General features: G+C 26.6%; 52 protein-coding genes (2 of these 52 cut by a window edge). 6 read left to right on the top strand and 46 right to left on the bottom strand.

The features are described from left to right. The 4 genes from ABDZ71_RS12315 to ABDZ71_RS12330 form a co-directional block, all read right to left on the bottom strand. A protein-coding gene (locus ABDZ71_RS12315) for a PTS sugar transporter subunit IIA (protein ID WP_343761950.1) crosses the window boundary here: on the bottom strand, positions 1-92 show its 5' portion. Its footprint begins 211 nt before the window's first position; only the first 92 of its 303 coding nucleotides appear in the window; the start codon lies at positions 90-92; its stop codon lies beyond the left edge, outside the window. 24 nt (positions 93-116) lie between these two features. Beyond that, the gene (gene ypdE / locus ABDZ71_RS12320; RefSeq protein ID WP_343761951.1) at positions 117-1163 is read right to left on the bottom strand and encodes an aminopeptidase; all 1047 of its coding nucleotides are present in this window, start codon (positions 1161-1163) and stop codon (positions 117-119) included. An 18-nt stretch (positions 1164-1181) separates the two neighbouring features. Continuing rightward, a complete protein-coding gene (locus ABDZ71_RS12325; RefSeq protein WP_343761952.1) occupies positions 1182-3104 on the bottom strand; it encodes a BglG family transcription antiterminator in 1923 nt (640 codons plus the stop codon). A gap of 351 nt (positions 3105-3455) precedes the next feature. After that, the gene (locus ABDZ71_RS12330; RefSeq protein WP_343761953.1) at positions 3456-3980 is read right to left on the bottom strand and encodes an FmdE family protein; all 525 of its coding nucleotides are present in this window, start codon (positions 3978-3980) and stop codon (positions 3456-3458) included. Positions 3981-4606: 626 nt separating this feature from the next. On the opposite strand from ABDZ71_RS12330, the gene ABDZ71_RS12335 reads away from it, so the two are divergent. Continuing rightward, a complete protein-coding gene (locus ABDZ71_RS12335) occupies positions 4607-5476 on the top strand; it encodes an AraC family transcriptional regulator (RefSeq protein ID WP_343761954.1) in 870 nt (289 codons plus the stop codon). A 92-nt stretch (positions 5477-5568) separates the two neighbouring features. Here ABDZ71_RS12335 and ABDZ71_RS12340 read toward each other — a convergent pair whose 3' ends face one another. The 23 genes from ABDZ71_RS12340 to ABDZ71_RS12450 form a co-directional block, all read right to left on the bottom strand. Beyond that, positions 5569-6360 carry an alpha/beta hydrolase gene (locus ABDZ71_RS12340; RefSeq protein ID WP_343761955.1) on the bottom strand — a complete coding sequence of 264 codons (792 nt, stop codon included), beginning with the start codon at positions 6358-6360 and terminating at the stop codon, positions 5569-5571. A 229-nt stretch (positions 6361-6589) separates the two neighbouring features. Next, positions 6590-6778, bottom strand: a complete 189-nt coding sequence (locus ABDZ71_RS12345; protein ID WP_343761956.1) for a hypothetical protein — start codon at positions 6776-6778, stop codon at positions 6590-6592. 31 nt (positions 6779-6809) lie between these two features. Continuing rightward, the gene (locus ABDZ71_RS12350) at positions 6810-7301 is read right to left on the bottom strand and encodes a hypothetical protein (protein ID WP_343761957.1); all 492 of its coding nucleotides are present in this window, start codon (positions 7299-7301) and stop codon (positions 6810-6812) included. Between the two features lie 97 nt (positions 7302-7398). Further along, positions 7399-8112: an alpha/beta hydrolase gene (locus ABDZ71_RS12355; RefSeq protein ID WP_343761958.1), complete on the bottom strand. Its 714-nt coding sequence runs from the start codon at positions 8110-8112 to the stop codon at positions 7399-7401. A gap of 281 nt (positions 8113-8393) precedes the next feature. Next, positions 8394-8825, bottom strand: a complete 432-nt coding sequence (locus ABDZ71_RS12360) for a hypothetical protein (protein WP_343761959.1) — start codon at positions 8823-8825, stop codon at positions 8394-8396. A gap of 5 nt (positions 8826-8830) precedes the next feature. Next, positions 8831-10219 carry a rhodanese-like domain-containing protein gene (locus ABDZ71_RS12365; RefSeq protein WP_343761960.1) on the bottom strand — a complete coding sequence of 463 codons (1389 nt, stop codon included), beginning with the start codon at positions 10217-10219 and terminating at the stop codon, positions 8831-8833. A gap of 153 nt (positions 10220-10372) precedes the next feature. Further along, a complete protein-coding gene (locus ABDZ71_RS12370; protein WP_343761961.1) occupies positions 10373-11458 on the bottom strand; it encodes a HAMP domain-containing sensor histidine kinase in 1086 nt (361 codons plus the stop codon). Then, positions 11455-12141: a response regulator transcription factor gene (locus ABDZ71_RS12375; RefSeq protein ID WP_343761962.1), complete on the bottom strand. Its 687-nt coding sequence runs from the start codon at positions 12139-12141 to the stop codon at positions 11455-11457. The genes ABDZ71_RS12370 and ABDZ71_RS12375 overlap by 4 nt, the downstream gene beginning before the upstream one ends. Positions 12142-12157: 16 nt before the next feature. Then, a complete protein-coding gene (locus ABDZ71_RS12380; protein ID WP_343761963.1) occupies positions 12158-12718 on the bottom strand; it encodes a class I SAM-dependent methyltransferase in 561 nt (186 codons plus the stop codon). A 55-nt stretch (positions 12719-12773) separates the two neighbouring features. Next, positions 12774-13406 (bottom strand): TVP38/TMEM64 family protein, encoded by a 633-nt coding sequence (locus ABDZ71_RS12385; RefSeq protein WP_343761964.1) that lies wholly within the window; start codon positions 13404-13406, stop codon positions 12774-12776. A gap of 323 nt (positions 13407-13729) precedes the next feature. Continuing rightward, complete coding sequence (locus tag ABDZ71_RS12390; RefSeq protein ID WP_343761965.1) at positions 13730-14179, bottom strand: hypothetical protein; 450 nt, start codon at positions 14177-14179, stop codon at positions 13730-13732. Positions 14180-14189: 10 nt separating this feature from the next. Then, on the bottom strand, positions 14190-14735 hold the full coding sequence (locus ABDZ71_RS12395) for a LytTR family DNA-binding domain-containing protein (RefSeq protein ID WP_343761966.1): 546 nt from the start codon (positions 14733-14735) through the stop codon (positions 14190-14192). A 57-nt stretch (positions 14736-14792) separates the two neighbouring features. Beyond that, the gene (locus ABDZ71_RS12400) at positions 14793-15317 is read right to left on the bottom strand and encodes a hypothetical protein (RefSeq protein WP_343761967.1); all 525 of its coding nucleotides are present in this window, start codon (positions 15315-15317) and stop codon (positions 14793-14795) included. Between the two features lie 3 nt (positions 15318-15320). Next, positions 15321-16697, bottom strand: a complete 1377-nt coding sequence (locus tag ABDZ71_RS12405; RefSeq protein ID WP_343761968.1) for an NAD(P)H-dependent oxidoreductase — start codon at positions 16695-16697, stop codon at positions 15321-15323. Between the two features lie 480 nt (positions 16698-17177). Further along, positions 17178-18902, bottom strand: a complete 1725-nt coding sequence (locus tag ABDZ71_RS12410; protein ID WP_343761969.1) for a methyl-accepting chemotaxis protein — start codon at positions 18900-18902, stop codon at positions 17178-17180. A 517-nt stretch (positions 18903-19419) separates the two neighbouring features. After that, entirely contained in the window at positions 19420-20226 is an 807-nt protein-coding gene (locus tag ABDZ71_RS12415; protein ID WP_343761970.1) for a DUF169 domain-containing protein, read from the bottom strand. Positions 20227-20251: 25 nt separating this feature from the next. Then, entirely contained in the window at positions 20252-21862 is a 1611-nt protein-coding gene (locus tag ABDZ71_RS12420) for an ABC transporter substrate-binding protein (protein ID WP_343761971.1), read from the bottom strand. Between the two features lie 156 nt (positions 21863-22018). Next, the gene (locus tag ABDZ71_RS12425) at positions 22019-23029 is read right to left on the bottom strand and encodes an ABC transporter ATP-binding protein (protein WP_343761972.1); all 1011 of its coding nucleotides are present in this window, start codon (positions 23027-23029) and stop codon (positions 22019-22021) included. 1 nt (position 23030) lies between these two features. Then, a complete protein-coding gene (locus ABDZ71_RS12430) occupies positions 23031-24011 on the bottom strand; it encodes an ABC transporter ATP-binding protein (RefSeq protein ID WP_343761974.1) in 981 nt (326 codons plus the stop codon). Positions 24012-24258: 247 nt separating this feature from the next. Beyond that, positions 24259-25101: an ABC transporter permease gene (locus ABDZ71_RS12435; RefSeq protein WP_343761975.1), complete on the bottom strand. Its 843-nt coding sequence runs from the start codon at positions 25099-25101 to the stop codon at positions 24259-24261. A 13-nt stretch (positions 25102-25114) separates the two neighbouring features. Further along, positions 25115-26059, bottom strand: coding sequence for an ABC transporter permease (locus ABDZ71_RS12440; RefSeq protein ID WP_343761976.1), 945 nt, complete (start codon positions 26057-26059; stop codon positions 25115-25117). A 539-nt stretch (positions 26060-26598) separates the two neighbouring features. Beyond that, positions 26599-28062: a hypothetical protein gene (locus tag ABDZ71_RS12445; protein WP_343761977.1), complete on the bottom strand. Its 1464-nt coding sequence runs from the start codon at positions 28060-28062 to the stop codon at positions 26599-26601. Positions 28063-28229: 167 nt separating this feature from the next. Beyond that, positions 28230-28730: a nitroreductase family protein gene (locus ABDZ71_RS12450; RefSeq protein ID WP_343761978.1), complete on the bottom strand. Its 501-nt coding sequence runs from the start codon at positions 28728-28730 to the stop codon at positions 28230-28232. A 128-nt stretch (positions 28731-28858) separates the two neighbouring features. Between ABDZ71_RS12450 and ABDZ71_RS12455 the strand changes: the two genes are divergently transcribed. Then, on the top strand, positions 28859-29218 hold the full coding sequence (locus tag ABDZ71_RS12455) for a winged helix-turn-helix transcriptional regulator (RefSeq protein WP_343761979.1): 360 nt from the start codon (positions 28859-28861) through the stop codon (positions 29216-29218). Positions 29219-29295: 77 nt separating this feature from the next. On the opposite strand, the gene ABDZ71_RS12460 is transcribed toward ABDZ71_RS12455, so the two are convergent. The 8 genes from ABDZ71_RS12460 to ABDZ71_RS12495 form a co-directional block, all read right to left on the bottom strand. Further along, positions 29296-30477: a MalY/PatB family protein gene (locus ABDZ71_RS12460; RefSeq protein ID WP_343761980.1), complete on the bottom strand. Its 1182-nt coding sequence runs from the start codon at positions 30475-30477 to the stop codon at positions 29296-29298. Position 30478: 1 nt separating this feature from the next. Further along, entirely contained in the window at positions 30479-31564 is a 1086-nt protein-coding gene (locus ABDZ71_RS12465; protein WP_343761982.1) for a M24 family metallopeptidase, read from the bottom strand. Positions 31565-31613: 49 nt separating this feature from the next. After that, a complete protein-coding gene (locus ABDZ71_RS12470) occupies positions 31614-32924 on the bottom strand; it encodes a PTS sugar transporter subunit IIC (RefSeq protein WP_343761983.1) in 1311 nt (436 codons plus the stop codon). Positions 32925-33008: 84 nt separating this feature from the next. Beyond that, complete coding sequence (locus tag ABDZ71_RS12475; RefSeq protein WP_343761984.1) at positions 33009-33341, bottom strand: PTS sugar transporter subunit IIB; 333 nt, start codon at positions 33339-33341, stop codon at positions 33009-33011. Beyond that, positions 33341-33664 (bottom strand): PTS lactose/cellobiose transporter subunit IIA, encoded by a 324-nt coding sequence (locus ABDZ71_RS12480; RefSeq protein WP_343761985.1) that lies wholly within the window; start codon positions 33662-33664, stop codon positions 33341-33343. The genes ABDZ71_RS12475 and ABDZ71_RS12480 overlap by 1 nt, the downstream gene beginning before the upstream one ends. A gap of 49 nt (positions 33665-33713) precedes the next feature. Further along, entirely contained in the window at positions 33714-34754 is a 1041-nt protein-coding gene (gene ypdE / locus ABDZ71_RS12485; RefSeq protein WP_343761986.1) for an aminopeptidase, read from the bottom strand. A 16-nt stretch (positions 34755-34770) separates the two neighbouring features. Continuing rightward, complete coding sequence (locus tag ABDZ71_RS12490) at positions 34771-36636, bottom strand: BglG family transcription antiterminator (protein WP_343761987.1); 1866 nt, start codon at positions 36634-36636, stop codon at positions 34771-34773. A 553-nt stretch (positions 36637-37189) separates the two neighbouring features. Beyond that, positions 37190-39208: a methyl-accepting chemotaxis protein gene (locus ABDZ71_RS12495; RefSeq protein WP_343761988.1), complete on the bottom strand. Its 2019-nt coding sequence runs from the start codon at positions 39206-39208 to the stop codon at positions 37190-37192. A gap of 388 nt (positions 39209-39596) precedes the next feature. Between ABDZ71_RS12495 and ABDZ71_RS12500 the strand changes: the two genes are divergently transcribed. Beyond that, positions 39597-39827: a hypothetical protein gene (locus ABDZ71_RS12500; RefSeq protein ID WP_343761989.1), complete on the top strand. Its 231-nt coding sequence runs from the start codon at positions 39597-39599 to the stop codon at positions 39825-39827. 191 nt (positions 39828-40018) lie between these two features. Here ABDZ71_RS12500 and ABDZ71_RS12505 read toward each other — a convergent pair whose 3' ends face one another. Next, complete coding sequence (locus ABDZ71_RS12505; RefSeq protein WP_343761990.1) at positions 40019-40615, bottom strand: hypothetical protein; 597 nt, start codon at positions 40613-40615, stop codon at positions 40019-40021. 261 nt (positions 40616-40876) lie between these two features. Then, positions 40877-41683 carry a nitrilase-related carbon-nitrogen hydrolase gene (locus ABDZ71_RS12510; protein WP_343761992.1) on the bottom strand — a complete coding sequence of 269 codons (807 nt, stop codon included), beginning with the start codon at positions 41681-41683 and terminating at the stop codon, positions 40877-40879. Positions 41684-42000: 317 nt separating this feature from the next. Here ABDZ71_RS12510 and ABDZ71_RS12515 point away from each other — a divergent pair, with 317 nt between their 5' ends. Then, on the top strand, positions 42001-42588 hold the full coding sequence (locus ABDZ71_RS12515; protein WP_343761993.1) for a winged helix-turn-helix transcriptional regulator: 588 nt from the start codon (positions 42001-42003) through the stop codon (positions 42586-42588). A gap of 40 nt (positions 42589-42628) precedes the next feature. Here ABDZ71_RS12515 and ABDZ71_RS12520 read toward each other — a convergent pair whose 3' ends face one another. The 6 genes from ABDZ71_RS12520 to ABDZ71_RS12545 form a co-directional block, all read right to left on the bottom strand. After that, positions 42629-43399 carry a DUF4184 family protein gene (locus ABDZ71_RS12520; RefSeq protein WP_343761994.1) on the bottom strand — a complete coding sequence of 257 codons (771 nt, stop codon included), beginning with the start codon at positions 43397-43399 and terminating at the stop codon, positions 42629-42631. Between the two features lie 265 nt (positions 43400-43664). After that, positions 43665-45584 carry a heavy metal translocating P-type ATPase gene (locus ABDZ71_RS12525; protein ID WP_343761995.1) on the bottom strand — a complete coding sequence of 640 codons (1920 nt, stop codon included), beginning with the start codon at positions 45582-45584 and terminating at the stop codon, positions 43665-43667. Between the two features lie 275 nt (positions 45585-45859). Further along, positions 45860-46132: a metal-sensing transcriptional repressor gene (locus tag ABDZ71_RS12530; RefSeq protein ID WP_343761996.1), complete on the bottom strand. Its 273-nt coding sequence runs from the start codon at positions 46130-46132 to the stop codon at positions 45860-45862. 291 nt (positions 46133-46423) lie between these two features. Next, on the bottom strand, positions 46424-47782 hold the full coding sequence (locus ABDZ71_RS12535) for a peptide MFS transporter (protein ID WP_343761997.1): 1359 nt from the start codon (positions 47780-47782) through the stop codon (positions 46424-46426). Between the two features lie 525 nt (positions 47783-48307). Further along, positions 48308-49654 (bottom strand): peptide MFS transporter, encoded by a 1347-nt coding sequence (locus ABDZ71_RS12540; RefSeq protein ID WP_343761998.1) that lies wholly within the window; start codon positions 49652-49654, stop codon positions 48308-48310. Between the two features lie 537 nt (positions 49655-50191). Next, positions 50192-51532: a peptide MFS transporter gene (locus ABDZ71_RS12545; RefSeq protein WP_343761999.1), complete on the bottom strand. Its 1341-nt coding sequence runs from the start codon at positions 51530-51532 to the stop codon at positions 50192-50194. A gap of 605 nt (positions 51533-52137) precedes the next feature. On the opposite strand from ABDZ71_RS12545, the gene ABDZ71_RS12550 reads away from it, so the two are divergent. Together ABDZ71_RS12550 and pepI are read left to right on the top strand one after the other, a co-directional pair. Next, positions 52138-53226 carry a M24 family metallopeptidase gene (locus tag ABDZ71_RS12550; protein ID WP_343762000.1) on the top strand — a complete coding sequence of 363 codons (1089 nt, stop codon included), beginning with the start codon at positions 52138-52140 and terminating at the stop codon, positions 53224-53226. A gap of 71 nt (positions 53227-53297) precedes the next feature. Next, entirely contained in the window at positions 53298-54179 is an 882-nt protein-coding gene (gene pepI / locus ABDZ71_RS12555) for a proline iminopeptidase (protein WP_343762001.1), read from the top strand. Positions 54180-54355: 176 nt separating this feature from the next. Here the strand turns inward: pepI and ABDZ71_RS12560 are convergent, their stop codons facing one another. The 3 genes from ABDZ71_RS12560 to ABDZ71_RS12570 all read right to left on the bottom strand — a co-directional run. Further along, positions 54356-55609: a cation:proton antiporter gene (locus ABDZ71_RS12560; RefSeq protein WP_343762002.1), complete on the bottom strand. Its 1254-nt coding sequence runs from the start codon at positions 55607-55609 to the stop codon at positions 54356-54358. Positions 55610-55660: 51 nt separating this feature from the next. Continuing rightward, entirely contained in the window at positions 55661-56281 is a 621-nt protein-coding gene (locus tag ABDZ71_RS12565; RefSeq protein ID WP_343762003.1) for a TetR/AcrR family transcriptional regulator, read from the bottom strand. A 697-nt stretch (positions 56282-56978) separates the two neighbouring features. Continuing rightward, positions 56979-57671: the 3' portion of a hypothetical protein gene (locus ABDZ71_RS12570; protein WP_343762004.1), read on the bottom strand. Its footprint extends 231 nt past the window's final position; 693 of the gene's 924 nt are visible here — the last part of the coding sequence; the start codon falls outside the window, past its right edge — the gene reads right to left on this strand; its stop codon occupies positions 56979-56981.

Raw genomic sequence — 57671 nt, forward strand, 5'->3', positions numbered from 1 at the left:
TTCTTTACACATTTAAGAGCTTCAAAAGCTTTAGTTTTGCTTTCTCCAGCTATAGATATTAATTTAAATATTTGTAATTCTGATTCTTTCATGTGATTTCTTCCTTTCTTTTGTTGTTATTTATTTAAGTTTTTAATATTTTCTTTATCTAAATCTTTAATTATTTCTATTAATAAGTTTATTGTATTTTCTAAATCTTTCACGTTTAAAATAGAGTAGTTACAATGTCCATATCTAACGGGAATACAAATAGCAACTGTAGGTATACCTTCATTAGTTAAATGGACACTTCCTCCATCTGTTCCCCCTCTACTAAACATGTCATATTGAAAATCTATTTTTAATTCATTACATTTTTCTATTATAATGTCAGTCCACTTTCTTCTAGGAGTTAAGGTTCTATCAAAACTTATAATCATAGGCCCTTTTCCTATTTGCCTGTTATTAGAATAATTTCTAATTCTCTGATCTCTTGCACAAGCTACATCTATTACAAAACATATATCAGGATTAACTTTATAAGCAGCTGTTTTTCCTCCTCTAGTACCTATTTCCTCACAAGCAGTACCTACCCCGTAAACTGTATTTTTATGTTTTAAATCTTTCAATTTTTTCATTACTTCAGAGAGGATATAACATCCTAACCTGTCATCAAATGCCTTTCCTGCTACAATGTTTTCTAATTTATATTTCTTAAATTCGCTAGTATATGTTACCATATCTCCTGGTCTTATTCCTAAATTCCATACATCTTCCCTATTTTTAGCTCCAATATCTATATAAATATCTTTAGGTTCATTTGTATTTGAATCTATTTCTCCATTAATTATTCCTATAACCTTATCTCCTTCTTTAGTTGTTATTCTAACTTCTTGCAAGAAAAATCCTTTATCTCTAATTCTTCCTATCATAATTACATGTATAAATCCTAAATCATCAATATTTTTTACCATAAAACCTACTTCATCTGTATGGGCTGCTATCATAATCTTAGGCTTATCACATTCTCCTTTTTTCTTAAAAATTATACTTCCTAAATTATCATAGCTTATCTCATCTGAATATTCTTTCAATTCATCATAAAGAACTTCATTAACTTTGTTTTCTCTTGCAGATATGCCATCTGTATTACTAAGGCGTTCTAATAGTTTTAAATCAATCATTAAATTACCACTCCTAATCTATTTCAATATATTCTTTATTTCTATAATAAAATCTTCATAAGATTTAACTTTCACCATCTTGTTATTAAACTCTTTTTTTTCCATAGCATCTATAAGAAATTTACTAATCTTTTTATGAGTTGTTAATTGATGTTCCTTTAAGCATATTAAAAATATTACTCTTACTTTTTTTCCCTTGTACTCTATAGGCTCTTTTAGTATGGTAACCCCTATAGAATTTTTATTTCCACACATTTCTATAGGATGAGGTGCAGCTATCATGTTTTTATATATAGTTGAAAATAATTTTTCTCTTTCCATAACATACTTAGCATAATTTCCCTTTGCATAATTGGATATTTCAAATTCTTTTGCTCTTTTATATATAATATCTATATAACTATCACTTGCTTTGTTATCCATTACTTTAAAAAATTGCTTTTCAAATAACATTTCTATATCCTTATGATTTTTCTTATACCCATTATTTTTTAGATAAAATTCAGTTTCTAAAACATCTTTAATCTTCAGTAATTCTTTATCATCTATAAGCTCTTTTACATATATTATAGGTTTATTAAAATCTTCTTTATTAAGTTTAACTATTGATATTATTAAGTTTGGATTAAATTCATTAACTTCATCTATTTCAAAAAAAGAAAAAGTTTTAATGTTAGAACTATAAAATAAATTTTGCAATTTTAATTTTAATAAATAAGAACTTCCTCCACCAGATGAACATATAACAGCTATATTTTTTAAATTTGAAATCATAGTCATGATTCGTTTTTCTATATGAGCTGCAAAATGCATAGTTATATAAGCAATTTCATCTTTTGTTAAAGATAGATTGTACATATTTTGTATCATTTTAGAAAATTTTATTGCTATATCAAAAGTAGTTGAATACTTCATACTTATCTCATCTGCTATAGGATTTTTTAATTTTACATTTTGATATAACCTTTCAATTAAAGCTTGTATATGTGACCATAAAGACTTTACAAGCTCTTTATCCTTTGAAAAGACAGAATCATATTCTAAATCCAACTTATATAAAAATTCTTCTATATATTTTTTCAAATCTTCATTACATTCTGTGGTTTTATAAATTTTTGAGCATTTAGAATTAATCTTAATAGCTAAATTTAATACTTCACTTTCTGAAAATTCAATATCAAATTTTTCTTTTATAAAATTTAAGGTATTTCTTGAAATATTAATATAAGATTTTAATTTTTTACTATTAGTCCTCTTTACATCTTTAATATATTTTCCTTTTTTCATTCTATAGATAGATATTTTTATAGTAAATAATATGTATTTCAAATTCCTATTTTCTGTTATAACTTGATTATTCTTCATCTCTTTTATTATCTTATTTTCTATATCTAAATAATCTTCCTTACTCATAAAATCAAAATATTTTTTCCAAAAATCACTATAATTATCTATATATTCTCTTAAAATTGCTTCTCGTATTTTTTCTTCTTCTCCTTCAATTATTAATCCATAATAACGCTTTTTAATTAACCTTAGATTATAGCTATGAATCTTATTTTCAACTTCTTTTATTTCTTTTATTATAGTACTCCTACTTACACTTAATATATTTGAAAACTTACTAACTGTAACATACTCAACTGAAGTAAGCAGTATAAAAAGTATCTTTTTTACTCTTTGTTTTGGATCTTCATCTACTTTAAATTTATCTAATTTTTTTAGATATTCATTCATAAGTTTTTTATCTTTAATTTTAAGATAATATCCTTCTTTTCTTTTAAACTCCATAGAAAAACCATTGGTTTTACCACTATCTATTAAATTTTTCATATGCTTTCTAGTAGTTCTTGTAGTAACGCCTAACCTTTGGCTAAAAAAATCTAAGCTAATATAATTATTACTTTCTATTAATTTTTCTAAAATAATTTTTTCTCTCATAACAACAAACCCTTTTCTAAACGTTTACTAGCCCTTTTCTTAACTCAAATTTAATTTAATTATACATTCAGAATTTTCAAAATAAAAGTTTTTATTTTTCACAATTGAAATGAAATAAATATCACTTTCATAAAATATAGCGCCTAAAAAATGGGAGCTTTTACATTTTCCCTTTCTTAGACGCCTTTGCCTTCATAAAAAATTATATTTAAGTTTTTCAAATTGTAACATAACTGTCCGTTCATTGTCAAACAAAAATAAACTGTTATATTATTAAAATTAAGAGAACAAAATCACATTATTTTAATATTGTTTTTTGAAATCCTTTCCTTTAAATTTGTATCTTCTCTTTTACCATCCTCTTGAATACTCATCAAAGCAATCTAAACAAAGCTTTTTACCATTACTTAACCTAACCTTATGCTCTGGCACTGCTTCACCACAATTTTCACAAATAACTGTATTAAATAGTCTTGCATTTTTTGGAACATTAAATTTGGGTTTTTTTATACTAAACACATCCTCAGCTGGTGCATTCAATATATATTTTTTTCTATCCTCTCTACTCATTTCATACTTAAATTCTTTTAAAACTAATCTTATACTGTTGTTTTTTTCTCTATCAAAAAAAGTAAATGCCATTTTACCTGTACCCTTATATATAAGGTTTCCTTTACCTAATGTACAACCAGTAATTACCTGTACTGCATCAACTCCACAGGCATCATTTTCCGTTACACAAACTAATTCCTCATCCTTTGAAAAATTAAGCCCCATTTTTTCTATTGCAATTTCGCTTGCTCTAAAACCTATAGCAAGTCCTGGACATTCATGACCATGAAATTCAACACATTTCTTCCATAACTCTTTATTCATCTTTTATTCCTCCTATTTTAACCTAATAAATCCTAAATATAAAAATCAAAGCATTTTATATCCTTGTTAATTAACTTTATATAAATCCACTACACTTACTTTTTATTAATAAATTTATTAAAAGAATTTGTAATTTCTTTAATTATAAAATATACTAAAAAGTTCCCTTATTAAATCTAAGCATTTTCCATGCCAATAAGAATAGCTTGAATTTATATTGTTTTTTGTGAATTTGTATCATTATGATATTTTTTAGTATCATTTTTATACTTCAGTATCATTATGATATTTATAGATAATAATCTAATTTTAAAATCTTTTATTATTTATATATATTTTAAATTATATACCCTATAAAATTAATCTCTTTTATAATTAAAATATAGCTATGTTTTAATTATATTAAAATCTAACCACTTCAGAAAATTTATTATAATAAAAATAACTAAAATCATAAAAAATTTACCGTTTACAATAAAAAAAACTTATATTATAATGATTACATTTAAAGTATAACTAAAGCTTTATACTGCTTAAACTAATAAAAAAGTTAGTATATTTAATTACTTATATAACTTAAAGTTTGTATTTTAAAAATTTAAATAATTTTATATGAGGATATTATTATGAAAGATTTAAAAAGTTATTACAATAAAAAAATGCCAGACCCAAATTTAGGTGTGGACATATTTCTAGCAGAAAACTTTAAAAAGGGAGTAAAATTCAAATCCCATTGGCATGAAAATATGCAGCTATACTTTTTTACTAAAGGGAAAGCTATAGTTGAATGTAATAAAAAAAGTTACCCTGTTAAAGCTACCAGCCTTATAGTAGTTAATAGTAATGAGCTACATTCTCTTGAAAGCTTAAGTGATGATTTAAAGTTTTATACAATCCGTATAGACTCTTCATTTCTTTTTAGTAATCAAGTTGATTTATGCCAAACAAAATTTCTATCTCCACTTTCTCAAAATCAAATATGCTTTGAAAATTTGATTGAAAATAACAAGGATATATTAAACTGCATTACTACAATAATAGATGAATATTATTCTAAAAAAATAGGATATGAACTTGCTATAAAATCTTTCATTTATAGATTGATTGTCCTTCTTTTAAGAAACTACATAAAAAAATTTCTAACTAAAAAGGAACTTACTTCAAAAGTAAATAATCTAAAACGTTTTGACTTGATTTTTAAATATATAGATAACAACTACTCTAAAAAAATAACTACCAAGGATCTTTCAAATATTGCACATATAAGTACCTATCATTTTTGTAGAGTTTTTAAAGAAATGACTGGTAAAACAACTACAAATTATATTAATAAAGTAAGACTTGAAAAAGCCCTTTCCTATTTAAACAAAGGTAATCTTAATATAACTGAAATAGCATTAAACTGTGGTTTTGATAACATAAATTATTTTAGTCGTTTGTTTAAAAAATACTATAATGTTTCTCCATCAAAATTTAGACAAACTAAATTTAAGTAATTTACTTTAGATAACAAACCTATATAAATAATTGAACCTAAATTTTAAATTTAGGTTCTCTATTTTCAATCTAAGTTGGAATTCTTTAAATATTACCTTCCATAAAACTTTAAATACTTTTCAATATTTGATTTTATATATTCAGCGCTGTGATTTCCAGGGAATATATGATTCTCAGAACTTACACCTTTTTCTTTCAATATCTTATGCAAAATTAAAGAACCTTCATAAAATCTACCTTCATCTCTGTCTCCAGCATCAAGATATATATAAGTATCCGATAAAATATTATTATTTCTTGCAATATATATAGGATCATATTTTTCCCATAGATCCATATCTTTATAGTAAGCTTTGTCTTCATCTTCAAGTTTTAGTTCTAAAGCAGGCATATGCCCTCCTATTTTTGAAAACATATTTTCATATCTTAATCCATTATGAAGAGCTATATATCCACCAGCAGATACCCCTCCTATATATCTTCCTTTTCTATCTTTTATAGTATTAAATTTTTTATCAATTAAAGGTATTACTTCTTTTATAAAGTAATCTTCATACATTCCTAAATTTATGATTCTATTATTATCTTTAGACTGAGTTACCTCCTTGCAAACTAAAGATGAGTTAATACCTCTACTATTTTCAATTCTTGGACATACAATTATCATAGGCTTAATCTGTCCTTCTTTTATCATTTTATCTGCTTTGGTATTTATATCTATTTGAAACATTAAATTTTCATTTCCACTTCTTCCATGTAAAAAATATAATACAGGAAGACTAGTTAAATTATTATAGTCTCTAGGCAAATAGACTGTCATTTGCATTTCTTTGCTAAGTTTATTACTGTAAAAACTTATTTTCTCTACTTTTGATTTATTCATTTTATATCACCTCATAAGTATATATAGTACAGCATGCCTTACACTAACTTGAATTCATATATTTATAATATCATTGTTAATCATATTTATCATGAATAATATTGCTTTTTATTATCACTATTTTGCTATTAAATCAATTATTTAAAAAGCCGTTACCTAAAATTTTTCTAAGTAACAGCTTTTCACTCTTTTTTCTTATAAATATTCTTTTTTAAACTAAAGTTTAATTTTAGCATGTTTTACTGTCTTTATATATTCTTATAATATATGCTATCAAATCAACAATTGCAATTCCTGAAGATATAGCAACTGATTTAATTATAGTAATATTTAATCCTTTCACAAAATGTCCTATAATAGAAAAGGCTAAAACTACAAAAACAAATTTAAATAAAACTTCTTTTATAGAATTGCTCATAATAAATCCCCCTCATTAATATTTTTATAATTTATAAGACTATCTCTCTTTTGAACTTTCTAGGGGTTCTCCTTATACGTAGATATATAAAACTGATTGAAAATCCAGTAATAAAACCTCCAACAATTGCTATACCAATCCATTCAGTAATACCACTTAAAATACTATTATAAAAGAAACTTTTTAAATTACTAAAGTAAAATTCATCTTTATAGTTTGAACTATATATAAAATTCATGCTTGATTGGCCTATAAAAATAAGTTTAATAGCAATAAATACATAATATGAAATAACTGCACTACTCCATGTTAACACATTTGCCAAAGCAGCTTTAATTCTTGATTTAGAAACTTTTGCTTCATGTAAAACAATAGGTATAATTGGAATTAACCAAATTCCCCATGCTAGAATAAACCACATAGGAACTGAAGTTATCATTCCTTGAACAAACTCTTGATAATATTCGTCAAGAACTCCAAATGCTACTCCTATTATAGTATAAATAAGCCAACGTTTTTTCATAAAACCATGTCCTTTCTTCTAAGCATTACAAGATAATTTATGTTAACCTTAAATTTTCTCTTCTCTTTCTATGTAACAAATCATATTTAACTCTAATTTATTTAGAAGAATAAATACGCTCTTTAACCCATTTTGTAAAAAAGTCTAATTGTTCATTAGTATGAAAATAATGTTCTCCACCTTCTAAAACTTTCAAATCACAATTAAAATCCTTAGAAAATTTGGATATTATATCAAACTCACATAAAGTATCTTCTGATCCATAAAGAATTGAAGTATTGCTATCCCAAGAAGTTATAGGATGTCTTTTTACATAGCAATAATAGTCCCAGTAAAGTGTTTCTCCAAAAGGCGTTGGAATTTCTTTTTCATCTTTAAGTTTCTCCTCACTTACACTAAAGCTTGTCATCATATAATCTATTATGCGCTCCATATTTACAACTGGTGATAGAAAAATAGATTGATTAAGAGGTTTGTCCATATATGCAATTAAACTAAAATATGCCCCCATACTACAAGCAAACAAGCTTATGTTATTTGTTAAGTTCTCCCCATATTCCATTATAGTATTAAGATCTTTAACGCAATTTTGAACCTTACAAGGATAGTTTTCACTTTTACGATCTCCATGCTTTGGTAAATCAAAACTAAGAACTTGATATCCAAATTTTATTGCTTCTTTTGCAAATATCTCAATAGGTTTATCTTCTTTATTTGACATATTACCATGAACAGCTATAAAAAGCTTATCTGATTTTTCTCCCCATAAAACTACTGGTATATTTTTTATGTTTAAACTTTGTTTTTTCATATACTCTTCCTCCGTAAGATATCTTAATTTATAGTTTTTTAACTTTATTCACAATGAGATTATAACCTTAGTTTCATGATTTATCTAGCTCTTAAATAATTCTGTAATAAGTTGTCCTTGTTCCTCTTTACACCTTCTATGGTTAAATTTACATTGTATTCTTATATTATACTATTAGTATACCATATAAAAACCGCTACCTAGCCCCATACTAAGTAACGGTTTTTTAAATTAAATATTTTCAATGTTTCCTTATATATTTATCATAATTCCCCTAAATCTTATTTTACTAATCTACTTATTATTATAATGACAACTTGAATACCTAAAACAATTTCAAAGGCCATTATAAAATAAGGATAAGCTAACATATCTATAAAAACTGAGTTATTTATTACAAAGTAAACTAAAATTCCTGATATTAAACCTAAAGCTATTTGTATAATATGAAATTTATCTTTTCCCTTTTTAATAGCTAAGAACAATAAAAAAGCTAAAAGTATACATATAGCAACAGCTACAATGCTTTGAATTGTTAGATTACTTTGAGAATATATCCCTTGTTCATATTCATATCTTTTATAATAAACATGGTGCATTACACCAGCTTTTGTGTCTGTTAAGCTGTTTAATACAAAGGCAGAAGTTATTAGTAATATTTGTACTATTACTGCAAAAATATAAATTATTTTCTTTACTATTTTATTTTTCATAAGCTTTATTTTTTCTTAGGATCTCCAGTTTCTACAGGGTTTTTAGGATCATTACTCCAACCAATCCATCCATCACTATATAATGATGTATTTTCAAGTCCCATAACATTTGAATAAGTTAATACTTCTGCAGCACGCCAGCCACTTCCACACATAAATGCAAGGTGTTTATTTGTATCTATTCCTTGACTTTTCCATAAAGCTAATATTTCATCTTTATTTCTCATAGTTTTATCTATATTACGGTAATAATCTAAAGAATAAGAATCACCTTTTCCAGCATAACCATATACAGATCCAGGAATACGTCCTTTTTTCTTATGATAACTATATCCTGTGATTTTTCCTATATGTTCATCCCAAGTACGGTTATCTACAAGTGTGTATTCATTTGGTTTACTTAATCCTACTTTTGCTTCTTCTATAGTATCTATTAAATCTCCATTAACAGGTATTTTAGCGCCGAAATCTTTTACTTTAGTAGCTTTATGGCTTTCAGTTTCAGCTTTATATCCTGCTAATTTCCAAGCAGTTAAGCCACCATTTAGAACTCTTACATCTTCTACTCCCATATAACGAAGTATTACTGCTAATCTATAAGCTGCCATAGGTTCTTCACCAGTTACTATTACAGCATCATCCTTTGTAAATCCATAATCTTTAGCAAATTTAGTAAGTTTATCGTCACTTGCTAACATCCATTGTGGTGGATTTTTAGTTGGAGGTTCTATAATATCTGTATTTACATGGAAACTTGTTGGAACATGCCCCTTTGCATAAGATGTTTTTTCTTCTCCCCAACTTACTTCTACTATTTTAACTTTTTTGTCCTTTTTAAATGTTTCCGGTGTTTTACCATCTATAACATCTTTAACTACTTTAGCAGGTACTATCATTTGATAGTCATCATATTTTTTCATTGGAAGACTTTCATCTTTAGCCCACTCTTTCACATCGTATGTATATAGATTTTTAAATCCTTTATCACTTAAATATTTAGCTACTTCTTTAGAATCTTTTCCATTAGCATCATATAATACTATATTTTTATCTGAAGTAATCTTTTTAGTTTTAAGAGCTTCGTCTAAAGTTTTATCTTTGTTTTCAGCTTTTACTTTTAACCAATTAGCTGAGAAATCTACAGCACCTTCAATATGTCCGCCTCTTTTTACGCCGTCTAATTTCCATCCATTAAAAGCATCATTAATTCTTGTATCTACTATAACATAAGAGCTATCTTTCATTTTATCCTTAACTTTATCTGTAGAAATTGTTTGTATTGATACGTTTTCTTTTTCTGTCTTTTTAGCATCTTTTTTTGAGCAAGCAGAAAAAGTAAGTAATCCTGTTATTAAAACTACAGCTAAACAAATGGACTTTTTAGTTATCTTCATAAGTTTTTATCCCCCTATTAATATTATATAATATAAAATTTCGCATAAATTTCTTTTATATAATACCATATGACAAATTACTCAGGATGCTTTATACAAAAAAGCTATAGTTAAACATTTAACTATAACTTTTATTTATAACAAAAATATGTTTTATATACTATTTTTAGGTAATCTAATATTTATTGATATCACATCTTTATTGGATTTAGCCCAAATTTGTCCATTATGAAGATCTACTATCTTTTTACAAATTGCTAATCCAATACCTGAACCTTCAATATTATTTGATCTGGAAACATCCACTCTATAAAATTTTTCAAACATTTTGTTGAGTTTATTCTGTTCTAAATGCACTCCTTTATTAGATATAGAAATAAAAATATTATCATCTTTACCTTCTGCTTTAACAACTATATCTGATGGTTTTAAACTATATTTTTCTGCATTACTTAAAATATTATCAAAAACTCTTATCATTTTTTCAATATCGATTTTAACAGGAAGCTTTTCATCTGAAATATCAGTTACTACTCTTAACCCTTTGCTTTCAGCTATAGGGCTATATTCTCCTAACATTTGAATAAGTATATCTCCTAAATCCACCTTTTGAAAATCTAAGGATATATTACTGTTTGATAACTTTGTATAATCAAATAATTCATCAATTAATTTCTTTAATTTTATAGAAAGATTATAAGTTGAATTTAAATAGTCTTTTTTTTCTTCCTTATTATTAAATTTTTCTTTTATCAATATATCTAAATATCCTATAATTGAAGTTAGAGGTGTTCTTAAATCATGAGAAACATTAGTTATTAATTCAGTTTTAGTATCTTCTAGTTCTCTTTCACGATCAAACTTATCTTTTAATTCCTTAGACATAAAGTTGATAGATTTACAAAGTTCTGCAATTTCATCATTACCCTTAACTTTCAAAGTAGCTCCTAATTCTTCATTAGCAATTTTATTCACCTGTTTTGAAATATATTTTATATAATTAATCTTCTTCTTAACTAAGACTAAAAAAACAATAACAAATACTACTATTGAAGATGTAGGTAATATAAAATTAAACATGTTAATATAAAATGGATTTAAAAATTTCATTTTACTTATATAATTTACAATAACATATTGGGAAATAGCTGCCATAAGAATAAGGGAAGCAAAAAAACTTATAGCAACAGCTATTACAAGCTGAATACTTAATCTACTTGATATTATTTTCTTTCTCATATTTTATACCCTACTCCCCATACTGTTTTAATATATATAGGCTTTTTAGGATTTTCTTCTATCTTTTCTCTTATCTTTGTTATATGAACCATTATAGTATTATCTGATCTATAAAATTCTTCTTTCCAAACTCTTTCATATATCTTTTGTATACTAAAAACCATTCCCTTATTTCTTGCAAGAAGCTCTAATATATCAAATTCTTTAGGAGTTAATCTAACATCTTTATCTCCTACAGCTACTTCTCTAGTATCAGTATTTATACTTAAATTCCCTATTTCAATTATATTTTTAGATGCATTTTGTACAACAGAATATCTAGTATATCTTCTAAGTTGGGACTTAATCCTTGCAATAAGCTCCATTGCATTAAAAGGTTTTGTAATATAATCATCTGCTCCTGAAGTTAATCCTTGAATTTTATCTAAATCCTCTGATTTTGCGGACAAAAAAATTATAGGCATCATATTTGTTTCTCTAATTTTCATACATGTTTCTATTCCATCAATACCAGGCATCATAATATCCAATAATACAAGATCAATTTTCTTTTCAGAAATAATCTTTAACGCCTCTTCTCCATTTTCTGCTTTTAAAACCTTATACCCCTCATTTTCTAGATATATTCCTGTAACCTTTCTTATTTCCCTATCATCATCAACTATTAATATTTTAAAGCTCATAAACTGCTCCTTTCATCTACGAATTTTCACACTTGAAAACATACGCCGGTGGTACATTTAAAACTACTCTATTTAATTCTATTTTACTGAAATACTTTTCAATAAATTGCTTTTTAACTAGTGTATACTGAAATGTTATAAACTTGCCCTTCTTTTTTAATATGTTCCTTGTATTATTTAATATTCTAGTGGAAATATCCTTTGGTAAACTTGCAAAAGGTAACCCTGAAACTACATAGTCTACATTTTTAATATTATATTTTTCTAAATGTTTGTCTACATTTTCAGCAGAATCATTTATTATTACAATGTTACCATATATATTATATCTATTTTTTAGTTCTTCACAAAATTTTATATTGTATTCAATTAATACTAACAAAGTATCTTCTTTTTTTCTTTTAACTAACTTGTCTGTAAAAACACCTGTACCTGGACCATACTCAACTATACACTTTGCATTATCAAAATCTATATCATTAACCATCCTCTCTGCTAGTCTTTGTGAACTTGGTGCTACAGCACCTATAGTTTTTGGTGATTTAAAATACTCAATTAAAAACTTCACTATATTCATATTAAAATCTCCTTTTTATTAAGCTATAATTTTTATATTTATACATCTAGCTTATCTATACAACCTTTTGCTGTTTTTTCCATAAGTAAGAAGAATATATACCTATCATAATTATAGCTGCTCCAACCATTATAGTAGTATTAGTAGATGCTAAAGCGCTATTACCAAGAAAAACATATAACATCATCATTGGAATATTTGAAATTAATACAATTAAAATAAACCTTCCATAATTTAATCCTGTAGAGCTAGCTAAAAAACATATCACATCTGAAGGAGCTATTGGACATAAAACACCTAAAGTTAAAATTTTACTATTATTTTTTAATAAAGCTTCATATATTCTAGGATATTTAACTACAAAATAGTTTTGCATATCAGAAGTAACAAAAATTTTAGATACTATATAAACAATAGATTCGCTAAATAAGATAGAAAGAAGTGTAAGAATAACTCCATCTACAGGATTAAATATCATCCCTCCTAAAATCATAAATACAGAACTAGGAATTAGTGTAACTACTCTTATAGACGCTACTGCTAAAAATATTAATTTTTTATAATCACTACTCATAAAAAGAATCTCATTTAAATTATCTATATCTCCAGTTAGAATCTCAAATCTAAACAATATATATATTAATGTTATCCACACAAATATCACTAAAAACTTACTTATTTTTTTCATAATAAATTCCTCCTTAACTTAATCTACAATTATGATTTTACAGAGAAATTATTAAATACTTACACAGAAAAATATTAAGATTTCTTAATAAATCATAATACTTTTGTAAACATATAAGTAAGCCCAAAATTTTACACACTAATAATTTAAAATTTTGGTTACTAAAATCCAGTATATAAAAACCTAAAACCATTACTCCTACATATCCATACAAATATCCCTTGAAAAACTAAGGATAAACACCCACCAGCTTAGCTATAGCTGTTGTTTTTTCTAAAACAGATAATAAAAATTAGAGCCTTATTTAAAATAAAGCTCTAATTTTAATTATTATATTTATTTTTATCTTTTAAAATTTCATTCTTTTTAATAAGTAATTTTTTATTCATCATATAAGTATATGCATACAAATAATAAGTAAATCCAAGGCCTAATATTTCAGCTACTATAAATATTAAAAACACTCTCATTGAGAAAAAACGTGAATTTTTAAAAACTGAATCAAATATCGCTGGGCTAACTGATATTAATCCTATAGTAATAAATACTACAAAAAATATAAATTTCACATTTATTTTCTTTTTACTATATAAATACATAAACCAAGCTCTAGAAATAAATCCTATTAATACACCAATGGCTACGTCTCTTAGTAAAATCATCACATTTTGAAAACTTAAATAATCAACACAAACTTCTATAAAACCTATTATAAATCCAATAATTCCTGAAACAAATAATACAAAAAACAAATCTCTGCTATCTTTTTTCATAATACCACCTCTAAAACCCAAGAAAATTTTTAAATTCTTTAGCGTAACTTCTAGATACATAAATCTCTTCATCAGAGTCTTCCATTTTTAATAACAACTTTCCATTAAACCAAGGAATAATTTCTTTTGCTTTTACTATATTTACAATGAATCCTTTGCTCACTCTTATAAATCCCTTTTGTCTTAAATTTTCTTCTAACTCATACAATTTTTCTTTAATCTTATATTTTTTATCTTTTGTAAAACAAAACACATCATTCCCTATGCCTTCAAAATATAAAATATTATCATAAGTAATAACGGCATAATTATTATTATACCTACCCATAATAATGTTTTTTGAATAGTTTTCTGGTCTAACTAAATCATCTAAAAACTCCATTAAAATGTTTAATGTATCCATATCAAAATAAATTCCTATTTTCCCTTTTGGCATAGGATATTTTTTTTCAATAATACAAATATCTGAATCATTAGTTATTTTTATATTTCTATTTCTAATTATTTCTTCAATAGCTTTTCTTATGTTTTCCGAACAAATCAAAACAACTTTCATAAGCTTACCTCTACTATTTTTAATTATATATACATATTACCTAAAAATACAGTATTTTTATATCTCTGGCATAAACCTTGGTAATATAATCGATGCCAAAATAGGTATTATTATCAAAATCGGAGAAATTATAGAAAGAAAATCCTTTTTAAAGCATGAAAGAATAGTATTTATTAAATATGTTACTCCAAATATTTTACTAATTATAATATTCATTTCTATAAATAGTGGAGAATCCTTAATTGCCTTATAATCTTTTTTAGATATATCCATTGTAAAAGGCCTATACATTTTTATAGAAACAAAAGACATAGCTGCCATTACCCCATAAGAAGTTATATATCTTTCCTTTAAAATACCCTCTATATTAAAATTAAAATATAAAATGTTTATAATTGCAAGATAAATAAACACTACTTTTACCATAATACCTACATCTTTTTTTAATCCTTTTATAATTAATAAGATAAATGAAGAAATAAATGCCCCTAATATACCCTTATGATTTGGCATACTCCAAAGAAATATTAATGGAATAAAATCAACAAACCCTCTTAAACTAATCACTAATCCTTTCTTCATAATTTATTTATCCTCTATTTTTGATATTATTTTTTTATGAGATTCTATCATTAAATTTATCATATTTTTATCAATATTTTTTCTAACTTTTTCTTTTTTAAAAAAATATCTTGTAAATGCATATTTTATCTTATCTTTTAATGTTAAATAATCAAAAATATTATTTTCTTTATAATATTTATAATCACCTAAAAATATAGGACCTAAATCACCAGCTATAGCATCTCTAAATATTTTTTGTGCACTAACTCCTAAAAAGTTTTTAGCTCTAAAATAATTATTTTCTGAGTAATAAGAGCCTAGTTTAGCAAAAGCATAAATACCATCATCTATAGCTTCATTATTTTTGCTTTCATCTGTAACAAAACCAATTAAATTTGAATCAGCCTCAGCATAAACTTCTAAAATTTGCTTTAAATTAGAAACTTCACTTAAATTTCCTGAAATCATATATCCTATTTGCTTTCCTCTAAATGCCGGAATATGAGTATAACAAAAACTTCTATCATAAAATAGTTTAAATAACGAGGATAAATACCTGTCTTTAATAGTTCCTGCATAAATAATAATATCTGCATTTTCTATTAAATAGTCTGTAAATTTTCTATAATCATCCTTATCATGATAAACACAAATGTTTTCTTTAGCACATTTACAACATCCTAAGCAATGACCCAATATTTTTATATCATTTAAGTTTAAAACTTCTACTTTATTTGAAAAACAGCTTACATATTTTTTAATCATTTCTTTTATATTTAAATCTTCTTTCTTTGCATCTGTAACAATCATAATCTTTTTATCTATACTAATCTTTTCTTTTAGAATTTTGCTATTATATTTAAACTTGTTTTCACTAATATTTTTGTGTTGTTTTTGAGGATTTAAACCTTCTTTTATAGAAAATAATAAATTATTAAAGAATAACAAAAGTTCCTTTTGCCCCTTTTCATGTAATAAATCGTTCATTTCATGGGATAAACATTCTATATAACGCATATTTAAATCATCACATATTCCATGGATATATTCATGAGCTGTAACATCATAATAATGAATTGATGTAGAAAAAGCACTAGTATATTTACCTTTAAAATAATCCATACATCCTCTTTCAAAAATTAGTTCTATAAACCTTTTATAATATGAAGGCACTAATAAATGATATACTGGAAAGCCCCAAATTACACCATCTGCATTTTTTATTTTTTCACATATATCAATTAAGCAACTTAAATCTTTTTCACATTTTTTTATTTCTTTTACTATGTGAATATATTCAAAGCTATGTTCCTTAAAATTTTTTTCAATATATTTCATAGATTGCATTGTAACACTTATTTCTGATTTTGGACTACCATTTAAAATTATAAAATTCATTTTACTTCCCCCTCTTTTATATACATTAACACAAATATAACCATATTTACTAAATTAAAACTTATATAACAATCTGACTTTTATATTAACTATTTCAAACTAAAGTACTTTTGATTAAATAAAACCAGATATCGTATTCTATTTTTATATTAATTAAGACAAATGTACCTCTATTAGATTTAATAAAAAGTTATAGAATATCCTTTGATTTTTATTAGCTAATATAAATTCAACTCTTTTTAATTAAATAAAACCTAACGTAATATCATCTCTTTACTTAACACAATTTCCCTTCTCTTAAATTTAATATAAATATATCAGAAAAATTTATAATAATCCTCACTTTTTAAATAAGATGCATCCTGCCATTTATAAGATGCATTATTTAATATAAATAATTCAGAGAAAATAAAAATTTATAACTACCTTAATAAAAAAGCCGCTACCTAGAAACTCTAAGTAACAGCTATCCTTTAAAATTTACTTCTCCATCTTAAATTTTGAAATTTCTTCTTTTAATCTTTCTGCACTTTCCTTTGACTTTGAAACCTGATTTAAAACATTACTAGATTTATCAGTAACTGAAACTACTCTACTAGCAATTTCTGTAGTTCCTCCAGCACCTTCACTTGCTGCTGCGGCTACCCCATCTATTGTTTTTAATACTCCTTTTACTGATGCCAAAAGTTCTTCTGATGTAGCACTAAAATCTGTTACCAGCTTATCTATAAATCCAGCATCTTCACTATATTCTTCTGCAACTTGAAGCATAGAATTATAATCTGAATCTACATCTTTATATATAAAATTCAAAAGATTATTTGCATTTTCTGTAAGATTAGCAACAGATTCTGTAACCTTACTTGTTATACCTTGAATTTCTACTACTGTATCTTTAGATTTTTCTGCAAGCTTTCTTATTTCTTCTGCCACCACTGAAAATCCTTTACCTGCCTCTCCTGCTCTTGCAGCCTCAATTGCTGCATTAAGTGCAAGAAGGTTAGTTTGTGATGTTATTTGCATTATAGATTCAGAAAGTACATTTATTTCTTCAACAACCTTAGATGATTCTATAGCTTTTTCAAGACCCCTTCTGGTATTCCCAAGAATTTCATAAGTTTTTTCTTGAGCAGCTCGTACCTTTTGTTTTGTAGTTTCTGCTCTATTATTTATTTTCCCTGCTTTAATTTCGCCTTCTTGTGATTTTTCTGCAATAGAATTTATAGCACCTTCTATTTCTTGTGATGCTAAAGCCATTTCCTCCGCTGAAGCTGCAGTTTCCTCCATATTTGCAGACAATTCTTCTGTAGCTTTTGAAACACCTTCTACATCATTATTTAAATCACTCATCCTATGATTTATAGCATTAACAATATTTTCAATTGAATTACCTTCATTTTTTACATTTTTTATTAATTCTTTAATATATTTTTCCATAAGACTTGTACTTTTAGCAAGTTCTCCTATTTCATCTTTACGCTTTATAAACTCTTCATCTGTCTTATATGAAAAGTTTCCTTCTGCAAGTAATTCAAAATATTGAACACAAAGCCCTAATGGTTCCGTTATATTTTTTGATATAACCCTAGTAACTATACCAGCAATGATTATAGAAAATATTAATATTCCTAAAAATAAAACCATCGTTCTTTTGTAATTTACCTGATTTTCATTATAAACTTCATCTGCATATTTCATATTATGCTTAGTTAAAATTTCTAAACTATTATGTAGTTTTTTAGCTGTATCCTCTAAGGTAACACATTTATTCATAGCTTCCTTTTGGTTTCCTTGTAGTGAAGCTTTTAAAACATCCTCTATTTTTTTTGAATAAATTTTAATATCTTCTCCCATTGAAGAAATAACATTTTTTTCTTCTTGATCAATAACTGTCTTTTGATACTTTCTAAAATTCTCTTTAAATATTTCCTTTCTATTTTTTATATCCTTCAACTTTTCTTTTTGCTTGTGAGATTTACCAGTATAAATTATTATATAATTTATATCTCCTTCAATTGCTCTAATCTGAATTCTACTATTATTTAAATACTCAGTTGACAGTAAACAATCTTCATAAATAGATTTCATATTTTTATTACCACTTGAAGAATTTTGATAACCCATAATAGCTATTGAAGACATCAAAATAAACATTATTACTGATAAAAGAAATATTTTTGTTTTAACTTTTAAATTATTTAGCATTCTAGCATCCCCCCAAATTATGTCTTAATATTATAATTTCAAACTAAGATCTACTTTAAATTCATATCATAATTTTTTATATTATTTAATGTTGTTTATTTTAAAGTTAATTGAATTTGATTATCATTATCATTACATTTGAAATTGTACCACATTATACCTTTTTAGTCAATTATATTACTCTATTCTACATTTTGCCTTAAAGTAATCACTAGATTTTATATACTATTTCTCTTAAATAAAAATATATATCAAAATCTAAATATTAATCTTTAAAAATAAAGCCGCTACCTAGAAATACTCCTAAATAACGGCTATCCTTTAAACTTCATTTTTAATAATTTCATTTATAAAAACCAGAAACTCTATTTACCATTTAAATATATCTTTTTATAAAAAACCTCAATTTAAATATAATCTTTATAAAATTCCCAATGTTTTAACTTAACTTTAGTAATTGTTTTACCTTATTTAGTTAAGATTTTTAACAATTAAGCACTTAATTTTAAAACAAAAATTAATTAGTAATTTCCTTAATATAAGAATCATATTTCTTTAAATATTTGCCATAATCTGTATCTTTAATAATCTTTATTCCAAGTTCCATTGGACTCTGTAGTCTTTTTAGTATTTCATCTTTTTCTCTATTACTTGCTACAGGATTCATTGTCATAATCACACCATCTACAACACTATCAAACATATTGATTGGCATAGCTACTCCTAATTCTCCTTTAAAACATTTACTGTATTTCCTTGCCCCTTCACACATTAATGATACATTAAGGTCATTTTTATAGAAAGGTTTTGCTACAAGATCAGAACACATTCCTTGATTCCCTAATGTTCTTATATTTTTAGGCATGCCAAATTTATATCCATAACCTTGAAGTATTCTCATTATATCTGCTGCATAGCTTATAACTATAACAATATCACAATCTTCCATAAGATTTAACGGACCTACAACTACTCCATAAGCATCATGTTTAAGATAACACATCTCTTCTGTTATACTTCTAGCTATAGTTTGGCTTTCATATAAACCTGCTGCATCATAACTATTGCCGGAAGCTATACTATTATGTGGTTTTATAATACCTAATGCATAAGCTCCATATTCACAGAAAAAGTTTTCCTCTTTTGCTTTAAACAAATCCCCTTCATTTGCCCTTTTTACCATGTTACAAAAGGTTATTCTCTTTTCTAAATTATCTATTTCTAGTTTATCAAATTGATCTTTATAATTTATAATCTTTACTCCAACTATTTTTCTTTCAAGCCCTAAGCATTTACTTAATCTATTTACACTTGAATTTTTCATAAATACACCTCCTATTGTCCATATTTTATTCTTCTATCCAAGTGTTCCAGAAAAATGGCTGAACTCCATTTTTATATCCTTTTAACTTATTATTTATAACATGCATTCTGCTATAATCTACTAAATTCATATGAGGAACTGATTTCCACATTTCTTTGTAAAAATCTTTTACTATTGTTTTTCTTTTTTCTAAATTTGTTTCTCTCATCATAGATTTAAATATATCATCCATGTGTTTTGAATCTTCATCATTCCAATTAGATATCCATGCATTAGTTCCAGTCCAAGCTGATTGTATTTGAGGATCTGGAGACACTTTACAAAAATATGATAAGTGAAGATTCCATCCCTTTACTTTTGAACGTTTTTCTACAACAGTAGGTCTATCATATAAAGCTAGTTTAACTTTAAATCCTATTTTTTCTAATTGAGATTTTAAAGCTACTGCTCCTTGTTTTTCTACTTTATCATCTTGTCCATTTAAAATAACTATTGGAGTTCCATCATAACCGGATTCTTTAAGTAATTGTTTAGCTTTTTTAATATTATATTGACCATAAATTCCTTTTCCAGCTGTTTTGTCATACCATGTGCTACCTGGATTAGCTAAGCATCCTTCTAAACTCCAAAACTTTTCATCCCCTACCATAGAACTTGCAAGCTCTTTTAAATCTATTCCATAAGCTAAAGCTTGTCTTGCTTTTTTATTATTAAATGGAGCACTTCCGCAATTCATCATAAGCATTTCCATTCCGTCTGGTTTTACTATAATAGGCTCTACATCTGGACTATCTTTTAAAACACTATATCTATCTTGTGGAGCTTCTTCTGCAAATAAAAACTCTCCAGTTTTAACACCAGAAATTCTAGTTTCTTGTTCTGATACAAATTTAAATACAAGGTTATCAGCATAGGCAACTCTTTTTCCTGAAAGACCTGAAGCTTTTTTAGAGTCAGGAACATATTTTTCAAATCTTTTTAGTTCTACTTCTTTATCCGGTACATATTTTACTAATTTATATGGACCTGTTCCTATAAATTCTTTCATTATATTATCTCCATATTTATCTATTTCCTCTTTTGGTCTTATAACTAACTTTTGATTAGATACTGGAGAAGCTATAATATTTATAAACGGAGCATAAACTTCTTTAAATTTAAACTCTATTTCATATTTACCTTTTACATTAACTTTATCAAAATATGGCTTTACATTAATTCCGATATCATTATTTTTAAGCCATCTTTCAAAAGAAGCTTTAACATCTTCTGTAGTCATTTCTTTATTATTTTGAAACAAAACACCTTTTCTTAACTTAACATCATATACTTTCCCATCCTTTGATAAAGTATAAGACTCTGCTAAATGAGGTTGAACTTTATAATTTTCATCAAATTCAAATAATCCCTCATACACATGATTCATAATTGCAGATATTGCCCAATCTGTTGATTTATCAGAATCTAAATGTGGCGGAGTCATTTTATCAGCTACAACTATAGTACCACCTTTCTTAGGTTTTGATGTGGTCTCAGTATTAACTTGCTTTTCTTTACTTCCTGAAGCACATCCAAAAAACAAGCCCATAATTGATACCATAAGTATAGTGCTTATTATTAATTTCATCTTTTTCATCTTTATCACTCCTCTGTTTTTTAAATTACAAATACACTTATCAAAATAAACCCAAACTTAAATCCTAATTTCTTTGAATCTAATTTTCTAATTAAAATATGTATCTATCTTTTAAAAATGATTAATCTATTTTTTAATACTAACTTAACTAAATTTTTAGCTAACTATTGATTTTCTTATACTAAAGTTATCTTTCTCTTTTAAATGGCAAGCTAAAAAACTTCCATCATCTAGTTTTTCAAATTCAGGTTCTTTTCTTTTACAAATCTCCATACATTCTCTACATCTACATTGAAATTTACATCCTTTTAAAATATCTCTAGAGCTTTCCACTTCTCCTTTTAAAAATATTTCTTCATTATTAATATCAGGATCAGGTATTGGTATTGCATCTATTAATGACTTTGTATAAGGATGTTTCGGTCTATCAAAAATATCATCTACTTTTCCAAGTTCAACTATTTTACCTAAATATAAAACTCCTACTCTATTGCTTATATGTTTAACTACAGACAAATCATGGGATATAAATATATATGTCATATTATATTTTTCTTTTAAATCATTAAGTAAATTTATAATTTGACTTTGAATGGATACATCAAGCGCAGATACAGACTCATCGCAAATCAAAACTTTAGGCCTTAAAATTAAAGCCCTTGCAATACAAATTCTTTGTTTTTGTCCTCCAGAAAATTCACAAGGATACTTATTTAAGCTTTGTTTATCTAATCCAACTTCATCGATAATTTCATCTAACTTTTCTTTTACTTGGGATTTATTATATTTAAAATTTATCTTTAAAGGTTCTTCTAAGAGCTCTTTAACAGTCATCTTAGGATTTAATGATGCTGCAGGATCTTGAAATACTATTTGAACCTTCTTTCTAAATTCTCTAATCTCACCTTTAGTCATATTAAAAATGTTTTTTCCCTCAAAATAAACTTCTCCAAAACTTGGTTCTATAAGTCTTAATATTAATCTTGCCATAGTAGATTTCCCACAACCGGATTCTCCTACTATACCTAATGTTTCACCCTTTTTAAGTTTAAAACTTATATCATCTACAGCCTTTATATATTTTTTGTTTTTATTAAAAAAACCTTTACTTATTAAAAACTCTTTTTTTAGTTTTTTTACTTCTAAAATAACATTACTATCACACATATTACCCCTCCATTAAATATTCCTTAGTATCTTTAAAACAACTTAAACATCTACCATTTTCAATATTTTTTAAAGGAGGTTTCTTTTCTTTGCATATTTTTCTTGCATACTCACATCTAGTGCTAAAACTACAACCTTTAGGTAATTCAGTAGGTTCTGGAATTGATCCCTTTATTGTACTTAATCTTTTCTGATTTTTAGTAATAGAAGGCATAGATTTTAAAAGAGCTTTTGTGTATGGATGTCTTGAATCTTTAAAAATATCCCGAACACTACCTACTTCCATAATACTTCCAGCATACATTACTATAACTCTATCACTCATTTGAGAGACTATTCCAAGATCATGAGTAATCATTAATAAAGACATATGAAATTTTTTCTTTAGCTCTCTAATCAGTCCTAATATCTGAGCTTGTATAGTAACATCCAAAGCAGTTGTAGGTTCATCCGCTATCAAAAGTTTAGGCTCTGAGGCTATTGCCATAGCTATCATTACTCTTTGCCTCATTCCCCCAGATAGTTCATAAGGATAACTTTTAGAAACCCTTTCTGCTCCCTTTATTCCAATAAGTTTTAACATTTTGATTGATTCTTTCATAGCTTCTTTCTTACTCATTTTCTTGTTATATATAAAAGATTCACTTATCTGTTTCCCTACAGTTAAAACAGGATTTAAAGAAGTCATAGGTTCTTGAAAAATCATAGCAATATCTTTTCCTATAATTTTAGAAAGTTCCTTTTTAGACATTTTAAATAAATCTTTATCTTTATATAAAACTTTTCCAGATTCTATATTACTTTTAGAAATACATTGCATTATGCTAAATGCAGTAACACTTTTTCCACTACCAGATTCCCCAACTATTGCTACAGATTCTTCTTTATTAATACAAAAACTTATATCATTAACTGCTTTTGCCTTACCTTTATCCGTAGGAAAGCTTACCTTTAAATCCTCTACTTTTAATATGTTTTTCATTTTTTTCCTTCCCTTACTTTAAGATAACTAACACCATTTATAATGTTATTAATATTCTTTAATTAACCTTTACTTAATTTAGAAAATTCCACATTACTTTTTAAATTAATTCCTGTAACTTCTATAACCACATTAAGTTTCTTTTTACATATACCTATAGACTAGTTTGTTTCACAAAATTATCTATCTTTTAATTTAAATAGTTTTATAATCATAAAAATTATTAAATTTTAAAAGGATCTACACTCTATTTAAGTTTAGGATCTAACATATCTCTAAATCCATCCCCTAAAAGATTTAATCCTAAAACTGTTGCAATTATAGCTATACCAGGACATAAAATTTGCCATGGAGCTATTTCCATAAACTTTCTTGCTTCTGTAACCATTATTCCCCAGCTTGGATTAGGAGCTTCTATCCCAACTCCTAAAAAACTAAGTGCTGCTTCATCTAATATAGCCCAAGCAAAAATAAAAGTTTCTTGAACAATTATAGGTGACAAAGCATTGCGTATTATATATTTAAAAATTATGTATCTATCTTTAGCTCCTATAGCTCTAGCTGATTCTACACATTCCCACTCTTTTATAGTAATAACAGAGCCTCTTGTAATTCTCACCATTGTAGGAAAATATGCAAAAGTCAATGCAAATATTATGTTTGATGTTCCAGCTCCTCCTATGGCACATAAAGTTATAGCTATGATAATGCTTGGAAAAGCCATTAATCCATCAATTATTCTCATTACAATATTGTCTACTTTTTTATAATATCCAGCAATAACTCCTATTAAAACACCAAATATAGTGCTTAAAACTGTAACACATATTCCTATTTTTATTGATATTCTAGCTCCAAATAATAATCTACAAAATACATCTCTTCCATACTCATCTGTCCCCATAATATGAATTAAAGATGGCCCTTTAAGTCTATCCTTTGCTATTACTTCTAAAGGATTATATTTTGTTAATATAGGAGCAAAAACAGCAGCTAAAAATATAATTATAAGAATAACACCACCTATAATTATTTGGGGATGATGTTTAAACTTTATAAATTTCTCTTTTACAGTATTCACTTTAATCACTTCATCCCTCTCTTTATTTTTCTCTTATCCTAGGATTCACAAAAATATAACTTATGTCTGTTATTAAATTAACTATTACATATATAAGTGCAGTAAAAATTATACTTCCTTGTATAACAGGATAATCACGCTTCATTATAGAACTTATTGCCAAAGAGCCCGTTCCTGGTATATTAAATACAGTCTCTATAACCCATGTTCCTCCAAGTAAAGTAGCCATACTAAAGCCTATTACCGTTATGATAGGAATCATTGCATTTTTTAAAGCGTGTCTAAATATAACTATTTTTTGTGGTATACCTTTACACCTTGCAGTTCTTATGTAATCCTCATTTAATACATCAAGCATTGAACTTCTTGTCATTCTAGAAATCAAACCTATTTGCATAATTCCTAAAATTATCCCTGGAAGTATTAAATATTTTATAAATCCCATTCCAACCTCTGATATTTGCTTATATCCGCAAACTGGAAACCATCTTAAATCAACTCCAAATATCAATATAAAAATTAAAGACAACCAAAAGCTAGGAATAGAAACTCCTAATAAAGCAATTCCCATAACAGATTCATCTACCCAAGTTTTATGTTTTATAGCTGCTATAATTCCTAAAGGAATTCCTACAAATATACCTATAAATTCTCCTATTAAAGCTAAGAAAAATGTAGGCTCTACCCTGCTAAATATAACTTTTTTAACTGGCTGATGTAAAAAGATAGATTGTCCAAAATCCCCTTTAAATACATTACCTATCCAACTAAAAAATTGAACAAATATATTTTTATCAAGTCCTAATTGACTTTTCATATCAGCTATTTGCTTTTCACCTGCTAAATCACCTAACATCATTCTAACAGGATCACCAGGCATTATATGTGTAACTAAAAATGACAGTACCATTACAACTAAAATTACAATAACCATATTAGCTAACCTTTTCAAAATGTATTTAGACATATACTTCACCTCCTAATCCAAATAAAGCTAATTCTAATAGAAAATCTACTTCTTTAAACTAAATTTAAAACTTTAATCTTAAGTTATCTCTTTAAACTAAATATAATCCTTAAAAACCTACAAGCTACTTTTGGAAAATTCCAAATTTTCATTATATTATTATATAAATTAATAATAAATATATACTCCTAAACTAACTTCTCCATTAAACACAATTATTTTAATATAGAAAATATAAAAAACCTTATAATTTATATGATAAATAAACAAATTATACCTTTATTCGAATAAAACCCCTAATAAATTTAATTTATCCAAAAATAATTATACAGCCTTTGTAATATTATGTACAATAAGTAATATTAATACATATAAATATACCTATTAAATTTTCTGATAACCTTATACAAAATAATACATTAATTTTTTTTAATTTAACTTCTAGCAAAATAAAAAAGCATATAATTATAATCAAAAACAAAAGAAAACCTGGTACTTAGAAATCTTCTAAGTATCAAGTTTAAGCATACCTAATTACTTTAACTATCATATTTTCCAAATTTTATGCCAGAATCTTCTGAAATATCATCAGATACAATAGCTATTCCTTCTACTTTTGTACAAGGCTCTACTTTTGGCTCTATAGATGGATTACTTGGGTACTTTGTTCCATTATATTTAAGCAAAGCAAAAAAGCTTTCTACCCCACCACCAGAAACATTCATAATAATATCTTTATATCCTTTTGTCTTGTTGTTACTTATTATGACAGGATTGTTTACAAGACTAAATCTTGATAATAGTTTGTATTCTCCAAGTTTTTCTTCAAAAATAGCAGCACTACATCCACCACTGCCACATACAAAAGGCCCTACAAGATAAGCAAATATTTCTTTCTTCCCATCTCCATTTAAATCTACTTTATTGTAATAATACTTTACTTTATCTTCATTTCCTTGTAAATCGAATTCTTTTATTAGAGCCTTTTCAAGTTTTATATCCCTTTTAGTTTCTGAGCAAATATATTTTAAAGATGAAAAATCTATTCCATCTACATTTTTAAAAGGTGTATATTTACAAGCCTCTTCCTTTAATTCTTTAGATTTGTCTTTCTTATTCATTGGCTTTTCTATTTTAGAATCCTTTTTAGATTTTTCTTCAGTTTTTTTAGTCTTACCCTTTGATAAATCTTTATGTTTTTCCATTAATATTTCTTGTAATATTCCATTTGTAAGACTTATAGGGGTTAGTCTATCAGGATATTTACTGATTTTCTCCTTTAGGTTAATTAATTTTTCTTTAGATGGATAAGGATATTTAAAGGACAGTGCTTTATCAATAGATTTTAAAGCTCCTTTAATATCTCCCACTTTTATTTGAGCATCTGCTAAATAGTACCAATAAGTTGTTGAATCTTTTTCTTTTAAAAGTTTTTTATAATAATTAGCTACTTTTCTAAAATAATAAGGATATACATCTAATACTACTTCAAATTTATCATTAGACCATCTATATACTTTTACTTTATAAGCATCTCCAGTATCATGAGTCCATAAAGCTATTTCATATGTTCCATTTTTCCCTTTTGTACTTTTATTATTTCTAATATCTATCTTGCTATAGTATTTATTTTTCTCAATTAAATCAATTAACTTACTATCTTTCCATTCATAAACACTAAGATCTGACCATATACTTCCAACTTGCCATCCTACTATTAGATTATTTTTACATCTACTTATAATTGGCGCTGCTCCAAAGTAAGTTATGTTATAACCTTTTCCTTTTACTATATCTACAGTACGCCAAATTCCAGAATAACATTTTAATACTATAATATAAATTTCACCTTGCCACTTATAGGCCGCCACTAATTCTAATATACAATCTCCATCTAAATCAACCATTCCTATGGCTTTTTCCCCATTATCTAATGTAAGAATTTCAGCTGTAGTTGGTAAAAAGCTTTTTATCATGTTTATTGGATTTGCTCTACTCCACATATCAAAACCCCTTTTTATTTAGGCATATCAAAATAAATAATCATCTAAAATATTATAAATTTTTAACATTCTATTTATTTTCATATCCATTATTCTAGAATTATAATATGTCTCTATTTTTTATATGTGTTTAAAGATATCCTCATTAAATATAAACTTTAACTATCCTACCATCTATCATGATGTATTCTTTCTTTTTTAAATCTATCTTCTGCTTTCTTTTCTTCATCTTTATATCCTACAGGTATTATGGATAAAGGAATTACACTATTGGGAAGATCTAGAATTTTTTTTATTCCATCTATCCTATCTTTAATTGGATAAACACCTACCCATACAGCTCCTAAACCTTTATCTTCAGCTTCTAATAATATATTTTCTGTGGCAACTGAACAGTCCTGTACCCAAAAACCTTTAAATACTTCTTTTGATTCATCTCCACAAACTACAATTGCAACATCTGCATTTAATAACATCTTTGAATATGGATGTACCTCAGTTATTTTTTTCATAATATCCTTATCTCTTAAAACTATAAATTCCCAAGGTTGTTCATTTCCAGCAGAAGGTGCTGCCATACCTGCTTTTAACAATTCTTCAATAACCTCATCACTTACTTTTAAATCTTTATATTTTCTTATACTTCTTCTATTTAATATAGTTTTCATTTATATTTCCTCCTAATTGTTTCCTTAAATAATTTATGATATTATTATATATACTAACTTTCTAATGAACAAGTACGCACTATTTTGTATTATAGTACCTAAAAGGATACTGTAGAAAGGATGAATATATGAGTTCTAGCTGTAATACTTTAACTTTAAAAAATAAAAATTATACTTGTACTTTTGAAATTACAATAGATTTAATCGGTGGAAAATGGAAACCACTTATTATTTGGCACCTAGGTACCAAAGGGACAAAAAGGTTTAATGAACTTAGAAAACTAATTCCTCAAATAACTCAAAAAATGTTAACTCAACAACTTAGAGAACTAGAAAAGGATGAATTAATTAATAGAAAAGTTTATCCTCAAGTTCCTCCAAAAGTTGAATATTCCTTAACCCACTTAGGAGAAAGTTTAATGCCTGTTCTTAGTATGATGTGTGATTGGGGAAATACCTATTATAAACTAAGCAAAGAAAATAAATAGTTCATTTATTTTATAGTTTAATTTTTGTTACAAAAAAATGAATTACTAAGCAACATTTACTTAGTAATTCATTAAATTTATTTTTCTAAATTATAAAGGTAATCAAAACTCTTTTTAAATCTTTCCATTCCAACCTTTAATTTTGATAAAGTACATCCACAATTTAATCTAAGATATTTATTCCCACCATAAACTTCACCTTTCATGATTCCAACTCCACCAACATTTACTAAAGCATCTTGAATTTCTTCTGATGAAAAAGGAGTATTTCTGCAATCTATCCAAGCTAAATAAGTACCTTCTGGCTTTGTAAATTTTATATCATCAAAGTTTTTTTGTATAAAATTCTTAACATATTCCATGTTAATATCTACATATTTAACAAGATCTCTTACATAATAATCACATTGATTATAAGAAACCATAGTTGCATACATTCCAAGTATACTTACTGAATTTAAAAAATCTTTAGTTCTAGTTTGATGTAAAAATCCATCATATGTTTTTTTATCTTGAACTATTGCATAAGATCCAATTAACCCTGGATAATTAAAAGTTTTACTTCCTGAAGAAACTAAATATAATCCTTCATAATTACTATAATATGAAAGAACAGGAATATGTTTATATCCATCAAAAACTATATCACTATGGATTTCATCACTAATTATTTTTACATTATATTTTTTACAAGTTTCTATAATAAATTTTAATTCTTCTTCTTTGAAAACTTTTCCTGTTGGATTGTGTGGTGAACATAATATAAACACTTTACAAGATTTAATAAGCTTTTCAAATTCATCACAATCAAAATAAAAGTGACCTTTTTCCTCATGTAATGGAATTGTAACTAAAGTTCTCTTATTTTCTCTAATAACATTAAAAAAAGCATCATACATTGGATTAAATGTAGCTACTTTTTCCTCTTTTTCAGATAATAATCTAATTAAAAGTGATACAGAATACATTACTGAAGGACTATATAATATTCCTTCTTCATTTACATCACATTTAAATTTATTTTTATAATAATTTGCTATAGAACCTTTATAATCTTTATGGTTCCATCTAGAGTACCCATATATTTGGTGTTTTAATACTTCGTTTATTTTTTCATATACAGGCAGTGGCACTTTAAAATCAGTATCTGATATAGAAAAAGGTATTAAATCTTTTTTATTAAATCTATCTTGAATATAGTCCCATTGAGTACAATATGTTCCTAAACGATTATTTTCTTCATCAAAATTATGTTTCATATTAACCCTCCAAAATTATCATTTCTTTAGTAGTTTTATTTAAAGGAATGCCTTCTCCATTTCTAATTACAACATCATCTTCTATACGAACTCCACCTAAATTAGGTACATATATTCCTGGCTCACATGACATTATCATGTTATCTTTTAAAACAACATCTGATGTTTGATTTAAATAAGGATACTCTGCTCCATCGCCAATTCCTATGCCATGACCAAGCCCATGATTATAATATTCTCCATATCCTGCCTTTACTATTATATCTCTAGATATTTTATCAATATCTTTGGCTAATGCTCCTTTTTTAATAGCTTCAGCGCCAGCTTTTTGCGCTCTCTTTACAACTTCATATATATTTTTCATTTCTTCAGATGGTTCTCCTATAAACACTGTCCTAGTCATATCCGATTGATAATTCTTATACTCTATTCCAAAATCTATCATTATAGGTTCATTACTATTTATTTTTCTATCTGTAGGTCTTCCATGAGGAAGAGCAGTCCTAGGTCCTGAAGAAACAATTACATCAAAGGACATTTTATTTGCACCGGCCATAAGTGAATAGTAATGAATCCACGCATTAATTTCTTTTTCACTAACTCCAACCTTAATATGTTTTAAAACATTACTAAATATATCATCTGTAATTTCACAGGCTTCTTTTATTATATCTATTTCATATTCATCTTTTATAATTCTAACTTTATGAAGGTCTTCTTCAATATAAGATACATTAAAACTATATTTCTTTAATTTTTCATAATCTCCTATTGAGTATCCACCAGCCTCTACCCCTAAAGAATTCAAGTTATTTTGAACTAAAATTTTGTTTATAATATAAAAATGAGATTTTTTAGACTTAGCTGGTGTATTTTCAATTATCTCAAAATCTTTTTCTTTATTTTTCACTTCTTCTAAATATCTTCCATCTAATATTGCATATGACTTATTTTTTGTTATAAGTAGATGTATTCCGCTGCCAGTTAATGTATCTAAATATTTTTTTACTGTTTTTGATTTTATTAAAATTGCATCTATATCTAATTTATTAAGCAATTCTTTTATTTTATCAATATGCTTAGCCATAATAATTCTCCTTTAATTTTAAAGGGGAAGTTAAACTTCCCCTTAATTTTTAAAAATCTAAGTCATCTATAAGTTCTTCATCTTCTTTTGATATACTTGATTTTTCTTTTTTAGCTTTTAAAGCATCTTGTTTTTCAAATATTTTAAAGAAAGGATACCATATTAATACTGATCCTAACATTTGGAATGCATTTACAACGATTGACATCCAATGACCATTGACTAAGAAGCCTTCTAAAAATACTCCAACATAAGGGGGATTAAAAATCGGTCTAGCTAATACTCCACTCCACATTAAAAATGCTGGGAATGTTCCTAAAATGGTACCACCTATAACATAGGGTAAGAAAAATGTTGGATTAAGTACTATTGGAGCTCCAAATATTACTGGCTCATTTATACCAAATAAAGCTGGTATTATAGAAATTTTACCTACACTTTTATATGCTTTGTTTTTAGACATTAAAAACCAAAATACTAGTCCAAATGTAACTCCTGTTCCTGTAAAATTTGCAAAAGCACTAGTCATACCACCAGTATAAAAATGTGGTAATGCAACGCCTTTAGCTGCAGCTTCAATATTTTCTGCTAAAAATTGAGAAGCTATTGGAGCTGTAATAGGTGACAATACTGATGGATGTATTCCAAAGAAAAATAAAGTACATCCAAGAAAAGTTATAAATACAAAAACAAACGGGTTATCTAGTGATCCAACTAATGGTTGTAAGAATATTGTTAAAACTTCTGTTGGTAACACTTTAAAAATTGCTAAACTTGCGAATCTAATAGTTATAAAAAATCCTACTATAATTATAGTTGTAGGTATTAATTCAAAAGACCTTGAAACAAAATCTGGAACACTTTCAGGCATACGTATTGTAAACTTTTTCTTTTTACACCATCTATATAATTCAACTGCTATAATTCCAGAAAACATTGCCATAAATAAACCTTTGGTTCCTAAATACTTAATATCCATTCCACCATCTTTAGTAAAACTAAATGTAAGTAACAAATATCCAACTGCACCTAAAACCATTGCTCCAGGTACATATAATTTATAGTGTTCCCCTAAGAAATAGGTAATACTTAGACAAACATACAATCCCATCATTCCTATAGTTAAATAAAATGGTAAGTAAAAATTGTCTAAATTGCTTGTTATAAATTTTCCTATTGGAGTTCCCACCCCTATCATATTAGCAATTGCTTCTGGAAGCAGGCATAAACTACCTATAATTAATATTGCAGTCATAGCTACCATTGATTTTTTTATTGCACTTAGATGTGGTTGCTCATCCATTTTTCGTGCCAAGGGAGTCAGGTGCTTATTCATAAATGCCTCAAAATTTTTAAACATTATTTTCCTCCTCTAATAGTTATTCCTCTTTAGACATAAGTAACTTATGCCTAAAGATTTATACCACCGTTTATCTTTTTATTATTATTTAGACTGTTTAGCTTTTCTATAAGCAAGTATAGCAAGTTTCAATGAAGTAGCCCCATCCATTTTTCCATAAGTATCTTGGTCTATTACTACATATGGAATGTCTTTTGGCTTTGTAATTGATTCAATATAATCTAATTTATGAGCAATTTGCGGTCCTACTACAACTACATCACACTCATCTATTTCTTTTTCTAATAAATCTACTGGGATTGCCTCAAATTTGAAGTCCTCTTCTTTTAATTTTTTACTTTCCTTTACTGTGTTTTTCATCCTATCCATTAACATTGTAGTTGAAAAACCACCTGCACAACATAATACTATTTTCATTATTTTACCTCCTTAGATTCAAATATATCTGTTATTTTTTCTATAAGATCTCTTGCAAGCTGTGAAGTCATATAATGATCTTGAGCATGTACCATAAGTAAAGTTACAGGTAATTTATCTTCACCATCTTGCGAAAGTTCTTTTCTAATTAGTTCAGTTTGAGCTTTGTGAGCTTCAACATCAATTTCTTTTGCTTCTTTTAAAAGTCTTCTTGCTCCTTCATAATCAGAATCCTCAATTTTCTTAAAAGCTTCAAATGCTTTAGATTTACTTTCCCCAGCCTTTGATATGATTTGTAATATCTGCATTTCTAATTCATTCATCTTTTTTCCTCCTCATAAGGTACATTGAAACAAATAACTAGTTAATATGTTATTTTACTTTCATATTTCTAAAATTTGAAATATTATTGTACTTTTCTTTTGTAAAACTTTTTATTATATTTAAGATTAAATTTATTACTTCTTCAACATCTCTTAAATCAGTCATAGAATAACTTCCATGACAATACCTTAAAGGTATTCCAAGAACAATAGAAAGTTTTCCTCCATTACTTAAATGTGCCTTTGCTGCGTCTGTGCCACCTCCACCAAACATGTCACATTGAAACTTAATATTATTTTCTGTTGCAACATTCTTTACCCATGTAAGTAATTTTTTATTTGGTATCATTGTTTTGTCATAATGGATTATCATACATCCCTTTGATATTTGACGTTGATTAGTATAATCTCTAATTAAATCTGGTGCACATGCCACATCAACTGCAAATATAACATCTGGATTAATTTTATCTGAACAGCATTTTCCTCCTCTTGTCCCAACTTCTTCTGAGCTTGTGAAACATAGGTATATATCGTTTTCATGATTGATTTCTTTTAATCTTCTATCTATTTCTTTTAAAATATAACACCCTACTCTGTCATCTAAAGCTTTTGCCATTAATACATTTTTATTTATCATTTCACTTTTACTATTAAAGGTAACCATATCTCCTATATTTATCCCTAAGTCTACAACTTCTTCTCTACTGTTTAATCCAATATCAACATATATATCTTTTACTTTATGATTTTTATCAAAAGAACAATTCATAAGTCCTTTAATTTTATTTCCATCTTCTTTTGTAACAGTAACCTTTTGAAAAGATTTAGCTGAATCTTTAGCAGATCCAATAGGAATAACATGTAACATTCCAATATCACTAATATGTCTTACCATAAATCCAACTTCATCCATATGAGAACAAAACATTAATTTGGGACCTTCTCCTTTATGATTTACTATCATGCTTCCAATACCATCATAAGAAACTTTACCTACAATATTTTCTGAAATTATATCTCTAACTTCTTGCTCATTAGAAGCTATTGCATCTGCATCACATAACTTTTTCAATAGATTTGTTTCCATTCTAGCTCACCTCCTGTTACACATTTTTACTTATTAATGTTGTAAATTCTTTAAAGCTTTTTACTTTTAATATATCTTGTATCATTTTTTTATCATTCATAATTTCAAATAAATCTTTTGTAATTTTCTTATGCAATTCCAAATTTTCCTTTTGAAGTGAAACCATAAATATTATATTTACTTTTTTATCACCGTAAACAATTGGGGTTTTAAGTATATTTATAAAAACTAAATCTTTATTTCCAACCATTTCAATTGGATGAGGTATTGCAACTCCATTTAGATAAATTGTTGAAGAAAAAGACTCTCTTTTTAAAACTAACTGGGTATAATTTTCTCCTCCAATTCCATCCTTTTCAACTTTACTAGCCATATCTTTTAGACATTTTATATAATCTTTTTTCATATTAGATATAGTAAAATAATCTGGGCTAAAAAACCTTTTAATATAATACGTCTGGGTTTCACTCATAAATGTGGGTTCAATTTTATCTAGGCTTACTAATTGCTTTATCTTTAAAATATCATAATCATCTAAAAGTTCTTTTATATATATTAAAGGAACTTGAAGATTTAAATTAATGTTAATTGTAGAAAACACAATATCTGGTTTATATCTTTCTAATTCTTTTATTTGAACTATAGAAAATGTTTTTATTTCTGACTTATTAAATAAGTTACTTATTTTTAGTTTAGTTAAATAAGCACTTCCACCACCGGATGAACAAACAATTGCAATTTTGTTATATCTTTTTAACTTGTTTGTAAATTCCTTTTCCATATGGACTGCAAAGTGAGTTGCTATAAACCCTATTTCATCACGATTTGGTTTTATACCATATTTTTCATGGAGCATATCCCCAAAAGAAATTGCCATATTAAATATAGATGCATATTTTATAGATAGTTCATCTACAATAGGATTTGTATATGACACTTTAAATTTAAGTCTGCTTATAAGAGAACTTATGTGAAGTGTTAGTAATTTTTTAAACTGCTGATCCTTATTAAAAGATGTATTATTATTTTTATCTAAATTTTCTAAAAATTCACATATGTCTTCTTCTAGGTTTTCTAAATGATCATCATTTTTTTCCTGATTCTTTGTCTTAAGTCTTATTAGCTCATCTAGTTCTCTTTTATCTTCTTTTGAAAATGATACATCATATTTTTCTTTTATAACTAACTGAATAGTGCTATCAATATCTTCTTTTAATATTTTTCTAACTTCTAACTTTATATATATTATTACTTTTAGCCAAACTAAAATTTCATTGAGTTCAAAATAATTAATTACTAAATTTTTATCTTTAATTTCTTCAATTAAACTTTCCTCAATATATTTAAAATCTTTATCTATTTTTTTATCAATGTACTCTCTAACTACTTCATTATTTTTTAAATATAAATCTACAATTAATTTTTTTCTCTTTTCTAAGGGCTGATTAATCCTTACCCCATAATGAGCTTTTCTTTCTGCAGTAAAATTATACTTTTTTAAATAGTCATCAACATCTTTTTTAAATTTACTTATTAAAGATTTACTACTGTAAAATTCCTTAACCATTTCACTGTTAGTTACATATTTATTTTTTAATGCTATATATGCTACTATATTTTCTACATTTATCTTAGGCTTATCATCTAATTTTTTTAAATATCTAATAAAATCATTTAATTTTTTTTCATCATTTACTTCTATAAGATATCCTTTTCCTCTTTTTTTAATTAATGTAAACCCTTTTTCTAATGAAATATTGGTTAAATATGAAAAATCACTTTGCACTGTTCTTTTAGAAACAGAATATTTATCAATAAAATATTCTATAGATAAATATCTATTAGTTTCTATCAAGTCATTGAGAATATTAAGTTCTCTCATATAAAGTTCACTCCCTAGGCTCTAGCGTTTAACTTTATCGTTTTCACAATATAAGAATAACTTATTTTTTTTATATACAAAAGAATATTAGTTGCACACTATTGTGCAATTTGTACACTATAATTCATCATTACCTTAAAAATTTATAGTAATTCAAATATATCCATCATTTTATAAAATAAAACAAACTAATTTTTATCAATATTTATATTCTATGTATTTCCTTCTTATGGTTTATATTTTGCACATTACTTGTCTTATATACTCTAATTTATTTTTAATAAAACTTTTAAAATTTATATTTATTTTTTCTGTTATATCTTTATAATTTTAAGCTTATAATATTATTCCACTATGAAATTTTATAAAATGATCAAATTAAGTCATTAAACAAATATTAATTTTACCTACTAATCCATTTAAAAAGGTAAACTAATGAAAATAAATTTTTTTATTCTCTTAATATTACTTGGAATTATTATTATTAGATGGAATTCAAAAAAACAGTAAAAATAAAAGCCGCTACTTAGAAATCTAAGTAACGACTCTTAATTTATTCAACTTTAAATTTTTCCACAATATTTGTTAATTTTTTCGAATGCTCTGAATTATAATTTGTTTCTCTTAATACCTCTTCGCTTTTATGATTAACATGTGATATATTTTCAGCAATTTCTGAAGAAGCCCCTGCTACCTGTTGAACTGAAAGAGAAACTTCTTCCATACTTTTAGATATCTCATCTATAGAAATAGATATATTAGTAGATGCCCCTGCAAAATTTTGAACTATATTTTTAAATGTCATTCCATCTTTATTATATTCTTCACTTATCTTAATTAATCTTTCATAATCTTCAAATACATCTTTTTCTAAAATACTAAGCATATACTTTGAAGCATCAGAAAGTTCATTAACAGAACTTAGTACTTTCTTAACATTATTTTGTATATTTACTACCGTACTAGAAGATTGTTCTGCAAGTTTTCTTACTTCATCAGCAACAACAGCAAATCCTTTTCCATGCTCACCTGCTCTTGCCGCTTCAATTGCTGCATTAAGTGCTAATAAATTGGTTTTTTCTGCAATTGAAAGTATACTATCTGCCATCTCAGATATATTTTTAACAACTTTTACATCTTCAATAGCATTTTCTAATTTATTTTTAGATTCTTTATATACGTTATCAATATTTCCTTTTGATTTTAATGCTTCTTTACTAATTGTATCTGCTTTTTTCTCTATATCTTTAGCTAAATCTAGTCCATCATCGGCACTCTTACTTACATTATTAGCATCTTTTTTCACTGCTGACGCCATTGACGTAACTTCTTCAGTAGATGATGAAACTTCCTTCATGCTTGTAGAAATTTGTTCTGATGCTGTTGCTACTTTCTCCACTTGTTCATTTATCTTTTCAAAAGCTACTTTTACTTTATTTGTACTTTCCAAGGAACTATCACTTCCATCTTTTACTTTTGAAATTATTTCTGAAAGAATATGAGTAGCTTGATTCAACGATTTAGACGTTTCTCCAAATTCATCTTCTAGCTGTAAATCAGTTTTATATGTTAAATTACATAATTCTAATTGTTTAGCATGTTTTCTCATTTTGTATAAAGGTTCTTTTATTTTTTTAGAAATAAAAAATCCAATAATTAATCCTAAAATCATAAAAATAATTGTAAATATCAATTGTTTATATTTTAAACTTTTAACTATATCAAATATTTCATTTTTAGGAACTGACAATCCTAAAAACCACTTAGTATTAGGTATAGGAGAATAAGCCATAAACTCCACCCTATCTTTATATCCATAAGTTCCAAAACCTTTTTCTCCATTTATCATCTTTTTCCCTAGCTCTGCAAATTCATTTAATCTTTTATCTTTTTTAGCACCTTCTATATCATTTACACCTTTTAAAATCATATTGAAATTTTTGCCTGCTACATAGGTACCTTTTTCGTTAATTATAAAAGGACATCCATTATCACCTATTTTGACGCTCTTAACTATATCATTTAAATCCTTTAAATCAAAAATTCCTATTAATGCACCTAGTATTTCACTTTTTTCATTTTTAATAGGTACATACACATCTACAAATTCCGTATTATCTTTCTTACTGAAAAATGGATCCGTAATTAAATTGTTTCCTTTCATAACTTCTAAAAAATATGGACTATCTTTTATGTTTGTTACAGAACCATTTTCAACATTAGTACAATTACCTTTTGAATCTACTATTTTAAATCCTTTAAAGCCCCAATTTTTAGCCTCACCTTTAAGATCATCCTTTTGAACTTTTATTTTCATAGATTGAACAGTAGGCCATGTTGAAATAGATTTTAAACTATTTACCTCTTTAGTCACTTCATTTTGTAACAGTTTACATACATCTGATGTTCTAGCTTGCAAATTACTTTTTATATTCTCTTCTAATGCTTTTGATGCACTTTTATAAGATATTATACTTAAAACGCCACAGGCTATTATTAATAAAATTAAAATTTGCATCATTATCTTAACTGTAGTAGAATTTGAATTTTTAAATTTACATTTGCTATTCATCTTTGGTCGCCTCTTTACTGTATATTTTTTATTCCATTTTATGTATACTTTTACATATTTTTTATTATATACTGATTTTTATGTAATATCAAGTAAGTTTATAGTAAAAATTTACAATTTATAATTTTTATACTAAAAAACGCTACCTAAAAATTCTAAGTAACAGTTTTTTAAATCTCTATTTTTTATTAAATTACTATTTATTGTACTTTTATACATATTAAAAACTCATTACATAATTTATAAGTATCTTATTTAATATTAATTCTTTATTCTATATAAACTAACATATAATGAAAGATAAAACTTATTTTAAATGGTAAACATCAAAAAATAATACATAAATATGATAATATATAATATGAAACATATTATATGGAGGTCTTTTATGAACTATTTTTTATGGTTTAATTTAAAGAAAATAAAAACAGATATAGACTATTTTCTATTAACATTATTATTTTTGATACTAATTCAATTAGCATTTTATTTACCATGGAATCCTAAAAAATTATATAATCTATTCTTCGGAATGATTTTTAGTATATTTTTTATTTACTGTTTAACAGTAAATAAAGACTTCAAACTAAAAGATGTTTTAAAACTTTTTTTTCACTAAATCCACTAATCCATATCATTGGATTTCACTAAAAAAAGAAAGGTTCTACCCTTTCCTTTTTTACTCAATTATTTAATTGGTATTTTAATTTTAGAAATCTTCTCATTTTCTCTAATAAAAGTCAACTTTAAATTGTAATATATTTACTTGGTAATTTAAAACTTGAAATACATTGTAATCAGATTTTAAATCTAATTTTTATTTTGTTTAGAATTATCATTAAATAGTGAAGGATCTAAATTCATAAGTAATTTTGTTAATGAATCACTCTCTTTAATTTTCCATTTTCCTTCTACTTTAGTTAAAGAAATATCACCAGTTCTATCTGTATATTTAACCTTATCCATAGATTCTATGAAGATTTTTTCATACATCTTCTTCTGCTCCGCTTCTGTAGGTTTCTTTCCTGAAAAAGCTTCAGAAAATGCCATATTAATTCCTTTTTTCATGCTTTCTCCTAATACTGTTGCAATATCCGGTCCTTTTACTTTAACATTAACTTTTGCAGTATCACCATCTACATTTTCAGAATTTATTGTATAAGTTAACTTTTTAATAGCTTCACCTATTTTCTTTGTTGTTGGATCTTCAGCTTTCTTATCTTTATCCTTTTTATTTTTATCTAAAGTTTTATTTACTAAATTTGAAAAATCTCCATTTTCTCCTTTTTTAACTTCATCAAGATAATTTTTAACAGTATCTGTTGGTGTTTTAGCTCCACATCCATATAGACCCATTGTAAATATCAATACCAATAGGAACGGAACTAATATTTTGATTTTTTTCATTTGTATCCCCCCAAAATAATTATAGATTATAAGCAATATTAAATCATAAAATTAATAACAATTTATATATCTCAAGCTATATTTTACCATAAAACATTATAATTTTCTATAATACATTAAAATTTTACATAATATGAATTTTAAATTATATAATCTAAAATTTGGAGGTTATTTTTTTAAAATCTATATGCCCTGGTAAAAGAAGTAAAAGACTGAACAAATTAAAGTTTAGGTTGCTATTATTTTATATTATAATAACTTTTAATTATATTTTTTATATAACTCCCATCTTCTATCTTTTAAATAAAAGGGATTTTTCATGGGGCCCCTTTTACCTTCTCTTATATTTTTTAAATTTTCTAAATCTAAATCAAAAACTATTATATTTTCATCGTCTTTTTTATAGGAAGAAACTAAATTCCCATATTGATTCCATAGGGCTAACCCTTTAAAATTGCAAGCTGCAATATACACCCTATTATCATAAGCCCTTGCTGCCATGTATTTTTCCCATACACTAAATCTTTTTTCTCCATTCATAGGAGAAGCAAAGGGGGCAAATATAATCTGAGCTCCCTGTCTTGACATAATAGACACAACCTCTGGAAAATGTAAATCATAGCATATTCCAATACCAAATTTCACTTCTTCTATATTTTTTAATGAATTGATTTTAAAAACAGGCAATTCATCTCCTGCTAAACAAAATTTTTTCTCATTTTCACCTAAATGAGTTTTTCTATACTTTTCTACTCTTCCATCTGGGAAAGTAACTACTTGAGTTATATACCTGATACTATTTTCTATCTCTAACAACCCTACTATTATTGTAATATTTTTATTCTTAGACATTTTCAAAAGTCTTGAAGAAATACATCCTGGGATTTTTTCTCTTAAATTTCTTGGAAAGTTTCTATCATATCCACACAAAGATATTTCTGGAAAACAAATTATTTCCGCTCCCTTATCTGAGGCTTTATCTACAAAATCACTAATTTTAGTTAAATTCTCCTCTTTATTTGAAACAATAGATTCCATTTGTACTAAAGCAATTCTAAATTTATTCATATCTAACCTTCTTTGTTTTAATATGTTACTTTTTTTATCCTTAATTTATAAAACAAACTATTATAAAACACATTATAATAGTTATTGCTCTATTATTTAAAGCCTTTAATATTTACTTTTTTATTAAATAAAACTCCTTTAATATAGTATCATACAAGAGAACTCTACCCTCATTAAAATACAAATAGAGATTTTCCCTTCCTATTATAGTATAATTATTTTAGCAAGACATATAAATCATATTAAAATAAATAACTAATTATAATCTAATATTTTTATGATTTTCTTTTATATGATTTTTATTAGGAGGTTTTAAAATGCTTAACAGTAATTATATACTAACCTTTGGTTTAAAAGAAAGTGAAAATCAAATTATTAAAAACCATTTAGATTCTACTAAATGCAAAATAATAACTACTGAAAACTATACTGATTTAATAACTGAAAGCTATTTTCTATCTATAATAAATGGAAAAAAACTAAATCACAATGAATCTAATGATTTAATTGAATTTTACTTAGAAGTTGATAGTAATTTATCTAAAAAAATTATTCTAGATCAAAAACCTAATACATTATCAGATGCTTCAAAAGCTACTATTTTCACAAGTTTTGAAGATTTAGAAAAAAATATTGATAAAATAATTGAAAAAGCCTATAGGAAAAGTAAAAAAGCTGAAACTAATGCAGCTTCCTTAAGATATGCAATTAGAATTCTTAGTGAAATAAAAAAATACCCAGGAATTTCAACAAATGAACTATCTAAGAAAATTAACCGTACTTCTTTAGTAGTCCAAAGATATATTGAAGCCCTAGGTATTGCTGGTGAATCCATCGAGTATGATAAAAACCTAAAAGGATGGAACCTTAAAAATGGCAAATCTCTTTTAATGGAAGATCTTTAAAATTCTTTCTTCTATATAAAATTTTAAGCCTCCCTTTTATTTATATGTTCTTTTTATTCTGTATACAAATCTTATATTTTGAAATATTATAATTGTTTCTATAAAAAATAGATGAGGCTAAATATCCTAAAAACAATGCATTTATAAAACTAACTACTATTCTTCCAATTCTAAAGCTATCACTAAAAGCTATATAACTAGAAAGCATAACAACAGTTCCTACAAGTATAGCTATTATATGATATATAAATTTATTTTTTATAGATACATCTAAGCTTAATTTTCTTTCTTTCATTTTATAAAGAAAAATTAATATTATTATAAACCCTAAAATAGTGCCACCATGTTGAAGTATTTTATATACATAAATTTTATGTCCTAATAAATCTATTGTTTGTCTAAGAAAATTTAGTTTTAATACAAAATATCCAGTTTTATGTGTAAAAGAATCTAGAAATACATGAGTTATCATTCCTATAACACTAGAATACATGAAAACTACAACTTCTTTTATATTAGTTACATTATTTCTTGTGTACAAAAAACTCCAATAATATTTTGATATAAAATTAGGTAAATTTAAAATAAAGGGATCTTTTATATATTTATGGTATATATAATTTAATAAAAAACATAATGGTATATTAACTATAATAGATCCTAGAATAGTATGACCTAAATTACTACTTGGACTAAATAACATAAAATATATAAAATCTGGCGCCATAGATCCTAGTATTAATCCACTTAAATTCAAATGCTTATTTTTTATAAACACTACTGCCCCTGGATGTGCTAATGTAAATGGCATGAAATCCCCCTCTATTTATTCAACTTTACTATTCCTTAAAAACACCTTTTCTTTTATTCTAACTTAAAATTCTGTATTTTTGTCTTACAGTTTTGTAAGTTATATAAAAGGGTATTCTTAGGCATATAGAAATATATAAAGGAGTTTCATACTTAATGAACAAATTAGATAATTAAAAACTATCCCATTAATACAATATATTATTTTAAATCTTAACCTTAATATATAAATAAAATTTAGTTTCTATATTATATGATTATTATTTCTAAGAAGAAAATAAGTTTCCTCTACCAAGATCCTTAGTATTATCAACCCTACTATTTTTATAATTAGTTTTATTTTCCCATTTAAGTAATGTAGCTGAATTCAATATTACAATAACAGAACCTGCATTATGTACTAAAGCTCCAATAACAGGATTAAGTATACCTGTCATGGCAAGTACTATTGCAATAAAATTTATACCCATTGAAAAAATCATATTAAGTTTAATTGTTGTCATCATTCTCTTTGAAAGACCAATTAAATGTGGTAGCTTTAAAACATCATCGTTTACAAGAGCAATATCTGCAGCTTCTACTGCTATGTCACTTCCAATACCCCCCATAGCAATTCCAACATCTGAAATTTTAAGTGCTGGTGCATCATTAATTCCATCACCTACCATACAAATAGATTCTTTATTTTTCTGATATTTTTTGATAGACTTAAGTTTATCTTCTGGCAAACACTCTGATACAAAATCAGAAATCCCAGTTTGTTTTGCAACATGCTCTGCTGCTTTTTTATGATCGCCAGTTAATAATAAAGGAGTTACCCCTAATTTTTTTACTTCTTTTAACATATCCACTACATTTTCACGAATCACATCAGAAAGTGCAATAAATCCTACTAAAACTCCATCTATAGATACCCAAATAATAGTACACCCATCATTTATATATTCCTCTTCTTCTTTTATATGAAAATCACTAATCTCAGTACCACTTTCCGCCATAAGGTCTTTATTTCCTACAAAAATAACCTTGTTATCAAAAGTTGCTTTAACGCCCTTACCTATAAGAAGTGAAAAATCCTTAGGTTCTTTTATTTTCTTATAATCTTCATTATAGGATGCAACAATTGCTTTTCCTAAAGGATGTTCAGAACGTAATTCTGATGAAGCAACAATCCAATTTAATTCTTCTGTTGAAATACTATCTAAAAAAGACTTTATAGCTACTACAGTAGGTTTTCCATAAGTAAGTGTTCCTGTTTTATCAAAAGTAATTCTTTTAACCTTTGATAATTTTTCTAAAGCATCTCCTTCTTTAACAAGAAATCCATATTTAGTTCCATTTCCTATTGCAGCCATTATAGCTGTAGGAGTAGCTAAAACTAAAGCACAAGGACAAAATACAACAAGCACTGTTACTGCACGAATAATTTCACCTGTAAAAATCCATGTAATAATTGCAAAAGTTACAGCAAGAATAACAATCCAAGTTGCAAAACGATCTGCAATGCCTACAATTTTTGCTTTATCTGCATCTGCTGACTGAACAAGTTTTACCATACGCTGTAGAGAACTATCTTTTCCCACTTTTGTAGCTTCCATATCAAAACTTCCAATTTGATTTACCGTTCCACTGAATACTTCATCGCCTTTAATTTTATCTACTGGTATAGGTTCACCGGTCATAACAGACTGGTCAACAGAAGTTTCTCCTTTAAAAATCACTCCATCTACTGGAATAGTTTCACCAGGAAGAACACGAATCAAATCACCCTTCTTAACCTTTTCAGCAGAAATCATAGTTTCTTTTTCATCTTTAATAATTCTTGCACTAGTAGGTGTCAAATTCACTAGTTTTTCAATTCCAGCTCTTGCTTTAGCTACAGTTATCTCTTCTAATAATGCTCCTATTTGCATAATAAAAGCTACTTCACCAGCTGCAAAGGTCTCTCCAATGATAATTGCTGCAATTAAAGCCATAGCAACAAGAACATCTGCTTTTATATCAAAACGAGTAAAAAGACCAATAGAAGCTTCAATCAAAATAGGAATTCCACATAAGAAAATCGCTACCCAAGCAGCATTAAATGGTAACTCAACAAAATTAAATAAACTAATAATAAGTGCAATACCAGAAACAACTAAAAATAAAATATTTCTTTTTATTTCATCTTTAAGAATAGAAATCATTTTATCGCCCTCCTCTTTCTACCTATACCCCTATAGGTACAATACAATTTGTATTATATCTATATAACTATTTTTTGTCAATAAAAAAAGAGTACCACTTTTTAAATGGTTCCTATATCAAATCCATTTAAAAAGTTACTCTTTTATATTTCTTAATTAAGTTATAATTACCTTAATAATCTAATCTATTAAACTAAATAGATTAGCACTATATCAATAATTACTTTAAAACAATTAAATAAAGCATCCTCAAAAATATAATACTTAGGTTACTGTTACATTCTTGAAAAGTATTCTATAGCTTTTGCAAAATTGTCTATAGTTTTATCTGCATCTCCATGTTCTATTCCATCTCTTACACAATGGTGTAAATGTCCTTCTAATACTATCTGTCCTGCCTTATGTAAAGCACTTTTCGCCGCATTAATTTGCATTAAAATATCCTCACAGGGAATATCCTTATCAATCATTTTATCAATAGCATTTATTTGCCCCATAATCTTTTTAAGTCTACGATGTAAATTTTTAGAATCCATACATTCACGCATATACCCAACTCCTTTCATACTAATAGGGGTATATGTACATATTAGCTATAATCAATTATCTTGTCAAATATATTACTGTAAATACCAATATATATCTTACTACTGCTACCTTATCACTTATTTTTTGCTCTTTTTTTAAAGCTTCTTAAAATAACGTCATTATCTATAAGAGCTACAACTATATGGAAATTTTCACAAGTATTATATTTTTCAATTATAGTTTAATAAAAAATACACCTAGGACACTTTATTAATAAAATATCCTAAGTGTATTTAGATTTTCAATACTGATTACATGTTAACTGATTCACCGTGAGCTTCTTTTTCATCTATAACTAAGCTGTTTAATTTTTTATCTAATGCCCAAAGAACAAGTCCACATACTATAGCTATAGCTGCTACTGTAAAATACACTGGTGCAAATTTGAATTTTAATGTAAATTCATATAAATAACCATAACATTTTGCTGCAAAGAAACTAGCAAGTACCCAAACACTCATCATAAGTGTTAATACTCTACCTGGTGAAAATTTAGCTATAAATGAGTTTCCAAGTGGTGAGAATACCATTTCACCAAGAGATAATACTATACCAAATACAACAAGCCATGCAAGTGGTAAAAGAGAATCTCCTCTTGTAACATCTGCCATTGCAAATATTATATAAGATACACCTAAAAGCATCATACCTAAGCCTGTTTTCTTAAACATACTCATGTCACCTTGAGGTCTTTTAGCAAGTTTTGCCCAAACTTTACCAAGAACTGGTCCAAGTGTTATACAACATAAAGCATTTAATGAATCAAACCAAGCTGTTGGAACTTTAAAACTACCTATCATCCAATTTGCAAGTCCGTTGTCTCCACCCCAGTAATAATATACAGGCATATATGCTAAATACCAGAATAGCCAAAATACTATAGAGAAGAAAGAAACTAATATAATAGCTCCAACTCTTTTCTTTTCAAGACTTGTAAGAGGTCTTTTTTCCTCTTTGTTTTCTTCTTTTTCTGATTTTATTTCTTTATGTTCATCAACTTTAAATGGTTTTTTACCAGCATCACCTAAGAATTTCCATCCACAGACAAATATAAATGCATAAACAAATGTCATTATTGCACAAATTAAAAAACAGAAAGAATATCCCATAACTCCTGCAAGTACACCAAGTACTGTTGTTCCTATAAATGATCCAAAATTAACGTAAGAATACTGAATAGAAAAAGCACTATCTAACTGCTTTTGATCATCAAATAATCTACCGGTTATAGCACTTACCTGGGATTTAAATAGGCCTGTACCAATTGATACTAATACAATCATAATATTAATCATAGTAGCACTTGTAGCTTGCCATGCTACTAAGTAACCTGCACCCATAAAAATTAAACCTAGTGGAACAAGATATCTAGCACCTATAAAACGATCTGATATAAATGATCCAACAAGTGGTGCAGCATATGTCCATGCAACTAAATTCGCAGACATTTTTGCTGCATCTGCAGGTGTAAGTCCAAGTCCACCACTTGCTACTTTAGCAACTACAAATACTGCAATTAACCACTTTGCTGAATAAAACGCAAATCTTTCAAATGTGAAAGCAAGCGAGCAAAAATAAAAACCCACTGGTGTTTTCTTTTTGTTTTCCATTTTTTCATTCCCCCTATAACAAATTAATTATTACGCATGTATTTAAAAAACTATATGCTCTAATTTTTTAAAATTAGCACACTAGCTTCAAATACCATAAGTTATGGTATTATTTAGCGTAGCTATTTTTCTAATTTTAAATAGCCCCCCTTATTATTGTATGTTTTAAGAAAAATATAAAAACATATAAATATGATAATTATTTTTATATAACATCATGTTTTGTCATATATGTTAATATAATAATAAATTATCCATTTATAAGATATAATAACATATTTTCCCTAACAATTAAATAAGAATTCTAAAAATTTCGAAAAAATAAAAAAAATTTCAATAATTTATACTTTTCTATGATATTAAAAAACTAAAAACTCATATTATAATGCTAATTTTACAAAAAAGAAGCCACTTTAAATGGCTTCTTTTTAAAAAATCATATAAATATTATTCATTTATATAAAACAGAACGAAATAAATAATTTATAGCTTGTACAACTTATTTTAAATACATTTTATTAATTATTAGCTAGCTTGCTCTACTTTACTATCTTCTTCTTCAACAACTAGGCTATTTAATTTTCCATCTAGTGCCCAAAGAATAAGTCCACATACTATAGCTATAGCTGCAATTGTAAAGTATGCTGATGAAAATTTGAATTTTAATGTAAATTCATATATATATCCATAAGATTTTGCTGCTATAAATACAGCCAATACCCAAACACTCATCATAAGTGATAGTAATCTAGGTGGTGCAAATTTAGTTATAAATGAATTCCCAAGTGGTGAAAATACCATTTCACCAAGAGATAAAATAATACCAAATACAACAAGCCAAACAATTGGTAAAAGACTTCCGCCTCTTGCAATATCTGCTGTTGCAAATATTACATAAGATATACCAAGTAAAATCATACCTAAAGCAGTTTTCTTAAACATGCTCATATCACCTTTAGGTCTTTTAGCAAGTTTTGCCCAAACTGCTGCAAGAACTGGTCCAAGTGTTATACAACATAATGCATTTAATGAATCAAACCAAGATGTTGGTATTTGGAAACTTCCTATCATCCAGTTAGCAGCTGCATGATCTCCTGCCCAATAGAAATATACTGGCATGTATGCTAAATACCAAAATACCCAGAAAACTACTGAAAAGAAAGATACTAATATAATAGCTGCAACTCTTTTCTTTTCTATTGATGTAAGAGGTTTCTTTTCTTCTTTCTTTACTGCTTTTACTTCTTTGTGTTCATCAATTTTGAATGGTTTTTTACCAGCATCTCCTAAGAACTTCCATCCAACTAAAAACCAAGCAGCATCGATAAATAGCATTATTCCACAAATTAAGAAACAAAAAGCATATCCTTTACTTCCTGCAATTAATCCAATAGCTGTTGTTCCTATAAAAGATCCTACATTAACAAAAGAATACTGAATAGAAAAAGCACTATCTAGTTGTTTTGGATCATCAAACAATCTACCAGTTAAAGCATTTGTTTGAGGTTTAAATAATCCTGTTCCTATAGATACTAATACTATCATTAAATTAACCATAGTAGCACTAGTTGCTTGCCATCCTACTAAATAACCTGCTCCCATTAAAATCATTCCTACTGGAATTAAGTATCTTGCTCCTATAAAACGGTCAGATATGATTCCCCCAAAAAGTGGTGCAAGATATGTAAATGCAACTAAGTTTGCAGACATTTTTGCTGCATCTGCAGCTGTAAGTCCAAGACCTCCATCTACTACTTTAGCAACTACAAACATTGCAATTAACCATTTTGCTGAGTAAAATGCAAATCTTTCAAGTGTGAAAGCAACTGAGCATACATAAAACCCAAATGGTCTTTTTTGTGTGTTTTCCATTTTCCATTCCTCCCTATAAAAAAAGTAATATTACGTATGTATTTCAAAAATCACATGCTTTTCTCTTTGTAAAGATAAAAGAAAACGATTTCAAATACCATAAGGTATTAAAAGTTTAGATATTTATAATTATATTTGTCAGAAAATATTTATTTTTAGAATAATTTTGTATATATTTATTTAATAAGTAAAATTAATACCTATAGCTTAGATATATGTCAAAAAAGTATTATATTTCCTCTACCTACCCTATAATAGCACATTTTTTGCCATTAGTAAAAAGAAAAATTTCAATAATTTAAAAAATTAATCTACTATCATAATAAGCAAAATACTAAAATCTAAGTTATAGCTTAAATATATATGCAATATATTAAAAATTCTAAACATGATTTTTTAAATTATAATTGAAAAAAGTTTTTTTGATTCCATCTTTAAAATTATGATTATACAAATAAAAAGAAGCCATTTTATAGAAAATGGCTTCTTTTATAACTATTATATTATCAAGTTAATTTAATTTGCTTATATATTTTATTAAGCTGCTACTTCTTCTTTACCTTCTTCTTTAACTAGGCTGTTTAATTTCTTATCTAATGCCCAAAGAATAAGTCCACATACTATAGCTATAGCTGCAATTGTCAAATATGCATTTGCAAATTTAAATTTTAATGTAAATTCATATACATAACCATAAGATTTTCCTGCTATAAATACAGCAAATACCCAAACACTCATCATAACTGTTAATAATCTAGCTGGTGAAAATTTAGCTATAAATGAATTTCCAAGTGGTGAAAATACCATTTCACCAAGAGATAATACTACACCAAATGCAACTATCCAAGCGATTGATGCAAGGTTACCTCCTCTTGTAATATCTGCTACTGCAAATATTACATAAGATAATCCTAGAAGTATCATACCTAAAGCTGTTTTCTTAAACATGCTTAAATCCCCTTTAGGTCTCTTAGCAAGTCTTGCCCATACTTTAGCAAGAACTGGTCCAAGTAAAATACATGCTAATGCATTTAATGAGTCAAACCAAGATGTTGGTATTTTGAAACTTCCTATCATCCAGTTAGCTGCTGCATTATCGCCACCCCAGTAAAAATATACTGGCATATATGCTAAGTACCAGAATACCCAGAACACTACAGAGAAGAAAGATACTAATACAATAGCTGCAACTCTTTTCTTTTCCATTGAAGTAAGAGGTTTCTTTTCCTCTTTTTTATCTTCTTTTACTTCTTTACGCTCATCAACTTTAAAAGGTTTCTTACCTGCATCCCCTAAGAATCTCCAACCAAATATAAACCAAATGGCATCAATAAACATCATTATTCCACAGATTAAGAATGCAAATGAATAACCATTAGTAGCTGCTATTATACCAATAATTGTTGTTCCTATAAAAGAACCAACGTTAACAAAAGAATATTGAATAGAAAAAGCACTATCTAATTCTTCTGGATTATTAAACAATCTACCAGTTATAGCGTTTGTTTGAGGTTTAAACAATCCTGTACCGATAGATACTAATACTATCATTAAATTAACCATAGTAGCACTTGTTGCTTGCCATCCAACTAAATAACCTGCGCCCATAAATATCATTCCTACTGGAACAAGATATCTAGCACCTATAAAACGGTCTGATATAGTTGACCCTATAAGTGGAGCAAGATAAGTAAATGCAACTAAGTTTGCTGATATTTTTGCTGCATCTGCAGTTGTAAGACCAAGACCACCTTGTGTTACTTTAGCAACTACAAATACTGCAATTAACCATTTTGCTGAATAGAATGCAAATCTTTCTAACGTGAAAGCAAGTGAGCATACATAAAAACCAAGTGGTTTTCTTGCTGTTTTCTCCATTTTAAATTCCCCCTACTAAAAAATATTATTATTACGTCTGTATTTAAAAAACCACATGAACTCCTCCATTTAGGATGAACATAATGATTTCAAATACCATAAGGTATGATAAAAAACATTTACACATTTCTCATCCTTGTTACTTAAAACTAGTACCAAATTACAAATTAAATTTAAAGATTTAAGCAGTATCCCCTGTAGTTTGTTAAAAAAATGACATTCTATGATAAATTCAAATACGAAAAGATGGTAAGTTCCATATATTCGTCTTATTAATTGCTAGAAATTCATTCTTTTTTAATTAGACATTTATTTTGTTTTTTATCATAATATCGAGAAATTTCAACATTTTATTCTCTGTTAATCATAGAGCAAATTTCATAAGCTCGTATATTATATAAAAATACAACTTTTTGTCATAATATGTCGTCCACTCATAACATATAATAACACAAAATTTTAAATAGTACAAAAAAAATTTCAGTATTTTTAAAAAATTTTTTGAAAAATGAAAACGTTATAAAAATTTTGATATCTACATTGACTTTTGTAGTTAATAATATTATGATGTTAGTATTTGGTGACTAAACTAGGAGGGATTAACTATGGATATGAACAAATTAAACAGAGTACTTAAATCAATGGAGGAACATAATATTCCCCAAATGATTATCTCTGATCCAACAGCTATTTTTTATTTAACAGGAAAATGGATTATCCCAGGGGAGAGATTACTAGCATTATATTTAAATGTTAATGGTAATCACAAAATTGTTATTAATGAATTATTCCCACAAGAAGAAGATCTTGGTGTAGAAATTGTATGGTATAATGATATTGAAGATGGAGTTGAAATTCTATCTAAATTTGTAGAAAAAGACAAAGTTATAGGTATCGATAAAGTATGGCCATCTAAATTTTTATTAAGACTACAAGAACTTGGAGCTGGAAGCAAATTTGTTAATGGTTCTTTAATTGTTGACTATGTAAGAATGGTTAAAGATGAAAAAGAAATTGCTATTTTAAAAGAATCTTCAAGATTAAATGATCTTGTAATTGATGAATTAATTCCTTGGGTAGCAAAAGGCTTAACTGAAAAAGAATTAAATGCTAAAACTCGTGAAATTTATAAAAAACATGGCATTAATGAAGTTTCTTTCGATCCAATCACAGCATATGCTAAAGGAGCTGCAGATCCACATCATGTAACAGATGATTCAAAAGGAAAATTTGGAGATTGTGTTATCCTAGATATTGGTGGATTCTATAAAAACTATGCATCAGATATGACTAGAACTGTATTTATCGGTGAAGTTTCTGAAAGACAAAAAGAAATATATAACATAGTTTTAGAAGCAAACTTAAGAGGTATTGCTGCTGCAAAACCTGGAAATAGAATGTGCGATGTAGACTTAGCTGCAAGAAACTACATTGAAGAAAAAGGATATGGAAAATATTTCACACATAGAACTGGTCATTCTTGTGGTTTAGAAGACCATGAATTTGGTGATGTTTCTTCTGTAAATGAAGATATCATTAAACCAGGCCAATGTTTCTCTGTTGAACCTGGAATATACCTTCCAGAAGAAGGAATAGGTGTTCGTATTGAAGATCTTGTTATAACAACTGAAGATGGCTGCGAAGTATTAAATAACTATACAAAAGACATAATCGTTGTTCCTGAATCTAAATAAGATTTAGGAACTTGTTATGAAATTTGTCGAACTTATAACAACTCAAAAAAATAAAGGTTAGGAGATTTGTTATGAAAATTACTGAAGGCTATATGCCATATCTAGAATATAAAACTTACTATCGTATAGTTGGTGAATGCACTGGAAATAAAAAACCTTTAGTTTTATTACATGGTGGACCAGGCTCTACACATAATTATTTCGAAGTACTTGATAAAGTTGCTGAAGATGGACGTGCTGTTATTATGTACGACCAGTTAGGATGCGGATTATCAAACACACCTTCCCGTCCTGAATTATGGAATGCAAAAACATGGATTGATGAATTAGTTAAATTACGTGAACACTTAGGTTTAGATGAAATTCACCTACTTGGACAATCTTGGGGTGGAATGCAAGCAATAGAGTATGCTTGTGAATATAAACCAAAAGGAATAAAAAGCTATATTCTATCTAGTACTTTACCATCTGCTGCATTATGGGAAAAAGAACAACGTAGAAGAGTTTCTTATCTTCCAAAAGATATGCAAGAAGCAATAAGAAAAGCTGAAGAAGCTAATGATTATTCATCAGAAGAATATAAAAAAGCTGAAGCAGAATTTATGGTTCGTCACTGTGCTGGAGAAGTTACAGAAGACTCACCAGAATGCTTAAGACGTCCAAAAGTTGCTGGAACAGAGGCTTATGTAACTGCATGGGGCCAAAATGAATTTAGCCCATCTGGTACATTAAAGAACTTTGATTTCATGAAAGAAATTGAAGATATTAAAGAACCTTGTTTAATCACAAGTGGATTACTAGATCTTTGCTCACCACTTGTTGCAAAAACAATGTATGACAAAATCCCTAATTCAGAGTGGGAATTATTTGAGTACAGCCGTCATATGCCATTTGTAGAAGAGAATGAAAAATATATAAAAGTACTTAATGAATGGTTAAATAAGAACGACTAATATATTATAGTATGTTATAATCTTAACTATAACATAGTTTTAAAACATATAAAAAGGCTGTCATATTTATATGACAACCTTTTTTGTATAATCCCTAATATAATCTTTTTTTATTTAATAAAATTAATATATTCCAAACACTCTTTTCAATAATTTAATTTTATAAAATCTCATACTTACACTATACCCTCATTGTTCAATTCTAATTTATTTTTATCATCTAATTCGCCAGCAAGTTTAAATCCCTGTTTTGCTAGTATTACTGCTATCACTTCATTAATAACTGCCGCAGCTGCAATAGTTCCTTGAATAATTTCCGCATACTGTGGTGCAGGTTTCATAAGAGTACTTACTGCAATCCCTGTAAAAATCAAAGAAACACCTGAGTGTGGCAATAACGTAAGTCCTAAATATTTTTTTACAGTTATAGGCGCCTTTGAAATCAAAGCACCAAAATAAGCTCCCCCTAGTTTACCAATAGCACGAGCTACTATATAAACTGCAGTAAATATACCTGCTCCTAAAATCAAATGGAAATCTAGTGGTGCACCTAAATTAATAATAAGAACAATCATTGTTAATATAATCACTATATTTACATCTTCTGTTATTTGCTTTAATCTTTCTTTTGGTATTATATTGGCAAAAGTAGTAGAAAAAGTTACACCTACAAGCATCAAATTCATCATAGGCTTTGGCAAAATACTCTCATTTATATACATTCCTATTCCAGTTGTAATTATAATACATGTAAGTACTAATAAAATCGTACTCTTTTTCTGAACCTCTTTTTTAAGAACAAATGATGTTATAAATCCAGTTACAACTCCTACTATAATAGATAATAAAATCATTAATGGCACATAATAAAGTGGTATGCTCCCGCCTGCTAAAAGATTAGAAACAATGCCTATTACCATAAAAAAAACTATTAATGCAATAACATCATCTAAAATAGCCAATGGCATAAGCGTCCTTGTAACTGGTCCTTTTGCCTTATACTCATTAATAATAGATAAAGAAGGTGCAGGAGCTGTTGCTAATGCAATGGAACCAAAAATAAATGCTAGATAAATTGGAATATCTATAAATGCAAAAATACATCCAAAAGCTAAACTAACAATGAAAAAAGCACCAAATGCTTCTGTAAAACATATAGTTAAAATTTGTTTTCCTGATTTTTTAATATCTTTCCAAATCAATTCTGTACCAATAAAAAGTCCTACTGATACTTCACAAATGCTATTAATAATATGGTACCATGTACTGTTAAGCATACTATTACTTAACCATCCTAATGCATAAGGTCCAATTATCATTCCTGTCAATAGCCACCCTAAAATAGCTGGCATTCTTACTTTTCCAACTAACTTCCCCATTATTATTGCAATAATAATAAAGCTAATTAAAAATATTATACCTTTCATCATGTCTATTCCCTCCAATAATATATCTATAATCCTAACTAATTATGAAAATTATCATTTCACAATCCCGTATAAAAGCATATTAATCATATCTACATATTCTTTAGTATATTTTTCTACAGCCCACGATTCATCACATCTATACTTTGAGTTATTATGTTGAATTTTCATATGGATATAATTCCCTAAACCTAATATTGTTTCTATTACGTCCTCTATAATAACATTAGTCTTTAAATTCAAATGATTTACAATACCTCTCCAAAAATCTTTATTTTTTTCATCTATTGGTTTTCTTAAAACAGTAATTTCATATAATAAATGTTTTGGTGGAGTAAATGTAGCTGTATAAAATATCTGTTCATAATAAGGGTATTCATGAAAAAACTCAAATCTTTTTTTTATATAATCTTTAAAATTACCTTCTATATTTCCATTATTAAATTCAAAGTTTTTTTCTAGATAGTCACTTAAATCCATAAAAAGATTTTTTACACAAAGAAGAAAAATCTCATCTTTGTTTTTATAATAATGAAACAATAGTCCTTTTGAAATATTATTATTATTACAAATATTATTAATAGATGCTGCTGGATACTCTTTTTCTCCAAACTCCTTTAAACTAGCTATTAAAATTCTTTGTTTACTAATTTTATTTTGTTCTTCTCTATTCAAACCTATAACCTTCCTTCTAAATGAACAAAAGTTTAAATGTATAAATCATAAATATTCATTGTATAATTTCACATAAAGCTCCTATTCTTTAAATTTACTTTTTCATATACCTTAAGCAGTTTATTAAAAATCTATATTTTCTTTAATAATAAAAACTATAAAACAAACTGCTTGGTCTGTTTTATAGTTTAACAAATTTTATCATTAAATTCAACAACTGAAAATTTAACTTTTACTACCTTTTATATAATCATAAAATAAAAGAGTAAATAAATAAATTTGTTCTTATACAAATCATCTACTTACCCTTTCATTTTGATTATAGGCTTTAGTTTTGTTTTTTATTGTTATATTTTTTTATTTTTCTCATCTTATGTTTTTGAAAGAAATGTGGAGAAAAACTTTCATTTTAATTATTTACATTTTTTTGTTTTGGTTTAGAAGAAAGGTGAAAAACCTTCCTCGTTTTTTTATTTGTATTTTTATTTAAAATTGTATTTTGTTTTGATTTTAAAGAAAGAGTGAAGAATCTTCCTAATTTTTTATTTGTATCTTAATTTAAACTTGTATTTTGTTTTTTGTTTTGGTTTTAAAGAAAGAGTGAAGAATCTTCCTTGTTTTATATTTATATTTTGTTATTTTCTTTTAATAAAGAAATGTAATAAACAATGGTTATTTTTTAATTATTATTTTACTTTTAATTTGGACTTGTTTTATAACTAACCTTATTTGCAGCTTTTCCTATATCAAATCCTGATATGTCTCCAGTAGCTCTATCAACTATTATATTTGCTTTTTTATCCCCATCTTCATAGAATAATGCAACTGAATTAAAGTTAAAGCCACCTCCAACTTTATCCTTTTGTAGATGTGCCTGAAACTCTTCTTGTTTTACTAATTTTGGATTTTGTATATTATCAAGTTTATTTTTCACTAAAAATTCTTTAGCTTTATTTTTAGCATCTTCAATACTTATTAAATTTTTAGATTTAATTTTACTTTCATCTAATTTCACTTCATGGTTAACTGATAAAAGCTCTCTTGTTTTACAATCAAAATTCACATTGTATGTTTCTTCTTTTGATTCAAAATATAAATAAGTTGTTCCATATCTAACATTGATTTTCATATTTTGAAACCTTTTTATACTATCTTCAGTACTTTTTATATAAGTATTCAGCTGTTTTTTAGCTTTTTCCATTCCTTCTGTTTCCTTAATGTTTAATAGATTAGTAGTCATAAAATATTTAAACTTTTCCAAGGAATCATTTTCTTCCTTTACTGAAACATTTTTTATATCATCAATATTAATTGACTTTATTGTTTCTAAGGTTTTCTGTCCTTGTTTAATTTTTTCATCTATGCCTGTTATCTTTTGCTCTTTTGTTTT

The sequence above is a fragment of the Clostridium oceanicum genome, assembly GCF_039521385.1.
GTDB classification, from domain to species: Bacteria; Bacillota; Clostridia; order Clostridiales; family Clostridiaceae; genus Clostridium_F; species Clostridium_F oceanicum.

What these genes read in the sequence shown, in the direction of transcription:
- ypdE (WP_343761951.1), bottom strand. Translation starts at nt 1,163, where the DNA reads ATGATTGATTTAAAACTATTAGAACGCCTTAGTAATACAGATGGCATA.
- ABDZ71_RS12325 (WP_343761952.1), bottom strand. Translation starts at nt 3,104, where the DNA reads ATGAGAGAAAAAATTATTTTAGAAAAATTAATAGAAAGTAATAATTAT.
- ABDZ71_RS12330 (WP_343761953.1), bottom strand. Translation starts at nt 3,980, where the DNA reads ATGAATAAAGAGTTATGGAAGAAATGTGTTGAATTTCATGGTCATGAA.
- ABDZ71_RS12335 (WP_343761954.1), top strand. Translation starts at nt 4,607, where the DNA reads ATGAAAGATTTAAAAAGTTATTACAATAAAAAAATGCCAGACCCAAAT.
- ABDZ71_RS12340 (WP_343761955.1), bottom strand. Translation starts at nt 6,360, where the DNA reads ATGAATAAATCAAAAGTAGAGAAAATAAGTTTTTACAGTAATAAACTT.
- ABDZ71_RS12345 (WP_343761956.1), bottom strand. Translation starts at nt 6,778, where the DNA reads ATGAGCAATTCTATAAAAGAAGTTTTATTTAAATTTGTTTTTGTAGTT.
- ABDZ71_RS12350 (WP_343761957.1), bottom strand. Translation starts at nt 7,301, where the DNA reads ATGAAAAAACGTTGGCTTATTTATACTATAATAGGAGTAGCATTTGGA.
- ABDZ71_RS12355 (WP_343761958.1), bottom strand. Translation starts at nt 8,112, where the DNA reads ATGAAAAAACAAAGTTTAAACATAAAAAATATACCAGTAGTTTTATGG.
- ABDZ71_RS12360 (WP_343761959.1), bottom strand. Translation starts at nt 8,825, where the DNA reads ATGAAAAATAAAATAGTAAAGAAAATAATTTATATTTTTGCAGTAATA.
- ABDZ71_RS12365 (WP_343761960.1), bottom strand. Translation starts at nt 10,219, where the DNA reads ATGAAGATAACTAAAAAGTCCATTTGTTTAGCTGTAGTTTTAATAACA.
- ABDZ71_RS12370 (WP_343761961.1), bottom strand. Translation starts at nt 11,458, where the DNA reads ATGAGAAAGAAAATAATATCAAGTAGATTAAGTATTCAGCTTGTAATA.
- ABDZ71_RS12375 (WP_343761962.1), bottom strand. Translation starts at nt 12,141, where the DNA reads ATGAGCTTTAAAATATTAATAGTTGATGATGATAGGGAAATAAGAAAG.
- ABDZ71_RS12380 (WP_343761963.1), bottom strand. Translation starts at nt 12,718, where the DNA reads ATGAATATAGTGAAGTTTTTAATTGAGTATTTTAAATCACCAAAAACT.
- ABDZ71_RS12385 (WP_343761964.1), bottom strand. Translation starts at nt 13,406, where the DNA reads ATGAAAAAAATAAGTAAGTTTTTAGTGATATTTGTGTGGATAACATTA.
- ABDZ71_RS12390 (WP_343761965.1), bottom strand. Translation starts at nt 14,179, where the DNA reads ATGAAAAAAGATAGCAGAGATTTGTTTTTTGTATTATTTGTTTCAGGA.
- ABDZ71_RS12395 (WP_343761966.1), bottom strand. Translation starts at nt 14,735, where the DNA reads ATGAAAGTTGTTTTGATTTGTTCGGAAAACATAAGAAAAGCTATTGAA.
- ABDZ71_RS12400 (WP_343761967.1), bottom strand. Translation starts at nt 15,317, where the DNA reads ATGAAGAAAGGATTAGTGATTAGTTTAAGAGGGTTTGTTGATTTTATT.
- ABDZ71_RS12405 (WP_343761968.1), bottom strand. Translation starts at nt 16,697, where the DNA reads ATGAATTTTATAATTTTAAATGGTAGTCCAAAATCAGAAATAAGTGTT.
- ABDZ71_RS12410 (WP_343761969.1), bottom strand. Translation starts at nt 18,902, where the DNA reads ATGCTAAATAATTTAAAAGTTAAAACAAAAATATTTCTTTTATCAGTA.
- ABDZ71_RS12415 (WP_343761970.1), bottom strand. Translation starts at nt 20,226, where the DNA reads ATGAAAAATTCAAGTGTAAATAGATTAAGTAAATGCTTAGGGCTTGAA.
- ABDZ71_RS12420 (WP_343761971.1), bottom strand. Translation starts at nt 21,862, where the DNA reads ATGAAAAAGATGAAATTAATAATAAGCACTATACTTATGGTATCAATT.
- ABDZ71_RS12425 (WP_343761972.1), bottom strand. Translation starts at nt 23,029, where the DNA reads ATGTGTGATAGTAATGTTATTTTAGAAGTAAAAAAACTAAAAAAAGAG.
- ABDZ71_RS12430 (WP_343761974.1), bottom strand. Translation starts at nt 24,011, where the DNA reads ATGAAAAACATATTAAAAGTAGAGGATTTAAAGGTAAGCTTTCCTACG.
- ABDZ71_RS12440 (WP_343761976.1), bottom strand. Translation starts at nt 26,059, where the DNA reads ATGTCTAAATACATTTTGAAAAGGTTAGCTAATATGGTTATTGTAATT.
- ABDZ71_RS12445 (WP_343761977.1), bottom strand. Translation starts at nt 28,062, where the DNA reads ATGTGGAGTAGAGCAAATCCAATAAACATGATAAAAAGCTTTTTACCA.
- ABDZ71_RS12450 (WP_343761978.1), bottom strand. Translation starts at nt 28,730, where the DNA reads ATGAAAACTATATTAAATAGAAGAAGTATAAGAAAATATAAAGATTTA.
- ABDZ71_RS12455 (WP_343761979.1), top strand. Translation starts at nt 28,859, where the DNA reads ATGAGTTCTAGCTGTAATACTTTAACTTTAAAAAATAAAAATTATACT.
- ABDZ71_RS12460 (WP_343761980.1), bottom strand. Translation starts at nt 30,477, where the DNA reads ATGAAACATAATTTTGATGAAGAAAATAATCGTTTAGGAACATATTGT.
- ABDZ71_RS12465 (WP_343761982.1), bottom strand. Translation starts at nt 31,564, where the DNA reads ATGGCTAAGCATATTGATAAAATAAAAGAATTGCTTAATAAATTAGAT.
- ABDZ71_RS12470 (WP_343761983.1), bottom strand. Translation starts at nt 32,924, where the DNA reads ATGTTTAAAAATTTTGAGGCATTTATGAATAAGCACCTGACTCCCTTG.
- ABDZ71_RS12475 (WP_343761984.1), bottom strand. Translation starts at nt 33,341, where the DNA reads ATGAAAATAGTATTATGTTGTGCAGGTGGTTTTTCAACTACAATGTTA.
- ABDZ71_RS12480 (WP_343761985.1), bottom strand. Translation starts at nt 33,664, where the DNA reads ATGAATGAATTAGAAATGCAGATATTACAAATCATATCAAAGGCTGGG.
- ypdE (WP_343761986.1), bottom strand. Translation starts at nt 34,754, where the DNA reads ATGGAAACAAATCTATTGAAAAAGTTATGTGATGCAGATGCAATAGCT.
- ABDZ71_RS12490 (WP_343761987.1), bottom strand. Translation starts at nt 36,636, where the DNA reads ATGAGAGAACTTAATATTCTCAATGACTTGATAGAAACTAATAGATAT.
- ABDZ71_RS12495 (WP_343761988.1), bottom strand. Translation starts at nt 39,208, where the DNA reads ATGAATAGCAAATGTAAATTTAAAAATTCAAATTCTACTACAGTTAAG.
- ABDZ71_RS12500 (WP_343761989.1), top strand. Translation starts at nt 39,597, where the DNA reads ATGAACTATTTTTTATGGTTTAATTTAAAGAAAATAAAAACAGATATA.
- ABDZ71_RS12505 (WP_343761990.1), bottom strand. Translation starts at nt 40,615, where the DNA reads ATGAAAAAAATCAAAATATTAGTTCCGTTCCTATTGGTATTGATATTT.
- ABDZ71_RS12510 (WP_343761992.1), bottom strand. Translation starts at nt 41,683, where the DNA reads ATGAATAAATTTAGAATTGCTTTAGTACAAATGGAATCTATTGTTTCA.
- ABDZ71_RS12515 (WP_343761993.1), top strand. Translation starts at nt 42,001, where the DNA reads ATGCTTAACAGTAATTATATACTAACCTTTGGTTTAAAAGAAAGTGAA.
- ABDZ71_RS12520 (WP_343761994.1), bottom strand. Translation starts at nt 43,399, where the DNA reads ATGCCATTTACATTAGCACATCCAGGGGCAGTAGTGTTTATAAAAAAT.
- ABDZ71_RS12525 (WP_343761995.1), bottom strand. Translation starts at nt 45,584, where the DNA reads ATGATTTCTATTCTTAAAGATGAAATAAAAAGAAATATTTTATTTTTA.
- ABDZ71_RS12530 (WP_343761996.1), bottom strand. Translation starts at nt 46,132, where the DNA reads ATGCGTGAATGTATGGATTCTAAAAATTTACATCGTAGACTTAAAAAG.
- ABDZ71_RS12535 (WP_343761997.1), bottom strand. Translation starts at nt 47,782, where the DNA reads ATGGAAAACAAAAAGAAAACACCAGTGGGTTTTTATTTTTGCTCGCTT.
- ABDZ71_RS12540 (WP_343761998.1), bottom strand. Translation starts at nt 49,654, where the DNA reads ATGGAAAACACACAAAAAAGACCATTTGGGTTTTATGTATGCTCAGTT.
- ABDZ71_RS12545 (WP_343761999.1), bottom strand. Translation starts at nt 51,532, where the DNA reads ATGGAGAAAACAGCAAGAAAACCACTTGGTTTTTATGTATGCTCACTT.
- ABDZ71_RS12550 (WP_343762000.1), top strand. Translation starts at nt 52,138, where the DNA reads ATGGATATGAACAAATTAAACAGAGTACTTAAATCAATGGAGGAACAT.
- pepI (WP_343762001.1), top strand. Translation starts at nt 53,298, where the DNA reads ATGAAAATTACTGAAGGCTATATGCCATATCTAGAATATAAAACTTAC.
- ABDZ71_RS12560 (WP_343762002.1), bottom strand. Translation starts at nt 55,609, where the DNA reads ATGATGAAAGGTATAATATTTTTAATTAGCTTTATTATTATTGCAATA.